The organism is Butyrivibrio sp. AE2005, assembly GCF_000686965.1.
Taxonomy (GTDB): Bacteria; Bacillota; Clostridia; order Lachnospirales; family Lachnospiraceae; genus Butyrivibrio; species Butyrivibrio hungatei_A.
The window spans coordinates 1-46645 of record NZ_JMMD01000029.1; the positions used below are offsets into that span (position 1 = coordinate 1).

Annotated in this window: 37 protein-coding genes and 1 pseudogene; 37 read left to right on the forward strand and 1 reads right to left on the reverse strand. The window is 40.9% G+C overall.

The genetic code is table 11. The features are described 5' to 3' along the window. The 37 genes from DL92_RS0113650 to DL92_RS0113835 all read left to right on the forward strand — a co-directional run. A partial coding sequence (locus tag DL92_RS0113650) for an RHS repeat-associated core domain-containing protein (RefSeq protein WP_026668037.1) occupies positions 1–4105 on the forward strand: 4105 nt, incomplete at its 5' end. Then, the gene (locus DL92_RS0113655) at positions 4102–4566 is read left to right on the forward strand and encodes a hypothetical protein (protein ID WP_026656633.1); all 465 of its coding nucleotides are present in this window, start codon (positions 4102–4104) and stop codon (positions 4564–4566) included. The genes DL92_RS0113650 and DL92_RS0113655, both read left to right, overlap by 4 nt. Before the next feature lie 23 nt (positions 4567–4589). After that, a complete protein-coding gene (locus DL92_RS0113660; protein WP_026656634.1) occupies positions 4590–5006 on the forward strand; it encodes a hypothetical protein in 417 nt (138 codons plus the stop codon). Positions 5007–5415: 409 nt separating this feature from the next. Next, entirely contained in the window at positions 5416–5841 is a 426-nt protein-coding gene (locus DL92_RS19405; protein ID WP_185750465.1) for a hypothetical protein, read from the forward strand. A gap of 353 nt (positions 5842–6194) precedes the next feature. Further along, positions 6195–7403: an ATP-grasp domain-containing protein gene (locus tag DL92_RS0113670; RefSeq protein ID WP_026656635.1), complete on the forward strand. Its 1209-nt coding sequence runs from the start codon at positions 6195–6197 to the stop codon at positions 7401–7403. After that, positions 7400–9322: a pseudaminic acid cytidylyltransferase gene (pseF, locus tag DL92_RS21765; RefSeq protein WP_081816914.1), complete on the forward strand. Its 1923-nt coding sequence runs from the start codon at positions 7400–7402 to the stop codon at positions 9320–9322. The genes DL92_RS0113670 and pseF overlap by 4 nt, the downstream gene beginning before the upstream one ends. A 20-nt stretch (positions 9323–9342) precedes the next feature. Beyond that, positions 9343–10410, forward strand: a complete 1068-nt coding sequence (gene pseI / locus DL92_RS0113685; RefSeq protein WP_330371119.1) for a pseudaminic acid synthase — start codon at positions 9343–9345, stop codon at positions 10408–10410. 38 nt (positions 10411–10448) lie between these two features. Continuing rightward, positions 10449–11534, forward strand: a complete 1086-nt coding sequence (gene pseG / locus DL92_RS0113690) for a UDP-2,4-diacetamido-2,4,6-trideoxy-beta-L-altropyranose hydrolase (RefSeq protein ID WP_026668039.1) — start codon at positions 10449–10451, stop codon at positions 11532–11534. After that, the gene (locus tag DL92_RS0113695; protein WP_026668040.1) at positions 11531–12592 is read left to right on the forward strand and encodes a glycosyltransferase family 2 protein; all 1062 of its coding nucleotides are present in this window, start codon (positions 11531–11533) and stop codon (positions 12590–12592) included. Before pseG ends, DL92_RS0113695 begins: the two co-directional genes overlap by 4 nt. Before the next feature lie 3 nt (positions 12593–12595). Further along, the gene (locus DL92_RS0113700; protein ID WP_026668041.1) at positions 12596–13672 is read left to right on the forward strand and encodes a glycosyltransferase family 52; all 1077 of its coding nucleotides are present in this window, start codon (positions 12596–12598) and stop codon (positions 13670–13672) included. Between the two features lie 73 nt (positions 13673–13745). Next, positions 13746–15512 (forward strand): ABC transporter ATP-binding protein, encoded by a 1767-nt coding sequence (locus DL92_RS0113705; RefSeq protein WP_026668042.1) that lies wholly within the window; start codon positions 13746–13748, stop codon positions 15510–15512. Between the two features lie 69 nt (positions 15513–15581). Beyond that, the gene (locus DL92_RS0113710) at positions 15582–16760 is read left to right on the forward strand and encodes an acyltransferase (RefSeq protein ID WP_026668043.1); all 1179 of its coding nucleotides are present in this window, start codon (positions 15582–15584) and stop codon (positions 16758–16760) included. Further along, positions 16754–18532 carry a hypothetical protein gene (locus tag DL92_RS0113715; protein ID WP_026668044.1) on the forward strand — a complete coding sequence of 593 codons (1779 nt, stop codon included), beginning with the start codon at positions 16754–16756 and terminating at the stop codon, positions 18530–18532. The genes DL92_RS0113710 and DL92_RS0113715 overlap by 7 nt, the downstream gene beginning before the upstream one ends. Position 18533: 1 nt before the next feature. Further along, positions 18534–19031 carry a GtrA family protein gene (locus DL92_RS0113720; protein WP_051199169.1) on the forward strand — a complete coding sequence of 166 codons (498 nt, stop codon included), beginning with the start codon at positions 18534–18536 and terminating at the stop codon, positions 19029–19031. Positions 19032–19063: 32 nt separating this feature from the next. Beyond that, a complete protein-coding gene (gene rffA, locus DL92_RS0113725; RefSeq protein WP_026656644.1) occupies positions 19064–20200 on the forward strand; it encodes a dTDP-4-amino-4,6-dideoxygalactose transaminase in 1137 nt (378 codons plus the stop codon). An 18-nt stretch (positions 20201–20218) separates the two neighbouring features. After that, positions 20219–22003, forward strand: a complete 1785-nt coding sequence (locus DL92_RS0113730; RefSeq protein ID WP_026656645.1) for a hypothetical protein — start codon at positions 20219–20221, stop codon at positions 22001–22003. Between the two features lie 2 nt (positions 22004–22005). Then, a complete protein-coding gene (locus tag DL92_RS19415) occupies positions 22006–22542 on the forward strand; it encodes a GNAT family N-acetyltransferase (RefSeq protein WP_051199168.1) in 537 nt (178 codons plus the stop codon). 40 nt (positions 22543–22582) lie between these two features. Continuing rightward, positions 22583–23533 carry a glycosyltransferase gene (locus tag DL92_RS0113740; protein ID WP_026656646.1) on the forward strand — a complete coding sequence of 317 codons (951 nt, stop codon included), beginning with the start codon at positions 22583–22585 and terminating at the stop codon, positions 23531–23533. Continuing rightward, positions 23520–25184 (forward strand): DUF6020 family protein, encoded by a 1665-nt coding sequence (locus DL92_RS0113745; protein WP_026668045.1) that lies wholly within the window; start codon positions 23520–23522, stop codon positions 25182–25184. Before DL92_RS0113740 ends, DL92_RS0113745 begins: the two co-directional genes overlap by 14 nt. A gap of 79 nt (positions 25185–25263) precedes the next feature. Beyond that, positions 25264–27918: an O-antigen ligase family protein gene (locus DL92_RS0113750; RefSeq protein WP_026668046.1), complete on the forward strand. Its 2655-nt coding sequence runs from the start codon at positions 25264–25266 to the stop codon at positions 27916–27918. 23 nt (positions 27919–27941) lie between these two features. Beyond that, positions 27942–29888: a polysaccharide biosynthesis protein gene (locus tag DL92_RS19420; RefSeq protein ID WP_034462153.1), complete on the forward strand. Its 1947-nt coding sequence runs from the start codon at positions 27942–27944 to the stop codon at positions 29886–29888. Next, positions 29885–31162, forward strand: coding sequence for a DegT/DnrJ/EryC1/StrS family aminotransferase (locus tag DL92_RS0113760; protein ID WP_034462155.1), 1278 nt, complete (start codon positions 29885–29887; stop codon positions 31160–31162). Before DL92_RS19420 ends, DL92_RS0113760 begins: the two co-directional genes overlap by 4 nt. Positions 31163–31197: 35 nt before the next feature. Next, positions 31198–31818, forward strand: a complete 621-nt coding sequence (locus DL92_RS0113765) for a sugar transferase (protein WP_304412729.1) — start codon at positions 31198–31200, stop codon at positions 31816–31818. Between the two features lies 1 nt (position 31819). Then, positions 31820–32815 carry an ATP-grasp domain-containing protein gene (locus DL92_RS19425; RefSeq protein ID WP_027209173.1) on the forward strand — a complete coding sequence of 332 codons (996 nt, stop codon included), beginning with the start codon at positions 31820–31822 and terminating at the stop codon, positions 32813–32815. A 2-nt stretch (positions 32816–32817) separates the two neighbouring features. Then, positions 32818–33915, forward strand: coding sequence for a glycosyltransferase family 4 protein (locus DL92_RS0113775; RefSeq protein ID WP_034469273.1), 1098 nt, complete (start codon positions 32818–32820; stop codon positions 33913–33915). Between the two features lie 126 nt (positions 33916–34041). Next, the gene (locus DL92_RS0113780; protein WP_026668048.1) at positions 34042–35358 is read left to right on the forward strand and encodes a nucleotide sugar dehydrogenase; all 1317 of its coding nucleotides are present in this window, start codon (positions 34042–34044) and stop codon (positions 35356–35358) included. A 98-nt stretch (positions 35359–35456) separates the two neighbouring features. Beyond that, complete coding sequence (locus tag DL92_RS0113785; protein ID WP_026656655.1) at positions 35457–36431, forward strand: SDR family oxidoreductase; 975 nt, start codon at positions 35457–35459, stop codon at positions 36429–36431. Further along, positions 36428–37177, forward strand: a complete 750-nt coding sequence (locus DL92_RS0113790) for a DUF2334 domain-containing protein (RefSeq protein ID WP_026656656.1) — start codon at positions 36428–36430, stop codon at positions 37175–37177. Before DL92_RS0113785 ends, DL92_RS0113790 begins: the two co-directional genes overlap by 4 nt. A 6-nt stretch (positions 37178–37183) precedes the next feature. Then, complete coding sequence (locus tag DL92_RS0113795; RefSeq protein WP_026656658.1) at positions 37184–38506, forward strand: glycosyltransferase; 1323 nt, start codon at positions 37184–37186, stop codon at positions 38504–38506. Continuing rightward, positions 38506–39705, forward strand: coding sequence for a glycosyltransferase (locus DL92_RS0113800; RefSeq protein ID WP_026668049.1), 1200 nt, complete (start codon positions 38506–38508; stop codon positions 39703–39705). Before DL92_RS0113795 ends, DL92_RS0113800 begins: the two co-directional genes overlap by 1 nt. Further along, the gene (locus tag DL92_RS0113805) at positions 39705–40640 is read left to right on the forward strand and encodes a methionyl-tRNA formyltransferase (protein WP_026656660.1); all 936 of its coding nucleotides are present in this window, start codon (positions 39705–39707) and stop codon (positions 40638–40640) included. The genes DL92_RS0113800 and DL92_RS0113805 overlap by 1 nt, the downstream gene beginning before the upstream one ends. Before the next feature lie 2 nt (positions 40641–40642). Next, complete coding sequence (locus DL92_RS0113810; RefSeq protein ID WP_026656661.1) at positions 40643–41743, forward strand: glycosyltransferase; 1101 nt, start codon at positions 40643–40645, stop codon at positions 41741–41743. 16 nt (positions 41744–41759) lie between these two features. After that, entirely contained in the window at positions 41760–42521 is a 762-nt protein-coding gene (locus tag DL92_RS0113815) for a polysaccharide deacetylase family protein (protein WP_026656662.1), read from the forward strand. 9 nt (positions 42522–42530) lie between these two features. Continuing rightward, entirely contained in the window at positions 42531–44474 is a 1944-nt protein-coding gene (gene asnB / locus DL92_RS0113820; RefSeq protein ID WP_026668050.1) for an asparagine synthase (glutamine-hydrolyzing), read from the forward strand. Positions 44475–44498: 24 nt separating this feature from the next. After that, positions 44499–44744 carry an acyl carrier protein gene (locus DL92_RS0113825; protein ID WP_026656664.1) on the forward strand — a complete coding sequence of 82 codons (246 nt, stop codon included), beginning with the start codon at positions 44499–44501 and terminating at the stop codon, positions 44742–44744. A 4-nt stretch (positions 44745–44748) separates the two neighbouring features. Then, positions 44749–45138, forward strand: coding sequence for a VOC family protein (locus tag DL92_RS0113830; protein WP_026656665.1), 390 nt, complete (start codon positions 44749–44751; stop codon positions 45136–45138). Further along, a complete protein-coding gene (locus DL92_RS0113835; protein ID WP_026668051.1) occupies positions 45125–46336 on the forward strand; it encodes a glycosyltransferase in 1212 nt (403 codons plus the stop codon). The genes DL92_RS0113830 and DL92_RS0113835 overlap by 14 nt, the downstream gene beginning before the upstream one ends. A gap of 151 nt (positions 46337–46487) precedes the next feature. Here the strand turns inward: DL92_RS0113835 and DL92_RS21840 are convergent. Further along, a pseudogene (locus DL92_RS21840) lies at positions 46488–46645 on the reverse strand (IS110 family transposase); the annotation flags it as partial.

Here is a 46645-nt window from a genome sequence, read left to right on the forward strand (position 1 = left end):
AATTAATCCAAAAGGAATTACATCTATCACAAATGAGTATGATGAGCAGGGAAGAACAGTAAAGCAGAGTTTTCCTGACAATACTGTGATGACATATGAGTATGACGACGAGAAGAAGATAACGGTTGCTACAGAGCAGAACGGCAATAAGGTTACTTACACGCATGATGATTTCGGAAGGCATATAGAGACAGCCTACTATGACGGCAAGGAAACTTATTCATACAATGGCATGAATCTTAAAACAAGTATTACCGATAAGAACGGCAATACGACCAAAATCGCTTATGATAACAGAGGTCATGTAACCCAGGTTATTGATGCGCTTGGAAATAAGACCAACATTACCTACAGGGCAGACGGAAAGCTTCATACCGTAAAAGGACCAAGAGATGACACATACAAATATTTTTACAACAAAAACGGCACAATAAAAGAGATTGCAGCTCCCGGAGGAAACGCCCTTATATTTGCATACAGTGAAGGAAATATAAAAGCAATCTTTGATGATAGAGGAATAGGACCAAACTTTACTTACGATGACAGAGGGAATGTCGCTACAGTAACAGATCCTGACGGAGTAAAGACGAGCTATAAGTATGACGAACTTAATAGAGTTATTTCTTCCACGGCAGCAGACGGAGCCACAACATCATACGAGTACGACAACGCTGACAGGATCGTAAAGACAACAGATGCCCTCGGAAATACAAGGGAATACGGATATGATAAGTCAGGAAAAGTGACTTCTGTTAAAGAAGTTGACGGAACACAAAAAAACTTTGACATTAACATTATGGGAAGGGTTTCAAAGGTAACCGACGAAGAAGGAAGAAGTACCGAAATAACCTATAATGCGATGGGTAAGCAGGAACTTGTAACACTTCCAAACGGCGGCCGGATAAAGTATGAGTATGACCCTCTTATGAGACTTATTAAAGTCACAGATCCCGAGGGAAGAACAACAGGCTATGATTATGATAAGAACGGAAATGTAACGGCTGAGTATCTTGGCGATATCAGAATAAAGAGCTATGTTTATGATGCCCTTAACAGAGTCACGGAAGAGACAGATGCTCTCGGTCATAAGACAGGCCATACATATGACGAAGCAGGTAACGTTACGGAAGTTACAGATACTCTCGGAAATGTTTCAAAGCGTGAGTATGACCTTTTAAACAGAGTGACAAAGGAAACGGACGCTCTTGGAAATGAAGTATCTTACAAATACACCAAAATGGATCTTATAGATTCAATCACTGATGCAGCAGGAAAAGTGCGTAAGTTCACATACACAGAAGGAAAAAGACTTACAGCAGTAAGCTTCTGTGGCGTAACAGAGCAGGAACTTACATACGATGGAGCAGGAAGAGTTAAGACAAGAAAATTTGCTGACGGTTATGAGATTGATTACGGCTATGATGTTCTTAGCCGAGTAAATAAAGTAACAGGCTCGGATGGAAGATGTGTTGAATATGAGTATGACGCACTTGGAAGAGCTACAAAGGTAATTGACGGGAATAGTACAACTCTTTATACATATACAGCTACAGGGCGTCTTAAGAGCGTAGTAGATGCTCTTGGAAATGAGACAGCATATACTTATGATGCCCTTGATAATCTTAAGAGCGTGCACAGGGCAGAAGGGCTTGTAAGCAATGAAGAGAAATCAGGAGACGTATTCCCTACAGTTGGTAAAGACGGACGTGTAACAATCTATTCATATGATCTTTCGGGTCAGCTTACGGAAGTAACAGATGCTCTTGGTCAGAAGGAAACTTATGAGTACGATCAGTATGGACGCCTTAAGACAAAGACTGACAGGGATAACTATGCAACAACATATGAGTATAATAATGCCGGTGGAGTAACAAAGGTAGGATATGCTGACGGAAGAAGTGTTGCATTCTCATATAACGAGCTTAACCAGTTAAGTCAGATAAATGACTGGTACGGAAATACAATCCTTGAGAACGATATCCTTGGCAGACTTACAAAGGTAACAGACTTTAAGAACAGGACTGTAGCTTATGAGTACGGCGCTACAGGTGAGAGAACAAAGCTTACATATCCTGATGGAAAAGTGGTTTCTTATAATTACGACAATAAGCTTCAGCTCAGTAGCGTAATCGGAAATGGTGAAGAGACAACATATGCTTATGATGAAATAGGCCGACTTGTAAGCAAGAACTTCGCTAACGGCGTAAGCCAGGCTTATACATACATGCCCGGTGGAAATCTTGAAAGTATGACAAGTACCGATAAACAGGGCGTACTTGATAAGTATTTCTATTCATACGATAATTCTGGCCTTATCACTGGTATCGATAGAAACAGACGAGGTCTTGAAAAGGTATCTGGAAGATATGAATACAGCTATGATGCTATCGGACGTCTTACAAAGACAACGCACGATGGAATAACAAAAGTTTCCTACGAATACGATGCATTTGGCAACAGAACAAGTATGTCTGAAACAGAGACAAAGACATCTTATACATATGATGTTCTTGACAGACTTGTAGAAGCTAAGGAGCTTAATAACTCTCAGGCTATCCTCAAGACCTACGATTACGATAAGCGTGGCAACCAGACAAGAGAGTTCATAGATGGTCTTTTACAGAAGATCTTTACTTTTGATGCTACAAATATGCTCTCAAAGGTAGTTGATAAGGATAAGGGCGAACTTGAGAACCATTATAACGGACTTGGATTCAGAGTAGAATCCACAAGACCTGAAGAGAAAATCGAGTACCTCTGCGATCTTTCAAAGGATTACTATAACCTTCTTGAGAGAACAGTGAACGGTGAGACAGAGAGTTTTGTTTATGATAATAATGTGATCTCTATGTCAAAGCAAGGTAATAATTTCTATTACCTTCAGGATGAACTTGGATCACCTATGTACATGACAGGTACAGACGGAATGGCTGTAAGCTCATATGCTTTTGATGACTTTGGAAGAAACATAGATCCATTCACAGGAAATAGACGAGACAAAAATCAGAAGCATGCTTACACGACAAACGGAAACATCATACAGCCGTTTGCATTCACAGGCTATCAGGAAGATGAAGTGTCGGGATTAAAATTTGCACAGGCAAGATTTTATAGTGCTGATAATGGAAGGTTCCAGTCTGAAGATAATGTAAAGGGGTTCATTGATAGCCCGTTTACAATCAATCATTATGGCTATTGCTGGAGCAATCCGGTGAATCTTGTTGATAATGATGGAAATGAGCCTAGTTTTATTACTAGGGTTGCGGCTGAACTTTCTATTGGAGCTGTTAAAGCATGGGATGCCGCTAACAATCTACAAAACTCTATTAATAGTGTGCAGGCAAGTTTAAATAATAAAATTGCATCAACGAGCGTTGGAAAGTGGGTTAATGATAATAAGGAAGTGGCAGGCGCTATTGTTTCGGTTATTGGTGTTGGAGCAGGGGTTGGTTTGTCGTTTATAAATCCAGCATTAGGTGGCGCGGTTGGAGGCGCATTAGTTGATTTAGGAACACAAATAACTCAAAATGGTACAAACGTTGACTGGGTGGAAGTCGGAGTATCTGCAGGTGGAGGTGCATTAAGTGGAATGCTTGGAGATGCTACTTACATTAAAAATGCGGGTAAAGCTGCAAAAGTTATAAATCCATTATTACGTATTGGAACTACAACGGGGATGGATACTGCCACCAGTTCTGTAATAGATTTTTGGAAGGGGGAGTTTTCATTTTCTAAGAGTTTACAAGATGGAAAGCGTTTTTTGATAACGAATGGAGTTGCTGAAGGGGCTGCTTTTGTGGCTTCAGCAGGAATTAAGTTAAAGAATATTGATTTGAAAAAGCAAAAAGGGTATATGGATTTAATGGAGGATATTGAGAATGCACAAGCAAACTTACAGCGTGCACGATTAAAAGGGAAAAGTAAAGCACGTATTAGAGCTTTAGAGTGTGAATGGCGCCAGTTGAGTAATAAGCTGACTAAATGGGAAGCAATTAATATGGCACCTGCAAGAAGAGCAGGAAAAGTCTTTACTGATTTTTTAATAAAAGGATTATCCGATACAGAAAATGCGTATTTGGATTGGCAGGAGGCTTGTGAAGGATGAAAAATAAAGCAATAGATTCCTTTAAGGTTGTATTAAATTGGAAAGGGATATTTGAGGCGGTTACCTGTGTTTTTGGAATTATGATGTGCTTAATGTTGTTCCTTTGTTTGATAGTAGAATATATTAGAACAGGCGAAAACAGTATAGGAGTATATATTTTATTATTTATGCCTATCGCGTTGATTGGAGTTATATTTTGGAAATTATCGCATCTAATATCAGATAGGATAATTGTAGACAATAATAAGATAGTTATAAAAAGAGCATTTAAGAAGAAACAAGAGATAACTCCAAATGAGATTGTTTCCTATTCTAGTACTATAGAAACTGCAAGAATGAATAGGTATAGTGAAATAGCAATTAAGTTTTGTGATAGTGAATCAATTTATATAAGTAATGGAACATATAAGAATTATGATCTTTTATTATATTATCTTTCTAAGAATTGTCCGCGAAAATAAACTGTTTTGAGAGTGTTGATATAATGGGAACAAAGATATATAAAGAACGATTTAAAAATAAGATGCTTCTAATCCTTATGGCACTGCCGGCAGGTTTGGTGACAGTATCAAGAACTTTCATTATAAGAGACATAAGTATCAAGGAAAATTTTGGCACGATTTTTGTTGTGACAGTGTTTGCTGTATTGATATTGTTGCTGGCTTGCCTATTAGGGATAAAAAGGATAATAATCAATACTGATTATTTTGTCGAAAAGAAAATAATAGGTGAAAAGCGTTTCTATTACGATAGAATAGAAACTTGCTTTTATGACAGTGTCCAAGATAGCATATGCGTGATTAATAAAGGTAAATCAAATAAGATAAAACTTGAAAATTATGATCAGAGTTCTGAGATTCTTAGTGAATTACAAAAGCATATGAGTATTGAGATGATATGATGATTTATTTTATAAGTTAAAAGAAGATGATTCAGTTGCTAAAATTTGATGTAATAAAATAGAAATTGGCTTTTATAACAGTACACATGATTGCGTATTTAAAGTAACTGAAGAAAGTGAAAGTATTGTAGTGAGTAACGTTGTTGAAGAAGTGCAAATGAATAAACTCACACAATATCATAAAGAAGGCGTATTAAAATTTATAGAGCTGGTTAATGGGACAAAATACTAGAGATGACTTTTGCCAAAAAATAGGTCTGAGGATAACAAAAAACAGATTGTGGAAATTATTATGATACGTTTGAATTCCAAAATATTTACATCATATATTATACTTTCGTTTCTTTTTATAATAATAGATTTGCTAACATTGATATCTGTCGAAAGCAATAGACTTGAAGAATATATAATGACGGATGCAATAGTGCTGGTGCCAATAGTAATTATGGGGATGATATTTTGTAAAAAGGATATAGCGGAATTTAAGTTTAATCTTTTCTTGGGAATAGATTCGGTTTTGTTTTGTATATTGTTTCTCTTTATTTCATATCACCAAACGACAATGTACGATATCGAAAATTATATGCCTGTCATTGTGATTTTAATGATTGTATTCTTTATGGTCGGAGCTGCTTTAGGTCATTTCAGAGTAGGGAATAACTTATATATGGAGGCAGGTGGAGGCGTAGTTATAGGAATAAGTGCGTTGGGGCATATTTATGCTAAGTATTTCATCAAAAATGTCAATTTTACATTGTTGATATGTTTATGTGCATTAACCTATTTAATGGTTTTTGCTGTTGGATATCAGTTTGGGAGTAAAGCCGGTCGGTGAGGATGATTAAGTACCGGCTATTACACAGTGGAAGTATATAGCTCATAAAGCGATTTTTCACACCATTTATGTGAGTTGTAACATTCAAGAGTATAAAAAAGCGGAAAGATTTATTCTGTCTCGCTCCAACTGTTTGAGCCCATTTATGGGCGAGTTTTGGAGCGAAGAATAAATCTTTCCGCTTTTTTATGCATTGAATGTCAACGAGCATAACAGGTGTGAAAAATCGCTTTATGAGCGCATACCCCCACTATGTAAAGCCCCCCATTTTTTTGACCTTTGCCCCGCCATATATTATAATCAATACGTCTAAATATGCGCGATTTAGCACCTTTTGAAGGAGGCGTAAACATATGACAGCAGCAGTAATCGGAGCAAGCTCCGAATCAATTTATGTGATAAATAAGGCAAAAGAGCTGGGCCTTAAAGTGATAGCTCTTGACGGAAACCCGGAAGCACCTGGTCTTAAAGCGGCCGATGCTTCCTTTGTTGTAGATATAAGAGATCCGCAGAAGGTCTTTGAGATATTGGATAGGGATGGAAATAAGCCTGACGTGGTTCTGCCTGTTCCAATCGGTAGATATCTGACTACGACAGGTGCCGTTAATGATAAATATAATCTTTGCGGTGTTTCTTTTGATGCGGCAAATGTATGCACGGATAAATACGAGTTTCATAAGATACTCGCGGAAGAAGGACTTAGAAATGCAGAACTTTACCTGATTCCGGCAGGAGAAGAAAATACCGATATTGATGAGATTAACACGATTTATCCCGTGATAGTAAAACCCAGATTTGGATCGGGAAGCCGCGGAGTAGAGATGTTCAATACTCCACAGGAACTTAAAGAGAAATTCCTTTCAGGTCAGCCCTACGATGAGGATTATTGCGTTGAGACCTGTGTTCAAGGAACCGAGTACGGCGTGGACGGAGTTTTTGTGGACGGAGAGTTTAAACTTATTCTTCTCAGAGGAAAAAAGAATACCCCGCCACCGTACAGAGAGTGCATCGGATATTATTCCGTTATCGAAACCGATAAGAATGCAGAGTTTTTCAAAAAGACAAAAGAGCTTATCGCCAGAGCAGGAGATGCGATAGGCTTTAAGAGCAATATCATTCACGCGGACATAATCAAGGACAATGACGGTAATCCCTTTATAATTGAAATTTCCGCAAGACCTTCGGGACATAACCTTCATAACCTTTTCACACCACTTGCAAGCGGTGTCGATGAAGTCACGGAGTTTATTAAATTTGCAGTTCCTGCGCTTGATAAATCATATTCTTTTGAGCCTGATGTGGAAAAGAACATGCTCATCAGATATTTTGATTTTGAAAATGTCAGAGTTAATAAAGTTCCCGATGAGAAGGAGCTTTTCAAGAAATATCCGTTAAAGGCGTGGTGCTGTAATCTCAAAAAAGGCATGTTTCTTGGGAAAGTCACGAACGGAGCTTCAGTCATGGGAAGAGGATATTTCTGCATTGAAGCGGATTCGCCATTTGAACTTGACGGATACGCAGATGCAATACTTAGTGAATTTGAGCTGGAGGATAACAGATGAGCTCTGTTGCGATAATTACCGCAAGAGGCGGAAGCAAAAGAATACCGGGCAAGAATATAAAGAATTTTTGCGGAAAGCCAATAATTGCTTATTCAATAAGCGCTGCGATAGAGAGTGGTGCATTTGATACGGTAATGGTGTCTACGGATGATGAGAAGATAGCTGAGATAGCGAAGGCAGCAGGTGCCGAGATTCCTTTTTTCAGATCTGACGAAACAGCAGGTGACTATGCGACAACCGATCAGGTTATAGCGGAAGTACTTAATACATATAAGGAAAACGGAAAGAACTTTGATAAGTTCTGCTGCATATATCCAACGGCTCCATTCATAACGGCTGATAGGCTAAAAGAAGCGATGGTTAAGCTTGATGAGCATGAGTCGGTAACGCCTGTTTGCCTGTTTTCATATCCTCCGCAGAGAGGTTTTGTTGTGGAAAACGGCAGACTTGTGCGGAGATATCCTGAATTTGCCACGGTGAGATCTCAGGATCTTGAGAAACTTTATCATGACAGCGGCCAGTTCTATGCTTGCAGAACTGATGCTTTTTTTAGAGACGGAACAACAGATGTGGACGATATGGTTCCGATCATTCTTGATGAGGACGAAGTTCAGGATATAGATACTCCTAAGGATTGGGAGATAGCTGAGGAGAAGTTTAAGAGGCTTTGCGCCGAGGGAAAAAGAAGTCTGACGGCAAAGGATTCTTTTTCCAAATTTGATGATACGGCTCTCAAAACTCCGTATTACAGAGTTGACGAGAGTAAACTAGATGCGGATATTGAATTGCTGAAAGGCGCTTTGAAGAAGGGATGGAATAATTACATCTGTTCTTTTTCCGTAAAAACCAATTCACTTCCCTGGCTCCTTAAGCACTTTAAGGATAACGGCTTTTATGCGGAAGTGGTATCAAAGGAAGAGTATGAACTTTCAAAAAGGCTTGGATATAGACCAAATCAGGTGATATTTAACGGACCGATCAAGGATAGAAGCGCATTTGAAGAAGTGCTCCTGGGCGGCGGAATAGTTAATCTTGATTCAAACTATGAACCTGAGTGGGTAAAAGAGATCGCTGCGGCAAATAAGGACAAGAAGCTCAAAGTTGGGCTTAGAGTAAACTACGACCTTCAGAAGCTGATACCGGATGAGGTTTTGGCAGATGAAGAGGGCAGCAGGTTCGGATATTGCTACGAAAACGGCGCGCTTAAGAACGTGATAGAAAAGCTTAAGGAAAACGCAAATGTTGAGATAGCGGGGCTTCATCTTCATTCATCGACAAAGTCCAGAACAATCAATGCATTCAAAGCACTAGCAAGAGTGGCAGTGATAGTAGCAGATGAGTATAATCTCAATCTTGAATATGTCGATATGGGCGGCGGCTACTACGGCGGAGTAAAGGGAAAGCCTGACTTTAGGGATTATGTTCCGGCTATTGCGGAGGTTCTTTCTGAGAAGTTTGATGTGAGCAAGACAAAGCTCATTATGGAGCCCGGAGTTTCCATGGTCTCATCAAGTTTTGATTTTGTGACAAGTGTTATTGATACAAAGCAGGTCAGAGAGCACACTTACGTGGTGATAGACGGAAGCAGAGTTAACTTGAATCCGCAGGTCACAAGAAGGGTGTATCCTCACAGACTTGAATATAAGAATGATGAGAACAGAGAAGTTATCTCTACGCAGATGATATGCGGCGCAACCTGTATGGAATACGACAGATTGTTTCCGGCAGATAACGAGCGTAAGCTTGAGCCGGGGGACAGGGTAGTCTTTACAAATGCAGGCGGATACACGATTTGCCTGACTCCTCTGTTCATACATTATTTTCCGGCTGTCTATGTAAAGAAAAAGGACGGAAGTCTTTTTGTTGCAAGAGAGCCTTGGACAAATGATGAGTACATGGCAAAAAACAGATTTGAGTAATTTTTTGGAGGACATAGGAAATGTCTATGTTTGAACTTAACCGGAGGATCAAGCTCGCAGATCACTACATCGGAACTGACGATCCAGTCTATATTATTGCTGAGATGTCAGCCAATCATCTGCAGGATTATAACAGGGCAATAGAGATAATCCATGCTGCAAAAGAGGCAGGTGTTGATGCCATAAAGCTGCAGACTTACACGGCTGATACGATAACAATCGATTCTGATAAGAGCTATTTTCAGATTACGGGCGGAACTATCTGGGACGGTACAACTCTTCATAAGCTTTATGAGGAAGCATACACCCCTTGGGACTGGCAGCCAAAGCTCTGCGAAGAGGCAAAAAAGCTGGGACTTGATTGCTTTTCATCCCCTTTTGACAGCACGGCTGTTGATTTCATGGAAGAGATGGATATGCCCGCATACAAGATCGCTTCTTATGAGATAACGGATATTCCGCTTATCAGGCAGTGCGCATCAAAGAAAAAGCCGATGATCATCGCTACTGGAGTGGCAAGGGAGAGCGACATAAGGCTTGCAATAGAGGCGTGTCTTGCAGAGGGAAATAAGGATGTAATTCTTTTGAAATGCACATCCGCTTATCCAACGCCATATGAAGATGTAAATCTTAATATGATACCGACGCTTGCACAGGAATACGGCTGTGTTATGGGACTTTCCGATCATACTATGGGAAGCGCGGTTGCGGTAGCTTCTGTTGCGCTCGGTGCAAGAATGATAGAAAAGCATCTCACACTAAAGAGAAGTGACGGAGGTCCTGACGGAGCTTTTTCAATGGAACCGCAGGAGTTTGCGGAGCTTGTAAAGAATGTGAGAATGGTTGAAAAAGCTCTTGGAAGCAAAGAATATAAGCTTACTCCCGTTCAGGAAACAGAGCGAGAAGGAGCAAGATCTCTTTTTATTGTAAAAGACATCAAACAGGGCGAAGTGCTTACTTCTGAGAATATCAGATCGATCCGTCCGGGTAACGGGCTTCCGCCTATAGAATATGACAATATTGTCGGAAAGAGAGCTTCGCATGACCTGTACAGAGGCGAACCGCTTAAGTACGAAGATTTTAACTAAGGATATGAACTGTTTATGTTTAATGCCGGGAGGACAGAATGGGAAAAAAAGTCTGGATCAAGGCAAACGGTAACGGAATAATAGCGACAGGACATATACGCAGGTGTATGACAATCGCAAAAGAGCTGTCGGATCTTGGGGCAGATGTGGAGTTTATCTTATCTGACGAAAGCAGCGCGGATCTTTTAAAGACCTTGTCTGAGGAGGACGGAGTTTTCTACAATGCAACGATACTTCACTCTGTTTTTTCGGATTCACTAACGGATTTTCCTGTAATGGACGAGATGCTCAGAGATGAGAAGCCGGATTTTTTCCTAATAGATTCATATTTTATGACAGAAGAGTATTTTAATCTTCTGAACGAGTCTATAAAAGAGAACAGTCCAAGCACGAAGACCGGCTATATTGACGATCTTTGCAAGTTTGACTATCCGGTTGACATGGTTGTCAATTACGATCTGATCTTTGATGAGAACATGTACAGTGCACCTGTAAAACTTCTGGGTGGAGAATATGCACCCTTGAGAAAACAGTTTTCAGACATTGATTACAATGTAAAAGATATTGCGGGAAGAGCATTTCTTTCTACGGGAGGAACAGATCCTTATCGCGTTATCGGAACTATGCTTAAGAGTGTTTATGAAGAGCGGGAAGTTGGCAGTAATGTGCCGTGTTTTGCGACGGATATTTCATGTGATGTTATAGTGGGAGCTCTTTTTGAAGACGATTACAAAGAGGAACTAAAAGAACTTGCCGGTAAGCATTCGGAGATTACACTTCATGAATACGTGACGGATATGTCGGAAATTATGGAAAAAGCTGATTTTGCTGTAACTGCAGGTGGGACAACGCTTTACGAGTTGTGTGCGATCGGCGTTCCGACAGTAGTGTTCAGTATGGCAGACAATCAGATGGAATTTGTAAAAGGCTTTGACAAAGTCGGAGCGGCCAAATACGCGGGAGATGTGCGCGAGGATGACAAGGTGCTGCGCAAGATTGTGACCTGGGGCGTTGCGTCAGTGGATAATAAAGCTTTTAGACAGAAGATGAGTGACTCGGCCCGAAGCATAGTCGGAAGAGACGGGGCCAAAAAGATAGCTGAGGCAATTTTGGAGCTTACATGAAAAAACTGAGTATAATAGTGCCTGTTTACAACATGGCAGCTGACGGAAAACTTGATTATTGTTTAAAGAGTCTTGTGGCACAGACGCTTGAGCCCAAGGACTTTGAAATTATAGCGGTCGATGACTGCTCGACGGATAATTCTTATGATATACTTCTTGATTACAGCAAAAAGTATCCGGATAATTTCATTGCCATAAGGTCCGAAGTTAATCACCATCAGGGCGGAGCCAAGAATATCGGACTTGCCGTTGCAAAGGGCGAGTGGCTTGGATTTATAGATGCCGATGACTGGATTGTTCCCGATTACTACGAAAGGCTTATTAAGAAGGCCGAAGAGACGGGAGCTGATATGGTCGGATGTGACTACTGCTTTGTGGATAAACATACCTTCGAAGTCGGAAAGGTAGTCCACAACAACAATTTTTCCCAAACAGGCGTTATGGATAAAGAGCGCTATAAGAACCTACTTATAGAGACAGGAAGTCTTGTTGTAAAGGTTTATAAAAGAGAGATCATAGTCGGAGATTATATTCCGGGAACAAAAGAAAAACTGGATGTTTTCCCCGAAGATATTTTTTACGAGGACAATGCGGTAAGTAATACCTGGATGATAAGGTCCAAGCATTTTGAATATATTGAAGAGCCGCTTTATTTTTATTATCAGCACAATGCTTCGACGGTTCACAGCATTTCCGAGAAGAACCTCGAAGACCGAATGACCGCCGGAAGACAGATACTTACGGAAGCTAAGGAAAACGGCTACTTTGATGACTATAAAGACGAGATTGAATTCCAATACACCGTGTTATTTTATGTGAACACACTTTTTTCCGTAATGCCCAGGAAATCAGGGATTAAGAACAGCTACGGCTTTGCAAAGAAGCTTGCAAAAGAGATGAAAGAGACTTTCCCGGGGTTTCAGAAAAACAAATATTATATTGAAAAAGTCCATGCGGAAGAAAAGAAGCTTATTAAGATGCAGATGAAGTCACACCTTCTGTTTTATATTTATTACAGACTGTTGTGGTTTTACAGAGATCTAAGGAACGGAAGATAAGAGATGTTCGATAGAATTTATGTCTGTCACACTTTTTACCATGTGTATGTGGCATGCTTAAAAGAATTTTATATTGCTGACGGCGGAAAAGCTTCGCTTGTTCTTTCCAAGATGTCCAATAAATTCGGAAATATGGTGGAGAGAGCGAAGAAGAGCGATATCTTTGAGGAAGTTTTTGAGTACGATGAGAAGGAAGACACTTTTTTTCCTGAGCTAAAAGCGCTTAAGACTGATTCGGGTAATATCGCGGCGAACATGATAAAGAGAATGAAGTTCTGCAGGAAATTCGGCAAGCTTCAGGAGAAGTATATTCCGGTTGATTTCAGGGAATACAAGGATATATATGTTTTCTGTGATTCCGATCCGATAGGCTATTATCTTAACTACAAGAAGATAAGATATCACGCCGTTGAGGACGGGCTGGACTGCATAAGATATTATGATACGGCCCGTTATGATAACAGAGGTCATTTTAAGATCAAAGCATTTATCGCATCTCTGGGACTTATTCATATCCAAAACGGCTACGGAAGATATTGCATAGACATGGAAGTTAATAACATATCGGTGCTTCCTTACCCTTGTAAAAAATATGTCGAACTTCCGAGGAAGATGCTCACGGACAGACTTACTTCGCAGGAAAAAGAGAAGATGCTGGAACTCTTTGTCGATGATATTAAGGGACTTAGGGATAAGCTCTTTAAGGAAAAAGACGGAAAGACACTTCTTGTTTTGTCAGAGCCTCTGTGCGATCTGGAGACCAGAGAGCGTATATTCAGAGACATTATTGACGCCTATGGTAATATAGATGGAAGGGATGCTGTGGTAATGATAAAACAGCACCCGAGAGACTACCTTGATTATAACAAGGCGTTTCCCGATGCGATCGTGCTTGACGGATCTTTCCCTATGGAGATGCTTAACTTTATAGAAGGACTCTCATTCGACAGACTTGTGTCGGTATATACTGTTGTTGATTCAATCAATTTTGTAAAAGAAAAGCATTATCTTGGGGATGATTTCATGGATAAGTATGAAGCGCCCGAGATACACAGGCAGAATGAAGCGATAACAGATTGAAACATGACTTTTTAGAAGTCTTTTGTTCAAAAAAGTCATAACGTAAATAAATCGGAAGGATTTAATTGATTTTATGCGTAAGATTTATAAGAAACTGATGCTGTTGCTTGATGCAAGACAGAAAAAGCAGATGGTTGGCATTGTTTTCATGATGCTTATAGGAGGAATACTTGAAGCATTAGGAATTGCTCTTATCGCTCCCATCATGGAAATTTTGATAAGGCCTGATCTTATAGATAAGAGTGAGAAACTCTCATATGTATATTATACGGTTTTTAATCTTGGCGGAGCTGAGGATGGCCCCAGAGTGTTTGTTGCAATCATAATGGTGATCATGATAATTGTTTTTGTTGTAAAGAACATTTTTCTTTTCTTTATGAACAAAGTTCAACTTAAGTTCGTATACACAAATCAGTTTGCAACTTCAAGAAGAATGATGATCAATTTTATGCAGCGTCCTTACGAGTACTATTTAAATGCAGATACCAGTGTTATCCAGAGAAACATAACGTCTGATGTAAATAATATGTACGGGCTTATTCTGAGTTCTTTGCAGCTTATAAGTGAGATTATTGTTTTTGCTTGTCTTGTTATTATGCTTTTGACTCAGGATGCTGTAATGACCGTTTCTATAGCATCGCTTCTTGTGGTTGTGCTTCTGGTTATCAAGTATGTTATTAAGCCTGTTATGACAAAAGCGGGAGAAGAAAATCAGGATTATTACAGCGGGCTGTATAAGTGGATTGATGAATCCGTCACAGGAATAAAAGAGATAAAGATTGCCAATAAAGAAAACTATTTTATTAACGGATATGCAAATTGTGGCGCAGGATATGTCAATGCGGTTCAGAAGTACAATCTTTACAATTCAACGCCCAGACTTTTGATTGAGACTATTGCTATTGCGGGAATGCTTGGATATATGTTGTTTGCAATGGCTTGCGGAACAAATGATGCAACATTGTTTGCTCAGTTTTCTGTTCTTGGTCTGGCCGCAGCACGTCTCCTTCCAAGTGCCAACAGAATAAACAATTACCTCACAAGTATCGCCTATTTTGAGCCTTTCCTCATGAATGTAAGCGACAATCTTCAGGAGGAGATCAACGACAGCTCAATTTCATATAACAGCGATGATTACAAAAAGAAGCTTGAAACCAAGAAGCTTCCCGTTAATAAGACCATTTCACTTAAGGATATCACTTATAAATATCCGGGTGCTGACAGATATGTACTTAATCATGCGGATATGGAAGTTCCTGTCGGAAAGTCTGTAGGTATCGTAGGTACATCAGGTGCCGGCAAGACTACGATCGTAGACGTTATGCTGGGACTCCTTAAGACAGAGACCGGACACATCTATGCCGACGGCGTTGACGTAATGGAGAACTACAGCGGATGGCTCAAGAATATTGGATACATTCCGCAGACAATCTTTATGATAGATTCAACAATCAGAAAAAATGTTGCTTTCGGCTATGCCGATGAAGATATTGACGATGCCAAAGTTTGGCAGGCGCTTAAAGAAGCATCACTTGATGAATACGTTAAGTCTCTTCCCGAAGGTCTTGATACCAAGATCGGTGAGAGAGGAATTCGTCTTTCCGGCGGACAGAGACAGAGAATCGGTATCGCGAGAGCTCTTTTCGAAGATCCGGAGGTACTTGTTCTCGATGAAGCAACTTCAGCTCTTGATAATGAGACTGAGGCAGCTATCATGGATTCAATAAACAAGCTCCATGGAAGAAAAACACTTGTTATTATCGCGCACAGACTTCAGACAATCGAGAAGTGCGATATGGTTTACAGCATTAAAGATGGCAAAGCTGTCGCAGACAGATAAAGGCAAATTAGCAATCGGCAGGAGCAGTAATATGACCGGTTTGACTATGGAAATATAAACGGAGGTGCAATGGACAGTCAGAGTATTACGAAAAAAAAGAGGGATGCGAATATCGAACTTCTCAGAATCGTAGCCATGCTTATGATCATCACTCTCCATTTTAATAATCAGTCAAAAGCACTGCTTGAACTTGGAGAGCCTGCTTCTAGTGTGCAGATTTTTGCAACGATACTTGAAGCCATTGCCATCACGGGGGTTAATGTCTATGTGCTTATCAGTGGATACTATCTGTCTTCTTCGAAGGTGAAATTCAGTAAGATATTACTCCTTATTTTGCAGGTTTATTTCTATACACTTCTTATTTCAGGCGCAATGATGTTTGTCGGAGCATATTCTGTTAAGCCTGAAGATAAGCTTGACAGAGCTTTGAGATATCTTTTCCCGATATCTAGCGAGCATTACTGGTTTGTGACGGCGTATGTGATCATGTATGTGCTGGCGCCTGTTATGAATGCAGCGGTAAATACTCTTAAGAGAAAACAGCTTAAGACAGTCATAATAGGACTTCTTACGTGGTTCTGTTTTATCAAGAGCATTGTTCCCGCAAAGTTTGGCACTGACAGAATGGGATATGACTTCGGATGGTTCATTTGCCTGTACCTTATCGCGGCATATATCAGGAAATATAATGTTGTCCTTTTCCGCGATGCAAAGAGAAGTGCGCTCGTTTATCTTGTATCGGTTATTGTTATAGCTGCGATCGGCTTTATTTTTTATAAGATCAATTTTGATACGACTACAAGAATTTATTCTGAGGAAATAGGCGATTATATATATAAAGGCAAATTCCAATATTATGCGGGAGTTCCTTGCCACTACAATTTCTTTTTTGCCCTTACCGGAGCACTTGGACTGTTTTCAGTCTTTAGATTTATGCGGTTAAAAGAAAATCTTTTTGCCGAGGTGATCAGGATAATAGCGCCATATACTCTTGGCGTGTATCTTCTTCACATGCACTTTGAGATTGCGGACAGATGGGTTGAGTGGATAGAGCAGATTATCGGAGAGACTCCGCTTGATAATGTTCTTACATTCTTTATTCATCTGGTTATTTCTGTTCTTATGGTGTTCTTCGCGGGAATCTTTGTGGACTGGATCAGAAAATATATTTTCAATTTCATCGGAAGAGTGCTTGGTGATACAGGTTTATTCAGACTGATAAAACGTGTGGATGATGACTTATGTTAAATGATATCAGAAGCTATTTTATGAAATTAAAGGGATTTAGGCAGCCGCTGGAAAGATATTTCTTTCCGGTGGTATTGTTGTTATATCCCTTTTTTGGTATAACCAGGGGACTTGATATTGTTGATACCACGTACAACCTGGGAAATTATGAGTTTATGAGAAGTGTTGATCCGATGTGGCTCTTTTCAACATTTCTTTCAAATCTTGTCGGAAGTATCATCATGAAATTTCCGGGCGCCGGAACCATGCTTGGATTTTCTGCCTATTGCACTTTCATAATCAGTGCGATGGCGCTTGTGTCATATTATTTGCTTCAGAGGTGGATGCCGGGATGGATGATATTCGTTGGGGAACTCATCGCTGAAAGCCTTTGCTGGGCGCCGAGAGTGATCCTGTACCATTATCTCCCGTATCTTATGGTGACGCTGGGGACTCTTTTTCTTCTCCTTGGTATTTTTTCAAAAGAAAGACAGAACATTTTGTTGTTTGCGGCAGGAGCGTGTCTTGGTCTTAATATATTGATGCGCTTTCCGGCTATTCTTGACTGCATGCTCATTTTGATCCTGTGGTTCAACTCGTTTATTTCAAAAGAGAAGTTTGCTGATGCCGCGAAAAAGACAGGCGTTTGTATTGCGGGCTATGCTGCGGGTTTTGGAGTGCCGCTGCTTCTTATTTCGCTGATATACGGCTTTGATACATATCCAAATGCGATAGGTAAGCTTTTTGCCATGACCGGCGAAGCAACCGATTACTCGTCGGGTGGAATGCTTGCGGATATTTTTGAGGCATATACGCATACACTTGGAAACATGCTCATAATGATCCCGTGCATTATCGCAGGCATCATCATGTTTCGTGTGGCAAAAGAGAAATATATATTACTTAAAAAAGCTTTATACGTGGCAGGGCTTCTTTTACTTGCTGTGTACTATGTAAAAAAAGATGTATTCTCAAGAAACTATTATTACTATGAATCAATGTTCCAGGCGGCAATGATGCTTTTGATAATAATCGTTATCGTTACGATCGCGGGAGCATGTGGATTTCTTAAGGGTGGGAATGAAGAAAGAACGCTTTCGTGTGCGGCTCTTATGTTGATAATTATTCTGCCGATCGGAAGTAATAATCGAACAATGCCGCTTGTAAACTGCCTTTTCCTCGTTGCGCCGATTGGATTGTGGATAATACAAAGATTTATGCAGAGGTTTGTGGATAATGAGTGGAATTTTGCATGGCAGGCGATGATAACTGGAGTTATTGTTGTGCTTCTGGTGCAGGGAGCGATTTTCCATGCAAGATTTTCTTTTGCAGATCATAATGAGGCTACACCCGAATTAAATCTGGACACTAAGGTTACTGATATTTCCAAAGCAAACGGACTTGTGACAACAAAGGATAATTACAATTCGCTTTCTGAACTAAAGACCTGTCTTGAGGACAATGGGCTTATTCAGGGTAAGGCATTACTCTTTGGCAATGTTCCGGGGCTTTCGTATATTTTTGATATGGAACCTGCTATAGATACGACCTGGCCTGACCTTGACAGCTATTCAATCAACAGTTTCAGAGACTCGCTTGATAAGCTTAATGCGTCAGATGATCCGAAGCCTGTTGTGATAATCGGAAAACTTGACGAGGTCATGCTTGATAATCCCAATATTAAAGCTAAAAATGAGATGTTATTGGACTATATCGAAAAACATGATTATAATATAATCTTCGAGAGTGAGAATTTCGTAGTATATTCTGCTCAGAATGAAAGTGAGGAATAAAATGGACGGTTTTAATGAATCTGCATTGGGAAAGTGGCTTGAGGGACATAAGCTTCTTTATCAGATATTCAAATTTGGAATAGTAGGAGTTGTGTGCTTTTTTATTGATTATCTTGTAGGGCTTATTGCAATGAACATTATTGTTGCAATATTCGGTAAGGACAGCTTCGAGGTGGCATCTCTTATCGGATCTGCACTTGGCTTTATAGTATCTGTTATTGCAAATTATGTTCTAAGCTTTAAGTTTGTATTTGAAAGAAAAGAAGATCTTGACAGAAAAGCAGAATTTGTAGCTTTTGTCATTCTTTCTCTTATCGGCATGGGAATAAACAGTGCTATCATCTATCTCGGAGTAAGCTACTTCTACAAAAATATTGCATGGCTGAACGCACATGTGGGACATAATCTTATGTATACCATATCAAAGATTTTTGCCACTGCAATTGTAATGGTTTATAATTTCATAACAAGAAAAATCTTTCTTGAAAAGAAGGATTAAGGACAAGGACTGGGGAAAGAAGGTTACATGCTATGCGTATAAATTTCAATGTGCCCCCTTATACGGGCAAAGAATTCGAATATATAAAAGAGTGCGTCGAAGCACAGAAAATCTGCGGAGACGGTAAGTACACAGAGCTCGATAATGAGTGGATTGAGAAAAAGACGGGCGTTTCAAAAGCACTTCTTACCACATCATGCACACATGCAACCGAGATGGCTGCAATTCTTGCGGGAATAAAAGAGGGCGATGAAGTTATCATGCCTTCTTACACATTTGTTTCAACTGCAAATGCATTTGTTCTTAGAGGAGCTAAGGTCGTATTCGTTGATATCAGGCCCGATACCATGAATATTGATGAGAAGCTTATCGAGCAGGCAATAACACCTAAGACAAGAGCCATCGTACCTGTGCATTACGCGGGTGTCGGATGTGAGATGGATACCATCATGGATATCGCTAAGAGACACAACCTTCTTGTTATTGAAGATGCTGCTCAGGGCGTAATGTCTACATACAAGGGAAAAGCACTTGGCGCAATCGGTGATTTCGGTAACTACAGTTTCCATGAGACTAAAAATTACAGCATGGGCGAAGGCGGAGCACTTCTTTTAAGAGATGAGAAGTATGTTGACGATGCCATCATCATCAGAGAGAAAGGAACAAACCGTACTCTCTACAAGCTTGGTAAAGTTGACAAATACAGCTGGATAATGCCCGGATCATCATTCCTTCCGAGTGACATGAACGCTGCATATCTTTATGCACAGCTCAACATGGCGGATGAGATCAACAACGACAGATTAAAGAGCTGGAACAGATATTATGAGGAACTTACACCCCTTGCAGAAAAAGGGCTTATAGAGCTTCCTTATATTCCGGAAGAGTGTGTTCATAATGCGCACATGTTCTATATTAAGTGTAAAGATTTTGAAGAGAGAAAGGGACTTATCGGATATCTTATGTCCAACGATATACTTCCCGCTTCTCATTATGTTCCTCTTCATTCCTCAAAAGCAGGAGTTAAGTACAGTGTATTTAGTGGAGAGGACAAATATACAACCAAGGAGAGTGAGAGACTTCTCCGCCTTCCCATGTACTACAAATTATCAGAAAACGATCAGGAAGAAGTTATTGCAAGGGTTAAGGAGTATTACAAATTTAACTGATAAAAAACGGAGCCCGGTATGAAAAAAACTAAAAATACACCCAATTTTATAATTTCTTTGGTTTTGATACTTATTGCAGTTCTTTTCATGGGATTTATCGGAGATTACTATTTTGATCTAAATGATGATGTTCTGATGAAGGACATGCTTTCGGGAGCATATACGGGTGCTCCCGAAGCTCACAATATACAAATGCTGTATCCGATAAGCGCTTTTATCTCGATGTTCTACAGAGTGGTAAGAGGCTTTGACTGGTATGGTATTTTTTTGTGCATTTGTCAGTATATGTGCGTGTTTCTTATCTCCTACAAAGCGCTTCAGGTATGCCCGAAACTTAAGCATAAGATCCTGGTGACGTTGTTTGTGCTGTTTTTCTCAATTGGAGTGATAGGCGCACATTTTCTTTTTGTTCAATATACATTTACATGCGGCCTTTTGTCTGCGACTGCGGCATTTCTTATTCTTACGCATGAAAAAGAAGTTGATAAAAACTTTGGCATTGCTTTCTGGCTTATTCTGACAGCGTTTCTTTTAAGGTCTGAAATGCTTCTTTTAACGCTTCCCATGGTATGTGTGGCCATCTTTATAAGATGGATGCTGAATATGAACAAAGAAGAGTTTTTGGACTGCCTTAAGCTGTTTGGCGTTATCGTTGCGGCACTTGCGGTTGCAATGGGCATACATAAATTTGCGTTTTCGTTGCCCGAGTGGAAGGAATATAACGACATTTTTGATGCAAGAACGCAATTGTATGATTTTCAGTACGTTCCTGAATATGAGGCAAATAAGGATTTTTACGACAGTATTGGCATTGATAAGAGTGAGTATGAGCTGATCACGTTTGAAAACTATAATATTGGTTTGGACGATGAGATAGATGCAAAGGTATTAAACGAAGTTGCGGAGTATGCAGATAAGTTAAGATCCGATGAGGAGCCTTTTGCTCAGCGATTGAAGGCTGCATTTTCCAAGTATATATACGGACTTCATAATTTCAGTATGCCGCAGAGCTATGAGATGGATTCGGAGAATTATTGTCCTTGGAATCTGATAGTGATAATACTTTACCTCGGAGTTCTTATTTCCTACATGTTTCCAAGACAGGACAGCAGCAAAAAGGAAACTCTCCGCGTAATTGGCGCGCTTGCTTTGTTGTTCATGTGCAGGACAACTCTGTGGATTTATATCATAATGGGACGCAGAGTGCCTATAAGGATCACACACCCGCTTTATCTTATAGAGATACTGGTGCTGTTTGCGATTCTCTTAAGACGTGCGGGTAAGAGCAGCGTTTTGCCGTACAAGATAGTATTCGTAATTATGATGATTTCTCTTTTATTTGTTCCCAATCAGAAAAAGGTGATCGATTCGGAACTTCATGCAAGGGAGCTTATGCGAAAGCACTATGATGCGCTTTATGACTACTTTGCCGAAAATAGTGACAATTTTTATTTTATTGATGTGTATACATCCATTTCATGCGAAAATGATATGGAAGAAGGCGAGGCTACATTTTCGGAGAAGCTTTTTGACAGAGTTAATAATGACTACGCAAACCATGATCTGCTGGGAGGATGGGGAGTAAAGAGTCCTCTTACGGTGAAGAAGCTTTCAAGAGCCGGCTACAGCGATATGCAGTCGGGACTTTTGGCACAAAATGCATATATGGTCCAGACACAGTCGGATGAAGACGGAATTGACTGGATAATTGATTATTACAGAGATAAAGGCATAGAGGTTACGGTTGACCGCGAGACAATTATAGATGATGCTTTTGCAATATACTCGGTCAGGGAGAAATAATTATGGAAAGAGGAACACAGGGCTTTGTAATCCGCGGAGAAAAGGTATCTCTAAGAAAGATTACCTTGGAAGACACAGATCTTATCGTAAAGTGGAGAAATAACGAGAGAGTCAGGAATAATTTCGTTTTCAAAGAAGTGTTTACAAAAGAACTGCATGAAAACTGGTTTAAGACAAAGATTATGACGGGACTTGTTGAGCAGTTTATTATCTGTGAGAACGATAATGACAACAAACCCGTTGGAAGCGTGTACTTTAGGGATATCGACAAGGAAGAAAAATCTGCGGAATATGGCATATTTATCGGTGAGGATGACGCGATAAGCAAAGGCTACGGCAATGAGACCGCGGTTCTTGCGCTTACGTATGCCAAAGAGACCATAGGGCTTAAAAAAGTTTTCCTTAAGGCATTTGCCTATAATGAAGTTGCAATAAAGAGCTATTCAAATGCGGGATTTGTAAAGACAAAAGATCTTGCGCAGGTTGAGTGCAGTGACGGTCAAAAAAGTGATATGATACTTATGGAAAAAATGTTATAAACAGCGTTTTCACACATAAGTCGAAAGGTTTTAGATAAGAATGCAGAAGAAATCAGTAAGTTTCATAATCCCTTGCTACAGATCTGAGAATACTCTTAGTGAGGTTGTGGATGAAATTGTAGATACAATGAAGGATTCCGACGAGTATATCTATGAGATCGTGCTTGTAAATGACGGATCTCCCGACAATACATGGGGAAAGATAGGTGAGATTGCAAAGAAGCATTCCGACATTGTTACGGGAATAAATTTTGCCAAGAATTTCGGACAGCATGCTGCTCTTATGGCTGGACTTAACGCTTCTCAGGGCGATTATGTAATATGCCTTGACGATGACGGCCAGACCCCCGCAAGTGAAGTGTTTAAGCTCCTTAATGCACTCAGAGACGGCGCTGATGCCGTATATGCGAGATATGCGCACAAACAGCACAACAGCTTCAGAAATTTCGGAACGGCTATGAATGAGTGGATGGCGGAAGTGATGCTTGGAAAGCCAAAGGATCTCTTTGTGTCCAGCTATTTCGGAGTAAGAAGATTTGTTGTTAACGAGATGATAAAGTATGACAGCTCTTTTCCCTATGTTATCGGACTTGTGCTTAGGACGACAAGCAATGTTGTAAACGTTGACGTTAATCACAGAAAAAGAGAAGTCGGACAGAGCGGATATAATCTGGGAAAGCTCTTTATGCTGTGGATAAACGGGTTCACGGCGTTTAGTATTAAACCTTTGAGACTTGCGACTATGGTTGGATTTATTTTGTCCGTACTTGGATTTTTGTTCGGTATTTATACGATTATTTTGAAATTTGTTTATCCGTATGCATCAAATTATAAAGGATATTATGCTCTTATGTCCGCGTTAGTGTTTATCGGTGGAATGATACTTTTTATGCTCGGCATGGTCGGAGAGTATGTCGGAAGGACATATATTGCACAGAACAAGAATCCTCAGTATGTAATTCGAGAGACAACACGTGATGATAAAGAGTAATATGGGGCCTGAAAATAATAATCAAAAACAGAACTTAACAGCCTGGCTTATGTCAGGCTTATTTGGCATTTTATCGGGTATTTTTCTGGTGTTCGGATATCAGCTTGAAAAATATGATAATGTGAACTTTAAAGATGCCGGAACTTATGCTCTTATTTTGTGTTTTGCGTTCATTCTTACAATAGATGTATATTACGTCTGGAACAATTATGACGGGGCAAGGCAGGGGAAAAAACTCTTTGGCTTTGTGACTATTAGTGGCAAAACAGAGCCGAATGAGGATAAGAATTTCATGTTTAAGAGCTGGGCAGCCATGGTAGCTCTTAATACTATCGTCATTCTTGCTGAGTTTCCGGGGTTTTTTGTCTATGATGCGCAGGATGAACTTAATGAAGTCCTTACCAGAACATTTTCGACGCATCATCCTCTTTTGCACGTGCTTCTTCTTGGTGGCACGATAGCAATCTTTCATAAACTCACAGGTAGTTGGAACGGCGGAATATTTATATATACATTTTTTCAGATGCTCGTGATCACGCTTATCCTTTCGTATGTCATGGATCATCTGAGGAAAAAAGGAATCGGAAAGCGTTCGCTTATAGCATGGACGCTGTACTACGGAGTGTTTCCGGTTATTGTTATGTACAATCTTTGCTCAAGTAAAGACGGGCTTTTTACTGCATTTTTGTTATATGTGACATTGTCACTTATAAAACTTGTTGAGAACAGGGAAGCCTTTTTAAAGAGCAGATTTTCTGTTATAAGCTTTGTCATCGCGGCTGTTCTCATGCCGCTCTTTAGGCACAACGGATTTTATGCTTATCTTGTGTTTTTACCTTTTGCATTTATATATTTCAGAAAAGAGCTTACGAAGCGGTTGGCACTTGTTCTGACCGTGCCGGTAGTGGCATATCTTGTGATAAATACTGCTCTCGGAGCAGCTTTTTCCTCGAAAGGAACCGATCATCAGGAGATGCTTACGGTACCTATAATGCAGATGGCAAGGGTGTATACCTATGAAAAAGATTCGATGTCACCTGAAGATATCGATACGCTCAAGGCCTATATACCGGAAGAAAATCTTGCAAATTATACGCCACGCGTGTCAGATCTTGTGAAGTATGGTTTTAACAACGAATTATATGAAAAAAACAGCGGAGATTTCTGGAAGCTCTGGGCAAAGCTTGGTGCGGGACATCCGGCTGCATATCTGAATTCATGGTTTCTGACTTCTTATGGATACTGGTATCCGCCGGCACTTATCAACGTATATAAGGGAACATCGGTATTTACTTTTACATACACCGACAGTTCGTACTTTGGCTACGAAGTTGAGCAGCCGGGAAAGCGGAACAGCTATATTCCTGCGATAGACAAGCTATACAGATATATATCCATCGGAACATTCCATAAGGATGCACCGGTATTGGCACTGCTGTTTTCACCCGGATTTTGCATGTTAATATACCTTTTTGTTATGTTGTATCGCTTATCAAAAGGAAAGTTTGGCAGAGTCCTTCCGTTTTTACCGTTAATACTGACATGGATGACGGTTCTTTTGGGACCTACATATCTTGTCAGGTACGTGGCAATATTGTGGTATGCATTGCCACTGTTATTTGCACCTTTAAATGATGTCTCACAGGCATAGTCTGTTTGATTAAGGGGGGCAGGTATGATAATATTTAACTTGGCTTAGTGCCTAACAAAAGAGGGAAAAACATACTTGTATGAGAAAGATAATAGATAGAAAAACAGCGTATAGAGCGGTAGTGCTTCTTATTGCCCTGGTAGCAGTTTTGAGTATCTGGCCGGGACGCCTTTGGACGGAGGTTATGGAGACTTCCGCCGGTGGAAACAGGATAGAAGAAGACAAGGCCGTAAATGTTGAATGTTTTTATTCACAGAAATTTGTCGCAAGATATAACAGATTAAGTTCTGTGGATATATACATCTCCAAAGTGGAGAAGGGAAGATACTTTGACGTTACCGTTTGTGACCTTGGCGGAAGGGAACTTATAAAGACTCTGGTAGATACCGGAGATAAGGTAATTCCGGGCTATGTCAGGGCGACACTTGAATATAATGTTGAAGTTGGAAAAGAGTATATCCTATATGTAAGGGGCTGCAGATCTAAGGTTGATATCAACTTTGAGACTGTACCTGATAATCCGGAATATGTAGGAAGCATGTACGAACACTGTTTTTTCAGCGAAGGAAGTAGTATCACAGAGGTTCCCGGAATGCACATTGCGGCGGGATATAACTACAGAATTCCAATGTCAAAGAAAAGTTCGCTTGCCGTTATTGCGGTTATAGCAGCGATCACTGCGCTTTTGTATGGGCTTATCGGACTGTATTTTTCAAAGCGCCCCGGAAGAAACAGTATCATAACTGTCGAGAGATGCGTAAAATTTGTAGCAAATCCAATTGCCACAGTGTTCTATCTTGCACTTATGATAATGGTCTTTCCGCTTAAGGTGTTTGACACCAGGGCAGTGGACATTGTCTTTTATGAAATAGGACTTATCGTGGCAGCGGGAATAACTTTCTATGCCATTAACCATAAAGTTGTAAAAAGTGAAGTGGGTATTTCATTTATTGACGGAATAGATGCCGGAAATAGGGTGAGATACTTTCTTGTGATGCTTTCTATGGCAATAGGAATGTGGTACTCATGTTGTTGCATGAACGACGATTATGACACATTCAGGCATCTTTCCGAGAGAAAAATGGCAATTTCGTTCATTGTAATGATGCTTCTTACATTTTCAGCCAAAGAGGCGTTTAATGCACTCAATCTTGTGTGGCTTATTGCTTCGGGGATAGGCGGAGTTTATTACTACAAACAGAATCTTTTCCCCGAAACGGAACCTGATTTTGTTGAAAAAAATACTGCTATAAAATATGCCGTGATAATCTTCATGTTAGGCGGCATATTGGCAATAAATCTTATTAAACTTTTTGCAGGTTACATTCATGAGAAGCTTAATAAGAATATTCGTGTCAGTGAAGAACGTGCAAGCATTTCACGTTTCGGCATTTTTGTATACGTTTTCTTTGTTGTACTCATAGTTATGAGAAACGGCAGCTGGTGGGGAGTTGCACTTGCGGCGACATTCTCATGCCTGTATTTAAGAGGACTTGTATGGAAGGGAAGAAAAGACTGGCTGAGCATACTTTCGGGCGGTCTTATGCTTAACTTTGGTATTTCTTTTGTTTACTGCCTTATGTTCAGATGCTTTGCGGGATATGTAAGCGGAAGATACGGCTTTTTGTTCCATACGCAGACGGTAACAGCCGAATATCTGACGGTTATGGGAGCGGTAGCGGCAGTTCTTTTGGCTGTAAAGATTGTTGCCCTTCCTAAGAACTATGGAGTAAAAGATCTTATAAAAACAGCGTGGAAAGAGTTTATACTGTTCGGACTGATCTCGGTTTACGCAATCTTCACCGTTTCAAGAACAGCTTATGTTTCTCTTTTCATTTGTGCTTTTTGCGTGCTTATGTGCTACAAAAAGAGATTTGGCAAAATATTGATCGCTATGATCGTTTCTGTAGTTGTTTGCTTTTCTCCGGTATTTACGCTTCAGAGGATTATTCCTGCAATGGTTGGAAATCCTGTGCTTATGATAAATGATGACACGGATCCTTTTGTCAGAGGCGGAGCTGCCTGGGGAAGTCCCAACTACATGTGCGTGGAGAGATTTGCCAACCTCTTTGCGAGCAAGATTCTTGGGCTTGATGTGGGTACATATGATTATCCGCATGATATATATAATTACGATCCCGAGACGGGCAAACCATATTTGGATGAATACGGAGATCCTGTTGATGACATTGAAAAGAATGAATCATTTGGAATGTCTGCACCTGAGACTGACAATATGCTTGCTTCGATGCAGTTTACAAATGCAGAGGCAATGATGCTTCTTACAGCGACAGACGGTGATGAGAATGAAGCGGAAGAGGCGGAGTCCGAAGAAGGAAGCACTCTGCTTGATAAGCTTGATAGTATTTCCAATAACAGGATTACTATATATAGAACATATTTAAAAGAAATGAACCTGACGGGACATGCGGAACAGCCTATACTACCTGATGGTATGGTTGCATATCATGCGCACAATACATATCTTCAGGTTGCGTATGACAGGGGAGTTCCTGCAGGAATAATGTTTGTGATGTTTGTATTTGGAAGCATTGTTTTTGGACTTAAGTTCTTTAAGAATAATAAAGAAAAACAGCCCCTTGCACTTGTTCCTTTTGTAATTGCAATCGGATTCATGGTTGCCGGAATGAGTGAATCGGTATTTGAATTCAGCTATCCGATGACACCGGCACTTATGCTTTCAATCTTTCCTTTGATGCAGAATAACAAATGATATCTTAACAACAGAGAATGGCTATGGAAAAGAAGAAAAAAGAACCTTTTAATTATCAAAAATTGTATAGGCGTGCGGTACTTGTTATTTACGATGTGATAAGTATAATCCTGGTGAGCTTTATACCTGTACTTATGAGATACGATCTTGATCTCGATCAGGTTGAAGAACACTTCTTGACAACTACGATTACTTATTTGCCTATAAATATTATCGTAACCCTTATTGTGTTTTATGTTTTTAAGCTCTATGACAGCTTATGGGCATATGCCGGAGAAAGAGAGCTGCAGAACCTTGTAATGGGATGTGCCGTTTCAAGCGGTATCACGGCAGTTGGACTTCAGTTTTTCAAAGTTCCGGGACATCAGGCTGAGCCAAAGACCTATTATTTCCTCTATCTGGTTTTGCTTATTGCACTGATCTTTGCAAGCAGATTTTCTTACAGATTTTTGCGAAGTGCCAAGCACCATGCGGAGAAGAACAAAAATGCCAAAGCAATAATGGTAATAGGAGCGGGTGAAGCTGCCAATATTATCATTAAAGATATTATCAAGAGCAATTACAACACAATGTCCATCAAATGTATCATCGATGATGATTCGGACAAGTGGGGCAGATATATTCAGGGAATCAGGGTTGTCGGCGGAAGAGACAGGATTGTAGAATGCGCGGATCTGTATGATATTGATGAGATTATTGTTGCCATTCCTTCTGTTTCAAGACAGGAACTTAAGAAGATACTTGATATCTGTAAAAATACACATTGTAAGATGCGTGCGCTTCCCGGAATGTACCAGCTTTTAAGCGGCGAGGTTAACGTATCGAGACTTCGCGATGTTGAAGTAGAAGACCTTCTGGGAAGAGATCCAATTGCGGTCGATATCGACTCCATCGCAGGTTATGTCAGCGGAAAGACCGTTATGGTAACAGGTGGCGGCGGATCTATCGGATCGGAGCTCTGCAGACAGGTTGCCGGACATAAGCCCAAGAGACTTATAATTGTAGATATTTACGAGAATAATGCCTATGACATTCAGCAGGAGCTCAAGACAAAATATCCCGATCTTGACCTTGTTGTTCTCATTGCGTCAGTAAGAAATACACTCAGGATCAATATGATATTCGAAAAGTATAAGCCTGAGATCGTATACCATGCAGCTGCACACAAGCACGTGCCTCTTATGGAGGACAGCCCGAATGAAGCTATCAAGAATAATGTATTCGGAACCTGGAAGACAGCTATGGCAGCAGCTATGAACGGCACCGAGAAGTTTGTTATGATCTCAACCGATAAGGCTGTAAATCCCACGAACGTAATGGGTGCAAGTAAGAGAATCTGCGAGATGATCGTTCAGACGATGAATAAGCACTACGATACGGAATTCGTGGCGGTCAGATTTGGTAATGTACTTGGTTCAAACGGTTCTGTTATCCCGCTCTTTAAGAAACAGATTGCGGCAGGCGGACCCGTTACGGTTACAGACCCTAATATCATCAGATACTTTATGACAATTTCAGAGGCGGTTTCCCTCGTGCTTCAGGCTGGAGCATTTGCAAAGGGCGGCGAGATATTTGTACTTGATATGGGTGAACCCGTCAAGATACTCGATCTTGCAGAGAACCTCATAAAACTTTCCGGATACAAGGTCGGAGAGGATATCAGAATTGAATTTACGGGACTTCGCCCGGGTGAGAAACTCTACGAAGAGATGCTCATGGATGAAGAAGGACTTCAGGATACAGAAAATAAGATGATCCATATCGGAAAGCCTATTGAGCTTGATGAGATGAAGTTGTTCTCGGGGCTCGAGCGACTTAATGTTGCGGCAAAAGAGGAATCACCTGAGATAAGAACTCTCGTAAAAGAGATAGTTACAACATACCATCCCGCCAATAACGAAGCGGACAGTACGGAAGAACACAAAGAAATGCTTAAAAAGCTAGCTGAAAAAATCAATACGGAGGAATGATCGTGGAAATTAGACCCTTTCAGAAAAAAATCTGGCTTTCATCCCCGACAATGCACGGTGATGAGATCAAGTACGTGCAGGAGGCATATGACACCAACTGGATGTCAACTGTCGGAGCGAATATAAACGAGGCTGAAAAACTTATATGTGAAAAGATCGGATGCAAGGAGGCTGTTGCACTTTCATCGGGAACAGCTGCGCTTCATCTTGCGATAAAACTTGCAGGTGAAAGACTTTACGGTCAGCCTAAGATCGGACACGGAACACTTGAGGGAAAGAAAGTATTTTGTTCCGATCTTACTTTCGATGCTACAGTAAATCCCATTGCTTATGAGGGCGGTGAAGCTGTATTTATCGATACGGAAGAAGATACATGGAATATGGATCCCGAATCACTGGAAAGAGCTTTTGAGACATATCCCGATGTAAGACTTGTAGTCGTTGCACATCTTTACGGAACACCCGGAAAGATAGACGGAATCCAGAGAATCTGCCGTGCGCACAATGCACTTATAGTTGAGGATGCGGCTGAATCTCTCGGTGCAACCTACAAGGGAAAGCAGACGGGACTTTTTGGTGATTACAGCATTCTCTCTTTTAACGGAAACAAGATCATAACCGGTTCCGCGGGAGGAATGTTCCTTACAAACAGTACAGAAGATGCTCACAAGGTGCGTAAGTGGTCCACTCAGGCAAGAGAGGATGCACCCTGGTATCAGCATGAGGAACTTGGCTACAACTACAGAATGAGCAACGTTATTGCCGGAGTTGTAAGGGGACAGATTCCTTATCTTGAAGAGCATGTCGCTCAGAAAAAAGAAATCTATATGCGTTACAAAGAAGGCCTCAAGGGACTTCCCGTAAAGATGAATCCTTACGATAAGAAGAACAGTGAGCCGAATTTCTGGCTTTCATGCATGATCATAGATGAGGATGTAATGTGCAGACAGGTTCGCGGAGAAAAAGAAGTTCTTTACAATCCCGAGCCCGGAAAGACATGTCCCACAGAGATCCTTAGTGCTATCGCTGAGAATAACGCAGAGGGACGTCCTATCTGGAAGCCGATGCATATGCAGCCTATCTACAGGTCAAACGCATTTATCACAAAGCACGGAAACGGAAGAGCCCGCAGCAATGCTTACATTGAAGAGGAAGGCTTTAAGGATGTCGGAGCCGATATCTTTAACAGAGGCTTATGCCTTCCAAGTGACATCAAGATGACAAAAGAGCAGCAGGATATGATCATTGAGATCATAAGAAGATGCTTTGACTAATAATGCTTTGGACACGGCATATTTCGGAGTGACGAATGATTTATTCAAAATTTATTAAGAGATTGATAGATATAATACTGTCTTTACTGGTACTCATACCTTTTTGCTGGTTGTACCTTATACTTGCGATACTCGTAAGAGTTAAGCTCGGAAGTCCTGTTATTTTCAGACAGCCGAGGCCCGGCAAGGACGGAGAAGTTTTTAACCTTTACAAATTCAGGACAATGACTGATGCAAAGGATGAAAACGGAAATCTTCTTCCCGATGAAGACAGACTTCCCGAGTTTGGTAAAAAGCTCAGAGCGACCAGCCTTGATGAACTTCCTGAGTTTTTAAACATTTTAAAGGGTGACATGAGTTTCATAGGTCCCAGGCCCCTTCTTGTCAAATACCTTCCCCTCTATAACGAGGAACAGAGGCACAGACATGATGTAAGACCGGGACTTACGGGATGGGCACAGGTTAACGGAAGGAATCTTCTCAGCTGGGAAGACAGATTTGAGAAAGATGTATATTACGCAAGAAATATATCATTCCTTTTCGATCTCAAGATTTTTTTCATGACCATCGCTGTAGTATTTAAGCACGATGACATAAACAGTGCCACAGATGCCACAATGGAGGCATTTACAGGTACAAAACCAAAGGAGCAGTAAAATGAATATTTTATTTTGCAGTGTCGGAAGACGCTGTGAACTTTTAAAAGATTTTAGAAAAACGCTTGGGGACAAGGTTCATATGGTTGTTACGGATAACAGCGTATATGCGCCGGCTCCCGCTTTTGCGGATGTTTGCTATAGAGTTCCGCTTATAACGGCGCCTGAGTACATCCCGACAATTCTTGATATTTGCAAGAAAGAAAAGATTGATGCGGTAACGACACTTATCGACCCTGAGATCGCAATTCTTTCGGCTCACAGAAAAGAGTTTGAGGAACTCGGTGTTGAAGTGCTTGCTCCATATGAGGAAACTGCAAAGCTTTGCTTTGATAAATTTGAGATGTACAAGTACCTCATGGAAAAAGGAATCAACACGGTAAAGACTTACGGCTGTTTCGATGATTTCGACAAGGATTACAAAGAAGGCAAGATAAATCTTCCTGTCTTCGTTAAGCCGAGAACCGGAAGCGGAAGCGTAGGAGCACGCAAGGTTGATACATATGAACTTCTTAAGGAAGTTACCGAGAAAGATCCGGGGCTTATTATTCAGGAGCTTATGACGGGAAAAGATATGGATGCAGATATCTATGTCGATACAATAAGCCACAAGCCCGTTGCGGTTTTCTCCAAGAAAAAAATCTCTACTACGATCGGTGGAGCAAACAAGACAATATCATTCAAGGATGAGAAACTCTTTGAATTTGCACAGAAAGCGCTTGAGGTATTTAAGTTCAACGGACCTCTCGATATGGATCTCTTTTACCAGAACGGTGAGTATTATCTTTCTGAGATCAATCCGAGATTCGGAGGAGCTTATCTTCATGCTTACGGCGCGGGAGTTGATTTCCCGTCGTTCATTTACAGAAATGTTGTTGAGAAGAAAGAAAACGCTCAGCAGATCGGGCAGTATGACGAGAACGTCGTTATGATGATGTATGACAGTGTTGTCATAGATACATTGGATAACCTTGAGGATCGAATGAGAGAAATCTGATAATGACAATTTTGATTTTGGCGAACTATGCAAACGGTCTTTATCTTTTTAGAAAAGAACTGCTTGAGTCCTTTAAAAATGCGGGACACAAGGTGGTAGTTTCCGTTCCTTTCGATGAGAATGTGCACAAGCTTACGGATATGAACGTGGAACTTGTGGACACTCATCTTGAAAGACACGGGATGAATCCGCTAAAAGACCTCAAATTGTTTGCAAGTTACATGAAAATAATGAAGAAGACAAGACCTGACGCGGTTCTTACATATACGATAAAGCCCAATATTTACGGGGCATCCGCGGCAAAATTCTTGAGAATCCCTTATATCTGCAACGTTACCGGACTCGGTACTGCGATAGAAGGTGGCGGGATGCTCAGTAAGATTCTTGTGAAGATGTATTCTTTTTCAATGAACAGGGCGGTAAAGGTCTTTTTTCAGAATAAGAGAAACCTTGAATTCATGCAGAATAAAGGTGTTGCAAAAAAGAATGCGGCTCTTTTGCCCGGATCCGGAGTAAATCTTACGGATCATCCTTTCAGGGAATATCCTTCGGAGGAAGACGGTATACGTTTTCTTGCGGTCATAAGGATAATGAAAGATAAGGGAATTGAGGAGTATCTTAAGGCTGCGGAAGAGATAACTTCCGCAAATGATAAAGTCTTTTTTGATCTTGTCGGAGAATACGAAGAGGACGAGAGGGAAAAGTATGAGCCTATGATACGGGCGCTTGAAGAAAAAGGCGTGGTAAAGTATCATGGGCATCTGGACAGCGTAGAACCTGTAATGGCTAACAGCCATGTTATAGTACATCCTTCATACCATGAGGGACTTTCAAATGTGCTTCTCGAAGCGGGAGCGTGCGGAAGACCTGTTCTTGCAACCGATGTAAACGGATGTAAAGAAACATTTGAAGAAGGTGTGACGGGAATAGGCTTTAAGCCGGGAAATGCTTCGGCACTTTCGGATGCTATACATAAAATACTTGCATTTTCCGAGAATGATAGGAAAAGCATGGGGCAAAAAGCCAGATTGTTTATTGAGAAAAATTATGACAGAAAAATTGTCATTTCAACTTATGAGCAAACGCTTAAAGAACTGTAAAAATGTGATTTTTACAGATGTTTGACAGGCGTAGTATAATAAATGTGTTCTTGAATTTTTTATTTAAGAATCTATAATTATGTAAAAAACTTTAACATTGAAATGTTAATGATTTGGAGGATTCAAATGGGTTTGTATGAGAAACTTCTCGCCGGAGAAGAAAAACTGTCATTGGTTGGACTTGGTTATGTAGGTATGCCTATTGCTGTGGCATATGCTAAGAAGATAAAGGTAGTGGGATACGATTTTAACGCTGCCAAGGTTGAACTTTATAAGAAGGGAATCGACCCTACAAGAGAAGTCGGCGATGAAGCTATTAAGAATACAAGTGTTGAATTTACAGCAGATCCCGAGAAACTTCGTGAGTGTAAGTTCCATGTAGTTGCGGTTCCTACACCTGTAAATGACGATCACACACCCGATCTTTCACCTGTAGAGGGAGCAAGCCACACACTCGGTAAGTACCTCACAAAGGGAAGTATCGTAGTATATGAGTCAACAGTATATCCCGGAGTAACAGAGGATATCTGTGTTCCTATTCTTGAGCAGGAGTCCGGACTTAAGTGCGGCGTTGATTTCAAGGTAGGATATTCACCTGAGCGTATCAACCCCGGTGACAAGGTTCACAGACTTGATACCATTACAAAGATTGTTTCAGGTATGGATGAAGAGACTCTTGAGGAAGTTGCAAACGTATACAGTCTTGTTGCACTTGCCGGAGTTTATAAGGCACAGTCTATCAAAGTTGCCGAGGCTGCAAAGGTTATCGAGAACAGCCAGAGAGATATCAATATTGCATTTATGAACGAGCTTTCAATGATCTTCCACAAGATGGATATCGATACAAAGAGCGTTCTTGAGGCTGCCGGAACAAAGTGGAATTTCCTTAAATTCTTCCCCGGCCTTGTAGGTGGCCACTGCATCGGTGTAGACCCTTACTACCTCACATACAAAGCAGAAGAACTCGGTTATCATTCACAGATCATTCTTTCGGGAAGAAGAATCAATGATGACATGGGTAAATATATTGCAGAGTCTTGCGTAAAGAACCTTATCGCAAACGACATCGCGGTTAAGAATGCGAAGGTTGCCATTCTTGGATTTACATTCAAGGAGAACTGCCCTGATACACGTAATACCAAGATCATCGACATTTACAACGAGCTTGGCGAGTACGGAATCACTCCGGTAGTGGTTGATCCCGAAGCTGATGCCGACGAGGCTAAGAGACTTTACGGTATCGATTTTGATTCATTGGATGCCGTTAAGGATATGGATGCGGTTATCGTTGCTGTTGCTCACAAGGAATTCGAGAGCTACAAGCCTGCAGATATCGCAAAATTCTTCAATGCAAAACATAAGACAAAGGTGTTCATGGATCTTAAGGGAATCTATGATATGAGCGAATATACCGCGCCTGAATATGATTATTGGAGACTTTGAGCACTTAGCGAGGTTCTTACGAGCTTAGTGCGAAAGTCGTTCCGGCGAGCGAAGCGAGAGCGGAACCTCCTTATTATTTGAAAAGAGGACTTTTTTAAATGGGTTTTAAAGAGCTTAAATTTGACGACGACAGTTTATTTTTGGTAACCGGAGGCGCAGGCTTCATCGGTTCCAACATTTGCGAAGCACTTCTTGATATGGGTTACAAGGTAAGATGTCTTGATAATCTTTCAACAGGACATATTGAGAATATTCAGCCTTTAATGGAAAACAAGAATTTCACCTTCATTGAGGACGATATCAGAGACCTTGATGCATGTATGAAAGCAACTGAAGGTGTTACATATGTTTTGAACGAAGCTGCATGGGGAAGCGTTCCCAGAAGTATTGAGATGCCTCTTCTTTACGAGGAGATCAATATCAGAGGAACACTTAACATGATGGAAGCATCAAGACAGAACGGAGTTAAGAAGTTTGTATATGCTTCAAGCTCATCTGTTTACGGAGATTCAACAATTCTTCCCAAGAAAGAAGGACAGGAAGGAAATGTTCTTTCTCCTTATGCACTTACAAAGAAAGTAGATGAAGAGTACGGAAAGCTCTATAAGAAGCTTTACGGACTTGATACATACGGACTTCGTTATTTCAACGTATTCGGAAGAAGACAGGATCCCAACGGCGCATATGCTGCAGTTATTCCCAAGTTCCTTAAGCAGCTTATGAATGGTGAGACTCCTACTATCAACGGCGACGGTAAGCAGTCACGTGACTTTACTTATGTTGATAATGTAATTGAAGGTAACTTAAGAGCTTGTCTTGCATCATCAGAGGCAGCAGGAGAGGCTTACAATATCGGAGCAGGCGGAAGAGAGTATCTTATCGATGTATATCATCACCTCACAGATGCGCTCGGTCTTGATGTAGAGCCTAACTACGGACCTGCAAGAAAAGGTGATATCAGAGATTCAAACGCTGATATTTCAAAAGCAAGACAGAACCTTGGCTACGATCCTTCTTACGATTTCAAGGCAGGAATTGAACTTGCCATCAACTGGTATAAAGAGAATCTATGAAAATAGTAATTCGAATGGACGACATAACTCCTGCAATGGATTGGGAGAAATTTGACAGATTTAAAGGAATACTCGATAAGCATGGAATCAAGCCGCTTATCGGGGTTATTCCCGATTGTAAAGATGAGAAGGTCAATGTTTCCGAACCCCGGGAAGATTTCTGGAAGATGGTAAAAGACCTTCAGGATTCGGGTTGGGCAGTTGCAATGCACGGCTTTAATCATGTCTACACCACCAAGGAAGCAGGAGTTTTTCCCATCGGAGGAAAGTCTGAGTTTGCAGGCCTTCCCTATTACAAGCAGGATGAAATGATCATGATGGGAAGTCGTATTCTGAGAGAAAATAAGATAATGACGGATGTTTTTATGGCACCCTCACATTCGTTTGACAGGAATACGATAAAAGCTCTTAAGAAAAATGGTTTTTTCAAGATTACGGACGGCTTTGGGATAGCGCCGTATAAGCGGTCGGGACTTATTTTTTACCCGATTTCGATAAGCAGAGCGAAGACTCTTTCCGATAAGCGGGACGGAATAACCACTTTCGTATATCATACCAATACAATGGATGAAAAAGAGTTTGAAGAATTAGACAATCTGCTTAATACAGCACAGGTTGTGTCGTATTCCGAACTTATGGAAATGAGAGCTACAGAGCAGGGAATACTTAGGTTTATTCTAGAGTATATTTTAGCTAAGGCCAAATACACTGTTGTTAATCTGAAGAAAAGCAGAAACATAAAGTGAGGAGTTATGGAAGATAACTATGGACAGATAAGAGTCTTACATGTCTTAGGGGGACTTGGAGTAGGCGGAGCTGAATGTCGCATAATGGATTTATATCGTAATATGAATAGGGACAGGGTCCAGTTTGATTTCCTTGTCCATTATTCGCCTGATAAGACAGGGAAAAAGAGTCCGACTTCTGATGAACTGATGGCAGTTCGAGAGCCGGACTATTTTGATAATACGGTATATTCATTGGGCGGAAGAATATTCTGTCTTCCAAAATTTGTGGGAACCAATTTGCTTGATTACAAAGCTGCGATCAAGAAATTTTTTAATGAGCATCGCGATGAGTGGAAAGTTGTGCAGGGGCATATGACGAGTACCGCGGCTATCTACCTTCCAATCGCAAAGAAAGCCGGGATTCCCATCCTCGTTGCGCACGCAAGGAGCGCGGGCGTTGATAAGGGCGTGAAAGGCGTTGCTACAAACTTTTTGAGAACTCCGCTTCGCAAAGAAGGAATTACCGATTATAACTTTGCCTGTTCGAAAGAGGCAGGGATAGCGGTATTTGGAAATACACTTATGGAGAAGGGGAAAGTAAAGATCATCCCCAATGCAATTGACTTAAAGAACTTTGCCTACGATGAAGAAAAAAGAAATAAGATAAGAAAAGAACTCGGCGTGTCCAACGCTGTTGTTATAGGACACGTAGGTAGCTTTAGATATGCCAAGAACCACGAGTTTTTGCTTCAGGTCTTTTTCGGTATTTGTAAGATGCTTGAAAATGATGCGGATAACAAATACTGCATGCTTCACGGTATTCGCATGAAACTTCTGATGCTTGGCACGGGACCTTTAATGGATGATATGAAGAAGCTCGCGGACAGGCTTGGGATATATGACAAATGTATCTTTGCGGGAAATAAGAGTAATGCTGCAGATTATTATCAGGCGATGGATTATTTCTGCTTCCCTTCAAGATATGAGGGACTTCCCGGAAGTGTTATAGAGGCGCAGGCAGCGGGGCTTCAGTGCGTTGTGTCAGATTCTGTGACACCTGAAGTTGACGTGACGGAACTTGTTACCATGATGAGCATCAATGACGATCCAAAGAAATGGTCAAAGAAAATACTTGATGACCTTATCCTTGACGACAATGATTCCGACGATGAGGCAGATGCCGGATATGAGTCACTTGTAGCCACAGGTAACAGTGCAGGCGGCTGCTCATTGGGAGACAGAGAAGGAACATCCGATTATATTTTGAATAAATTAAGAGATGCCGGATTTGACGTGAAGTTACAGGCAAAACAGATGGCATATTTTTATGAAAGAGGAAATTTTTAATGGCAGATAAAAAGAAAAATCTAATGCTCATGGTGCCCATGCTTCATCAGGGCGGATTTGAGCGTGTTTGCATAAAGACTGCAAGATTGATGCAGGAGTATTACAACGTATACATACTTATATTCAGCTCCAAAGATATCAACTTTGACGTAACGGGACTTGAAGTGATCGATATTGATGTGCCGGCTAAGAAGGGCACGATAAATAAAGTATTCAATGTAATAAAGAGAGTCATCAAGACAAGAAAGATTAAGAAACAGCTTGGAATCGACATTGCCTACAGTTTCGGAAGTACAGCGAATTATGTAAATGTTCTTTCAAAGGGAAAAGAAAGAGTGCTTACCGGACTTCGTTGTCAGACTGATATGGAAAGTCCAAAGAAGATAAAGATGTTCTGCAACGGATCAGATCAGGTTCTTTCCTGTTCAAAAGAGATCGTAAGGCAGCTTCTTCGCGACTTTGATTATAATAAAAGTACTTACATCTACAACCCACTTGATGTTGAGGATGTAAAGGCAAAGGGCAGTGAAGAGATAGCGGATATGCCTTTTAAGGGAGAAGATGTAAAGACCATATCCTGTATGGTGAGAAACGATTACATAAAGGGTGTATGGCATCTTGTAAAAGCTTTTTCACTTGTTTATAAAAAGCATCCCGAGGCAAGACTTATAGTTCTTGGCGCGGGAAATTGGTCAGAGTACGAAAAGCTCTCTGAACAGCTTGGAGTTAAAGGGAAAGCTTGTTTCCCCGGAGTAAAAAAGAATCCTTTTTCTTATGTATCTTCTTCAGATATTTACGTGTGCAGTTCCAATCATGAGGGATTCCCCAATGCGGTACTTGAAGCAATGGCGCTCGGAAAACCTGTTATTTCTGCAGACTGTAAGACGGGCCCTAGAGAGATTCTTTTGAGCGAGAGTGAGTACGATAAGCTTATAAAAGAGATACCAAACGGAGACAGCACAAAAGACGCGATTGAGGGAACATACGGAATACTGGTGCCCGATCTCGGCGAAAATGTGGATATGGATCCAAATAACATAACAGGGGGTGAAAAACTCCTTGCGGAAAAGATAATAAGCCTTTTGGATGATGAGGACAAAGCTTCAAGATATGCAGAAAAAGCCTATGAGAGAGCGATGTTCTACGCGCCCGAAAAATATAAAGAAAGTATACATGAGATTTTCAAGAGGTATGAATAATGCATTATAAAGTTGTAGTCTTCGGTGTAAAAGATACATCCGAGAACATAATAGATTTCATAGAAAAAGAACTATGCAAGGTTGACCTTGTAATGACCATTGCACCCAAGGTTCTTGAACATAATCAGGTTTCAGGATTCAAGGGACTCAGCTTCCTGACAGAGAAGTACGGAATTCCAGTTTTCGAAGCAGAGAGCTATTTCCTTAACGATGAAAAGACAAAGAAGTTTATTGAGGAAAATACTTTTGACCTCGGAATCGTAATGGGATGGCAGAGACTTATTCCCAAGGAAGTTCTTGATGCATTTAAGAGCGGAATATACGGTTTCCACGGAAATTGTGGATATCTTCCCTTCGGAAGAGGAAGATCGCCCCTTAACTGGTCGGTTATTCTCGGAGATACGAGATTTAATCTCAATCTTTTCAGATATGATGAGCATGCGGACAGCCCAAATGTATTTGCAACGGAGATGTTCCAGATAAATGAGCACGACGATATCAGAACGGCTCAGTACAAGAATATGATCTGTTCCAAGAATCTTATCAGAAAGCTTGTCACAACATATATGGAAAAAGGTGAGATTCCCATTCACACTGATTCAAAAGATTATGATTCATGGTACAATAAACGTACCGCCAAAGACGGAAAGATTGATTTCAAAGACAGAACAAGAAATATCTATAATCTTATAAGGGGCGTTGCGGCACCTTTCCCCGGAGCATTCTGCTATGCGGGATCCGAGGATGAGAAGAATAAGGTTACTGTCTGGGAAGCACATCCTTTTGATGAGATGATAGATTTTTCCGGATTTGCTCCCGGTGAGATCGTGGATATGTTCGACGGAAAGCCGATTGTCCGCACAGTTGACGGATCCATAAGAATAGACAGATATGAATCTGAAGCAGAATTAAAAGTAGGAACGGTACTTTTGTAATTATGAAAACAATAGCATTTCACTTGAACTGCCTTGTACAGGGCGGTGCCGAGCGCGTGGTATCAAACCTCGCCAATCAATTTGCCAAGGAAGGCTATAAAGTGTATGTCGCCACTGAGTGGGTGGATGAGAATGAGTTTGCTCTTGATGAGAGAGTCACAAGAGTGCACGTAGGTCTTCGTGAAGGCGATGAGAAAAAGAACAGGATAACAAAGTTCTTTTTACGTGTGAAATATCTCAAAGAATTTGTGAAAAATTATCATCCGGATGTACTTATAGCATTTGCGCAGAGAGCCAATTACAGAGCGCTCATGGCAGCAGGCAAAAGTGACGTGCCTGTCGTAATATCCATAAGGACAGACCCGGTTGGACATTATGACGCATTTTCTGATAAAGTACAGATAAAGTGGTTGTTCCCGAGGGCAGCAGGTTGTGTATTCCAGACAACCGGACAGAAGGAGTTCTTTAAACCATACCTTCAGGATAATTCAGCCATTATATTAAATCCGATAAATCCCAAGTATTTTGGCCTTAAGAAGCCTGAGAGCAGGGATAAATCGGTGGTACATCACGCTAGGCTTGTAGACTTCAAAAATCAGCCTATGCTGTGCGAAGCTTTTATTAAGGTGCATGAGAAGCACCCCGACTATGTTCTTAAGATCTACGGACCCGATTCATTTGACGGGACAAAAGAGATACTTGATAAGATCATTGCGGATAACCACGCGGAAGACTACATTCTTCTCATGGGCGGAAGCGATGAGCTCGAAAAAGAAATACCAAAGGGCGCGGTTTATGCCTTTTCATCGGATTGGGAAGGACTTCCGAATTCGCTTCTTGAAGCAATGGCGATGGGAATGCCCTGTGTTGCAACGGATTGTCCGTGCGGTGGTCCAAGAACCGTTATAAGAGACGGTGAGAACGGACTTCTTGTTCCGATAAAGGATCCTGATGCGCTTGCCGAGGGTATATGTAAGCTTATCGAGGACAGAGAACTTGCGGAGCGCCTTGGAGATGAAGCTTCCAAGATAGAACAGATTGCCAATTCCGAAGCTGTATTTGTGCAGTGGAGAGATTATTTAGAGAAGATTATTAGAAAATAACAGGAGAATAAGGGTAATGTTTTCATTTGATGATTACAGAGAGATTGTCCGTGCCATTAAAGCTACGGGCCGTTATGCCACATATGAAGAAGCACTTGATAAAGACAGCTTTGTCATTATGAGACACGACGTTGAGTATTCGGTTGAGAGAGCGCATGCTCTTGCCAAGGTCGAAGAGAGTATGGACTTCAGGTCTACATTCTTTTTCCAGTGGACAAATAATTCATATAATATCCTGTCCAGAAAAAACAGGGATATTCTTTCCGATATGCATGAGAGAGGCCAGCATATAGGTCTTCACTTTGCATTAAACGGAATGACAGATATGAGAGTTATACGAGAGAGGATTAAGCAGGAAATCGATATGCTCAGCAATATGCTCGGCTTTGAGATCAACTCTTTTTCCATTCACAGACCGTCACCTGACGTTCTTGCTGAGAATATCAAGATTTCAGGAATTATCAACGCATATCAGGATGATTTCTTTACATTTGATCCGAAGGCAACACCCGAGTCAGATCTTGATGTAAAGTATATGTCTGATGCCAACCATGTTTGGAGATACGGCTATCCCGATGAAGAAACAATAAATAAATATGATAAGGTTCAGATTCTGACACATCCTTTTGCATGGACAAAGAAGGGATATGACAATCTTGAGAACTATAAGACACTTGTTAATGAGAAATATGTCGAGCTTATCGATTCTATTGATAATGAGTGCAAGGATTTCGGTGCTCTTCGCGATAACTTCGAAAAACTACCTGTGGAGCTGTAAATATAAATAATGTGCGGAATTTGCGGATATATTTCAAAAAAGAGAATAACTGAAGAACAGCTGAGGATCATGAATGATACCATGTATCACAGAGGGCCCGATGACAGCGGTGTTGAGATCTATTCAGGAGCAGATGATTATGTCATAGGCTTTGCTCAGAGACGTCTTTCAATCCTGGATCTGTCTCCTTTGGGACATCAGCCGATGCACTCCGAGAACGGCAGATTATCTGTTGTCTATAACGGAGAGATATTCAACTACCGTGAACTCAAGGAAGAACTCTCTGACTATGAGTTTAAGTCGAATTGTGATACGGAAGTCATAATCGCTGCGTACCTCAAGTGGGGAATAGATATGGTGGATCACATCCACGGAATGTTTGCGATTGCAATATATGACAGAGAGACATCCGATGTTTATCTTATAAGAGACAGAATAGGTAAGAAGCCGCTTTTTTACTGGTTTGACGGAGAAAACATTGTTTTTGCTTCAGAGCTTAAGCCTATTATGAAGTGCCCCGGATTTAAGCCGGAGATAAGAAAACAGGTTATTTCAAGATTTCTTCTTCAGCAGTATATTGCTGCTCCCGATACTATCTTTACCGATGTGTATAAGCTTGAGGCAGGTTCATATCTTAAGTTTTGCGCAGGTAAGATTACCAAGAAGAAGTATTGGGATATAAAAGAAGTATACAAAGAGATGTCGAAAGATCCCGTAAGAAGCTATGCGGAAGCAAAGGAAGGACTGAAAGAGAGACTTAAGAAGTCCGTTGCATCCAGAATGATAGCCGATGTTCCTCTCGGAACTTTCTTGTCGGGCGGATATGATTCATCTCTTATAACGGCAATTGCCCAGGAACATTCAGACAGGCCGGTAAAGACATTCTGCATAGGTTTTGATGTTCCCAGATATAATGAAGCGGAGTATGCCAAGGAAATCGCAAAACACCTTGGAACCGATCACACAGAGCTCTATATTTCAGAAAAAGAGATGTTCGAGCTTGTAAGTAGTATTCCGCAGTACTACGACGAACCTTTTGCGGATAACTCAGAGATTCCTTCGATGCTTGTAAGTAAACTTGCGAAACAGGATGTCACCGTAGCTCTTTCGGGTGACGGAGGAGATGAGTTTTTCTGCGGATATAATGTATATGATAACGTGAGAACGGCGCAGCTTCTTGATATTCCGGGAGCTATTGTACACAGTCTTTCGCGTATTAAGAGCGGAGACGGAACGCTCCTTGATAAGATGCCGTTCAGGGTTAAGGTTGTTGCAAACAACAGAGATCCCGAAACCAAGACACAGCTTGTATCAGAAGGATATGTAAGAGCTTCGCATGCCTTTATATCAGGCAATGAGGACATGGATATCCCGATGAGTGCGGCTCAGTATCTTGCGACGGATTACAATGTCGGAAGCAATATGCAGCCTGTTCTGTATCCTGTGGAGAGCCTTTACGGAGTAAATAATTTCCAGATAAGAAGAATGCTTCTTGATATGGATACATACCTTCCCGAGGATATTCTGGTTAAGATGGACAGGGCGTCCATGAAATATTCGCTTGAAGCAAGATGTCCTATCATGGATACGGAGGTTATGGAGTATTCGTTCAGGATACCTCACAGATTCAAGTATAATAGGGGCGATAAGAAGCATATCTTAAAAGATATTGCTTATGACTATATACCTAAAGAGCTTTTGGAAAGACCAAAGACAGGTTTCGGCGTGCCTATGGATGAATGGCTTCGCGGACCTTTAAGAGAGCAGCTTCTTGATTACAGCAGCACATCTTTCCTTAGCAAACAGGATATTTTTGATGTAAACTATGTTTCAAACTTTATAAACGATTATGTTGTAAAAGGAGACGGAGGCCCCGCAACGGGAGCTAACTACAGCAAGATTGCGTGGTCATTCTATATATTCCAGCAGTGGTATAATTTCCACATGATCTGACAGAAGTGAAAAGAGGAGAAATAAATGACAAGAGAAGAAGTATTTGAGAAATTAAACGAAGTGTTCAGAGATGTTTTCGAAGATGACGACATCACCGTTGAAGATGCTACAACGGCAGCAGACGTAGACGGATGGGATTCACTTGAGCACATCAATCTTATAAATGCCATTGAGCAGGAGTTTGATATCAAATTCAACATGGGACAGATCGTATCCATGAAAAATGTAGGTGAGATGGCAGACATTATCATCAGCAAATTACAGGGATAATAAGATGAAAATACATCATGTAGGATACCTTGCCAAGAGCATAGACAAGACGGAAAAGAAATTTTTTGAGCTTGGCTATGAAGTTGAACAGGCCACCAAGTACGATGAGATAAGGGATATTAAGATCGAGTTTCTGAAAAACGGAGATTACAGAGTTGAGCTCATTGAGCCCATGGGAGAGAATTCCCCGATGTATCCGCTTTTGAAGCGCTTTAAGAATACCCCTTATCATTTTTGCTATGAAGTGGAAGATATGGACAAGGCTGTAAAAGAGCTTGAGAGCAAACACTACACCGTCATACATGAGCCTACTATCGCGCCTTGTATAGACGGCAAGAAAGTTGCCTTTTTGAATAATATCAGTATGGGGATAATCGAACTTGTCGAATTCTGAGAATAAAAAACATATCGCCATGTATATAGGTTCGCTCGAAAAGGGCGGAGCGGAGAGAGTAATGTCTAATCTTGCCGATTATTTTTTTGAGCAGGGTTATAAAGTTACTCTCGTTACTACATATCTGGCGGCAAATGAATATGAAGTAAAACATGCAGCATGGAAGCGTGTTCCCGCGGGGGCACCCAATGCAGTCCATGTCGCAGATCTTGATGAAAACCCTGTGTGGGTTGACCTTGAAGGCGGAGAAAAGGGCGGTATCAGAAGAGTCTTTTCCGCACTTCTTAAAGAAGAACAGGCAGGCAGAGCGGCAAATCTAAAGAACAGATACGAGAAACTCCGTAATATCTGGAAAGACCTTAAACCCGATCTGGTTCTGAGTTTTCTTGGAAAAAACAACATAATGGCTCTTTCAACCGCGACAAGGGAAGGAATCAAAGTTGTTGTATCCGTGCGTGCCGATCCCGATATGGAATACGGTACTGTGGGGCTTAAGTCGGCTATGCTCGCGACTTTCGGAAAAGCGGCGGGAGTTGTTGTTCAGTCTAAGGGCGCAAAGGCCAAATTCCCCAAATATATTCAGAAAAAATGTATAATACTTCCAAACTCCCTCAATCCTTCTTTTATCAGAAAGCGCTATATCGGCGACCGTGAGAAGAAGATTGTGATGGTTGCAAGGATTAACAGTAATAAAAATCAGGAAATGGTAATGAGAGCGTTTAAAGACGCAGCAGGCGAAGCTTTTCCCGATTATTCACTTGTTTTTTACGGAGACGGTCCGGACAGCATTAAGCTTCAGAGGCTTGCATCCGAACTTGGGATAAGAAAAAGAGTTGAGTTTAAGGGAAATGTAAGCAATGTGGCGGAGCATATCGAGAAGGCTGCGCTTTTCATACTTGCATCCAACCATGAAGGTATGCCGAATTCTCTTATTGAGGCGATGTCACTGGGACTTCCCTGTATATCGACGGATTGTCCCTGCGGCGGACCGAGAGACCTAATTGATGACGGGGTAAACGGACTTCTTGTTCCCGTTGGAGACAAAGATGCTATGGCACGTGCCATTACAAAGGTACTGTCAGATAAGGAACTATCTGAGAAGCTCGGAGCAGAGGCTACCAAGATTCAGGAAATATGCAGTCCCGATGTTACCAATGCCAAGTGGAAAAAGTATTTTGATAAGATAATGGAAGACTAACTATTAAAGAAAGTCAATAAAAATGTTCTAAAACAGAAATGTTTTGAATAAAGTGGCGATGACACATTCATCGTAATCAGTACCTTGAAAACTGCATGACAAATAGAGCATCGTTTTAGATGCTCTTGAAAGAAGATTTGTACGGAATTAGTTAAGCTGCTTTGTTGTATGACTGATGAGATTTCTCAAGCTGATATATCAGTCTAACGAGCTTCTTCGCCGCATGGGATACAGCGACATAATAATGCTTCCCTTCAGCCCGCTTTTTGGCGAGGTATGCATTGAACGTCGGATTCCAATGGCAGACGT

Bases quoted from the DNA above. Each gene is read 5' to 3' on its own strand.
- DL92_RS0113785 (WP_026656655.1), top strand. From the start codon at position 35,457: ATGGGTTTTAAAGAGCTTAAATTTGACGACGACAGTTTATTTTTGGTA.
- DL92_RS0113790 (WP_026656656.1), top strand. From the start codon at position 36,428: ATGAAAATAGTAATTCGAATGGACGACATAACTCCTGCAATGGATTGG.
- DL92_RS0113720 (WP_051199169.1), top strand. From the start codon at position 18,534: ATGGACGGTTTTAATGAATCTGCATTGGGAAAGTGGCTTGAGGGACAT.
- DL92_RS19425 (WP_027209173.1), top strand. From the start codon at position 31,820: ATGAATATTTTATTTTGCAGTGTCGGAAGACGCTGTGAACTTTTAAAA.
- DL92_RS19415 (WP_051199168.1), top strand. From the start codon at position 22,006: ATGGAAAGAGGAACACAGGGCTTTGTAATCCGCGGAGAAAAGGTATCT.
- DL92_RS0113830 (WP_026656665.1), top strand. From the start codon at position 44,749: ATGAAAATACATCATGTAGGATACCTTGCCAAGAGCATAGACAAGACG.
- DL92_RS0113775 (WP_034469273.1), top strand. From the start codon at position 32,818: ATGACAATTTTGATTTTGGCGAACTATGCAAACGGTCTTTATCTTTTT.
- DL92_RS0113660 (WP_026656634.1), top strand. From the start codon at position 4,590: ATGGGAACAAAGATATATAAAGAACGATTTAAAAATAAGATGCTTCTA.
- DL92_RS0113730 (WP_026656645.1), top strand. From the start codon at position 20,219: ATGAAAAAAACTAAAAATACACCCAATTTTATAATTTCTTTGGTTTTG.
- DL92_RS0113750 (WP_026668046.1), top strand. From the start codon at position 25,264: ATGAGAAAGATAATAGATAGAAAAACAGCGTATAGAGCGGTAGTGCTT.
- DL92_RS0113795 (WP_026656658.1), top strand. From the start codon at position 37,184: ATGGAAGATAACTATGGACAGATAAGAGTCTTACATGTCTTAGGGGGA.
- DL92_RS0113805 (WP_026656660.1), top strand. From the start codon at position 39,705: ATGCATTATAAAGTTGTAGTCTTCGGTGTAAAAGATACATCCGAGAAC.
- DL92_RS0113705 (WP_026668042.1), top strand. From the start codon at position 13,746: ATGCGTAAGATTTATAAGAAACTGATGCTGTTGCTTGATGCAAGACAG.
- DL92_RS0113780 (WP_026668048.1), top strand. From the start codon at position 34,042: ATGGGTTTGTATGAGAAACTTCTCGCCGGAGAAGAAAAACTGTCATTG.
- DL92_RS0113800 (WP_026668049.1), top strand. From the start codon at position 38,506: ATGGCAGATAAAAAGAAAAATCTAATGCTCATGGTGCCCATGCTTCAT.
- DL92_RS19420 (WP_034462153.1), top strand. From the start codon at position 27,942: ATGGAAAAGAAGAAAAAAGAACCTTTTAATTATCAAAAATTGTATAGG.
- DL92_RS0113810 (WP_026656661.1), top strand. From the start codon at position 40,643: ATGAAAACAATAGCATTTCACTTGAACTGCCTTGTACAGGGCGGTGCC.
- DL92_RS0113655 (WP_026656633.1), top strand. From the start codon at position 4,102: ATGAAAAATAAAGCAATAGATTCCTTTAAGGTTGTATTAAATTGGAAA.
- DL92_RS0113670 (WP_026656635.1), top strand. From the start codon at position 6,195: ATGACAGCAGCAGTAATCGGAGCAAGCTCCGAATCAATTTATGTGATA.
- DL92_RS0113745 (WP_026668045.1), top strand. From the start codon at position 23,520: ATGATAAAGAGTAATATGGGGCCTGAAAATAATAATCAAAAACAGAAC.
- pseG (WP_026668039.1), top strand. From the start codon at position 10,449: ATGGGAAAAAAAGTCTGGATCAAGGCAAACGGTAACGGAATAATAGCG.
- DL92_RS0113765 (WP_304412729.1), top strand. From the start codon at position 31,198: ATGATTTATTCAAAATTTATTAAGAGATTGATAGATATAATACTGTCT.
- DL92_RS0113825 (WP_026656664.1), top strand. From the start codon at position 44,499: ATGACAAGAGAAGAAGTATTTGAGAAATTAAACGAAGTGTTCAGAGAT.
- asnB (WP_026668050.1), top strand. From the start codon at position 42,531: ATGTGCGGAATTTGCGGATATATTTCAAAAAAGAGAATAACTGAAGAA.
- pseI (WP_330371119.1), top strand. From the start codon at position 9,343: ATGTCTATGTTTGAACTTAACCGGAGGATCAAGCTCGCAGATCACTAC.
- DL92_RS0113740 (WP_026656646.1), top strand. From the start codon at position 22,583: ATGCAGAAGAAATCAGTAAGTTTCATAATCCCTTGCTACAGATCTGAG.
- rffA (WP_026656644.1), top strand. From the start codon at position 19,064: ATGCGTATAAATTTCAATGTGCCCCCTTATACGGGCAAAGAATTCGAA.
- DL92_RS0113695 (WP_026668040.1), top strand. From the start codon at position 11,531: ATGAAAAAACTGAGTATAATAGTGCCTGTTTACAACATGGCAGCTGAC.
- DL92_RS19405 (WP_185750465.1), top strand. From the start codon at position 5,416: ATGACGGATGCAATAGTGCTGGTGCCAATAGTAATTATGGGGATGATA.
- DL92_RS0113760 (WP_034462155.1), top strand. From the start codon at position 29,885: ATGATCGTGGAAATTAGACCCTTTCAGAAAAAAATCTGGCTTTCATCC.
- DL92_RS0113700 (WP_026668041.1), top strand. From the start codon at position 12,596: ATGTTCGATAGAATTTATGTCTGTCACACTTTTTACCATGTGTATGTG.
- DL92_RS0113815 (WP_026656662.1), top strand. From the start codon at position 41,760: ATGTTTTCATTTGATGATTACAGAGAGATTGTCCGTGCCATTAAAGCT.
- DL92_RS0113715 (WP_026668044.1), top strand. From the start codon at position 16,754: ATGTTAAATGATATCAGAAGCTATTTTATGAAATTAAAGGGATTTAGG.
- pseF (WP_081816914.1), top strand. From the start codon at position 7,400: ATGAGCTCTGTTGCGATAATTACCGCAAGAGGCGGAAGCAAAAGAATA.
- DL92_RS0113710 (WP_026668043.1), top strand. From the start codon at position 15,582: ATGGACAGTCAGAGTATTACGAAAAAAAAGAGGGATGCGAATATCGAA.